Genomic DNA, 57,671 nt, shown 5'->3' with positions numbered 1-57,671 from the left:
TGTAATAGTGTCAATGGGTAATGTTGCAGCATCTGGTGGTTATTACATTGCCGCTGGCGCTGATAAGATTTTTGCCGAACCAACTACCATAACTGGTTCTATAGGGGTATTTGGTACTGTACCGAACATGACTGAATTAGCTGGTGATATAGGGATTAATGCAGAGCAAGTAGGTACCAATAAAAATGCCGTCAAATATTCACTTTTTGAGCCAATGCAAGAAAGTTTTAAAAATCAAGTGCAAGAGAGTATAGAAGAAACCTACCAAACATTTCTGCAAAGAGTATCAGAAGGTAGAAATATGACCATGGCGCAAGTAGATAGTGTAGCGCAGGGTAGAGTTTGGAGCGGTACCGAAGCTTTAGAAGTTGGTTTGGTAGATGAGTTAGGTAATTTAGATGATGCTATTGAAGCGGCTGCTGATTTAGCTTCTCTAAGCTCGTACGGAATTAAGAAGTTTCCGAAATATAAAAGCGGATTTGAGCGTTTTATGGAAGATTTAGAAGGCGCTAGTCTTCAAATCAAAGAGAATTTATTAAAAGAAGAAATAGGCGAAGAGGCATATAAAGTGCTAAAGGAACTGCAATCTTTTAAAGAGCAAAAGGGTATACAGGCTAGAATGCCGTTTGTATTAGATATTAAGTAATATATGACCTTAAAAGACAGAAAACTAGCACAACGTATTTATCTGTATTTAGGGGCTTTGTTTATCACTTCTTTAGTGGTTTCTAACCTTATATTTCAAAAATTTTTTTATTGGAATCCCTTCGGGGATTTCACCGTTTTTGGGGTTTCGCTTTTTGAAGTATCCGTAGGTATTTTGCCTTATCCTATAACTTTTTTAATAACAGATCTTATATCAGAGATTTATGGTAGAAAAATGGCTAACCAGATTGTCACCGCAGGTATTTTTGCATCTTTCTTTTCTATGGGTATTATATTATTGGCAGAAGTTGCGCCAGCAATTCCTTCATCACCTTTAAACGATGAAACGTTTACGCAAGTTTTTGCGCTGTCGCCAATAGCTGTATTAGCTTCTATGATTGCATATTTGCTAGCGCAGTATGTAGATGTGGCTATTTATCATTTCTGGAAAAAATTGACCAAAGGCAAGTATTTATGGTTGCGTAATAATTTTTCGACATTCTTATCACAATTTCTTGACACGTTTACCGTTGTGGGGTTGTTATGTGTCTTCAAAGTATTACCGTGGGAGCTTTTTTTCGGTCTCGTAGTAAGCGGATTTATTTTTAAGATTTTTATAGCATTTATAGACACCCCTTTTCTCTATTTCTTCGTATATATTATGAGAAAACGTTTTAATCTAAAGCTAAATGAAGAATTGGATTTAGATGTGTTAGATTGATAACAGTAAACAATACAGTATAAAAGTATACTATGGGTAAGAAAATATTAAAAATTGTAGGGGTATTACTAGTCTTGATTATTATAGTTTTAATTGCGGCTCCTTTCTTCTTAGAAGCTAAAATAGGAGAGATTATAAAAAGTAATGTCAATCAGAATGTTAATGCCACATTAGATTTTTCTGAAGCTAATTTAAGTTTGGTCAGAAGTTTTCCGAACGCAGAAGTGGAGTTTAAAGATGTTGTGCTATTAAATAAAGCCCCTTTTGAGGGAGACACCTTATTTAAGGCTAAAAACTTAGACTTAACAATGGGTATTATGCAATTGTTTAAAAGCGAAGGCGATGCAATTGCAATTAATAATATCAATTTAGATGATGCATTCATTAATGTAGTTGTTGATAAGGACGAGAATGCCAACTATGATATAGCAAAACCTTCAGAACCAACTGCCGCTGATGAAGAATCTAGTTCAACCGATGGATTTAACTTGGACCTACAATCTTATGAAATAACCAATACTAGAATTTATTACACAGATAATTCAACAGGTATAGCCTTTAAATTAGATGATTTTCAACATAGAGGAACCGGAGATTTATCTTTGGCTACTTCTGAGTTAGATACGCATACAGATGCTTTTATTTCTTTAGAAATGGATAGTGTTAATTACTTGAACAAAAACAAGATTAAGTTAGATGCACTTGTTGGTATCGATTTAAATGAGAGCAAATATTCTTTTTTGAAAAATGAGGCGTTAATAAATCAGCTGCCACTAGTGTTTGATGGTTTTATTAAATTAAATGAGACCAGTCAAGAAATAGATTTGACATTCAAGACTCCTTCATCGGATTTTAAAAATTTCTTAGGACTGATACCAGAGGTCTATTCTAAAGACATTGAAAATGTTACTACTACAGGTGACTTTGCGGTCAATGGTAATTTTAACGGTATTGTTGACGAAACACATATTCCTAAATTTCATGTTGATCTTAAATCGGATAATGCGTCATTCAAGTATCCTGATTTGCCAAAAGCGGTAAGTAATATATTCTTTGATATTCAATTGAATAATAAAACGGGTATTGTAGAAGATACTTATGTTGATGTTAACAAAGCTTCTTTTATGATAGATGAAGATAAGTTTAATCTTACATCGCACATAACAGAGCTAATGGGTAACACTAAGGTAAAAGCTCATATAGATGGGGCTATGAACTTGGCGAATATTTCAAAAGCATACCCCGTACCGGCTGAGTATGATTTAAAAGGGTTGTTGAAGGCAGATATTACTACTGCTTTTGATATGCAGTCTGTAGAGAAAGAACAATATGAAAAAACAAGTACTACAGGCGATTTAAGTGTAACCAATTTTGAATACAATTCAGAAGAGTTGGCAAACCCTGTAAAATTTAACACCGCTCGTTTAACCTTTAACCCAAAGACAGTGACTTTAAATCAATTAAATGGTACCACAGGTACCACTGATTTTGGTGCAACAGGTACTATAAACAATCTATTAGGGTTTATGTTTAATGATGAAAAGGTGGAGGGTAATTTTAATCTGAAATCTAATTCTTTTGCTTTAAACGATTTTATGGTTGCTGAGGCAGAAGTTCCTGCAACTGCAAATGAGAGTAAGTCCACTTCTGGTGGAGCAGTACAAGAAGAAAAAATTAAAATCCCATCTTTTTTAGATGCAACCATTAATGCGGATGCTAAAAAAGTATTGTATGATGATATTGTATTAAGTGATGTAAAAGGAGTTTTGAAGATAAAAGATGAAACTGCTACCTTAAGCAATATGACTGCTGGTATGTATGGTGGTAAAATCGGCTTTAATGGCGATGTGTCTACAAAGAATGAGACGCCTACTTTTAATATGAAGTTAGACTTAAATCAACTTGGTATTCAAGAAACTTTTGCTTCTGTTGATTTGTTTAAAGCTATAGCACCAATTGCGAAAATGTTGAAAGGTAAATTAACCTCAGATATTTCTCTATCAGGTAATTTAACCGACGATTTAATGCCAAATTTATTGTCATTGAGTGGGGAGATGTTCGCTGATTTAATGACTGAAGAAGTGAATACCGAAGAGGCGCCTGTTCTAAATTCATTAGTTTCCAACTTGAATTTTATCGATTTAAAACAGCTGAATTTAAAAGACCTAAAAACCTCGTTATCTTTTAAAGATGGTATTGTGGTTGTAAAACCTTTTACTTTAAATTATAAGGATATTGTTATCAATGTTGATGGTAGCCATTCGTTTGATCAGAAACTGAATTACAAAGCTACTTTGCAAGTTCCTGCGAAATATTTAGGTTCAGATATTACAAATTTGATTGCTAAGATTGATGATCCTTCTTTGGCTGATTTGACGATACCTGTTGTCGCTAATATTGGCGGCTTATATAATAGTCCAACTGTTACTACTGATATGACTTCAGGGGTAAAGCAATTAACGACAAAGCTTATTGAGGTTGAAAAGCAAAAGCTTATAGCGAAAGGTACTGATAAGGCGAAAGATTTAATTGGGGGGCTAATAAGTGGAAATAAGGCTTCTAGCGATTCAACTAGTCAAGAGACTAGCACTACTAAGACGAATGCTAATGACATTTTAGGTGGAATCTTATCTACCAAGAAAGATACAACCGCTACCACATCTGTTAAGAAAGATTCTACTCCTGTTAAAACAGAGGAAGCTGTGAAAGAAAAGGCAAAAGACATCTTAGGTGGCTTATTCGGAAAAAAGAAAAAAGATAGTACTAACTAATAGTTAAGCCTACATAATGACCTTCGCTACCTCTTACATTGAAAACGGTGTTGTCTTCAAAGATGAGGTATTGACCTTTGATACCTTTTAATTTACCCTCAAAGGATGGTGTTTTAGTTAGGTTCAAACTTTTAACTTTTGTTGGATACTGTAGTACCGGAAATTCTAATTCAGTTTCTGCATTAGAATCTAAAAAATAGGGTAGTGCCTCTTCAGGTATATATTTCTTTAGTTTATCGCGCCATTCTTGAAGATTTTCATCGACAACTGTATTGGTGAGCATGGTACGCCAATTTGTTTTATCGCCCACATAGTCTTTTAAGGCGACTTCAGTTATCCCAGCTAAATATCTATTTGGTACTTCTACTATTTCTATGGCTTCATGAGCACCCTGGTCGATCCATCTAGTTGGTATTTGTCCTTTTCTGGTTACACCTACTTTTACATTGCTTGAATTAGCTAGGTATACAATATGTGGTTGCAATTGCACCTTTTTCTCATAAGCTAAGTCTCGGTCTTCTTGATCTAAATGCGCTTTGCTTAATTCGGGTCTCATTATCCAATCTCCAGCAGATGGTATTTCAAAAAAACATGTTTTACAAAAACCTTGTCGGTAAATGGGGCGGTCATTACCACAGTTTAGACATTGATGTTTAATGAATTCTATTTTTAATGTTTTGTCTAGAATTTGATTTACATTCAAAAAGTCAGATTCGAACAACATATAATATTGAATCGGACTTCCTATTTCTGTCTGCATTTTTCTAAGTACTCCCTCGTATTGCATTTAAATCTTGCTTATTGAATTATCATTTGAAAATGATAGTTAGATGCGCTATTTTTAACAATACAAAGATACCTATAAATGCCAATTACCCTATTTAATTCAATTGCCTCTTGGTTGCTAAAAAAACGTTACCATCAAATCGAGCTTTTTTTAAAATATCCTGATGAGGTTCAAGAAGAGGTTTTACTTCAGTTGCTTGAATTTGCAGAAGATACTGAGGTTGGTAGAACCTATGATTTTGAGTCGATTCAATCGTACAATGATTTTAAAGAACGATTACCTATAGTTTCCTACGAAGAGATTCAACCAATTATAGAACGTACTAGAAGAGGTGAGCAAAATCTGTTTTGGCCTACTAAAGTAAAATTGTTTGCGAAAAGTAGTGGTACAACTGACGCCAAAAGTAAATTTATACCTGTTAGTGGAGAGGCATTAGAAGATTGTCATTATAAGTCTAGTAAAGATTTATTATGCCTTTATCTAAATAACAACGAAAACTCACAGCTTTTTACAGGAAAGAGTTTGCGACTAGGTGGTAGTAAAGAGCTCTACGAGGATAATGGTTCTTTATTTGGTGATTTATCTGCTATTTTGATTGATAACATGCCATTGTGGGCAGAGTACAGTAGCACGCCTAGTAATAAGGTTTCATTAATGAGTGAGTGGGAGAGTAAGCTTATGGCTATCATTCATGAAAGTGTTCAGGAGAATGTTACGAGTTTGGCAGGTGTACCTTCTTGGATGTTGGTTTTATTAAATAAAGTGCTAGAAGAAACTGGTAAAGAGCATCTCTTTCAAGTTTGGGAAAACTTAGAGGTATACTTTCACGGTGGCGTAAACTTTAATCCTTATAAAGAGCAGTACAAAAAAATACTTCCTAATAGCAATTTTAGATATTACGAAATCTATAATGCTTCTGAAGGCTTCTTTGCTATTCAAGATAGAAATGGAGCTGATGATTTGTTACTGATGTTAGACTACGGTATTTTCTATGAGTTTATTTCGATGGATGTTTATGGTTCTTTTAATGAAGAAGCTATACCCTTGTGGAGTGTAGAGTTAGGAAAGAATTATGCCATAATCATTACTACAAACTCAGGATTGTGGAGGTATAAAATAGGAGATACAGTTCGGTTTACTTCTAAAAGTCCGTATAGAATTAAAGTCACAGGTCGTACCAAACATCATATAAATGTATTTGGAGAAGAGCTTATAATAGAGAATGCCGAAGAAGCTTTAAAAATAGCTTGTGCAAAAATGGAAGCTGAAATAATGGATTATACTGCCGGGCCCGTATTTATGGAGGGTAAAGAAAAAGGTGCTCACGAATGGATTATGGAGTTTAGAACCTTACCAGAAGATTTTAGTGCATTTGTAGAAATATTTGATAACGCATTAAAATCTCTCAACTCAGATTATGAAGCTAAGAGATTAAATAATATTACCCTTAACTCGCCATTGGTACACGTAGCGCGTAAGAACTTATTCTATGATTGGCTGAAGTCAAATGACAAGCTTGGTGGTCAACACAAAATTCCGAGGCTGTCAAATAAGAGAGATTATTTAGAAGAGCTTTTGCGAATGAACAAGTAAATAACTCTATTCACACTAATTATTAGCCTAATCACAACAAACTTTTATATATCCTTAATAGTTACAATACATTTGTCTTAAATAATGTTGTGTTTGCCTTACATCATAGTTGTAGTTATTTTTTTGTCTTACTTAATTACGATAAAATGGACTACACCGATTTTTTTAAGCGTGTAAACAATTAAATGGTTGTAAGTGCAGTTATTATTTCAACTTGCTGAAGTAAAACTTAACCAAAACTATAAATACTATTATTATGGCAGATAAATTAGTGATTGTTTCCGACATGTGGGGCGCTAAGAAAGGACTATGGATTACTTCATACTTAGGGTATCTACAACAGTATTTTGATATTACTTTTTATGATAGTCAACAACTGGCTAATTTAGATATTCTCATTCAAACAGAAGAGAACGTACATAATGCTTTTATAGAAGGTGGTACTGAAACTGCTGCTACACATTTGTTAAAAAAAGAAACAGAAGCTTGTTATTATCTTGCTTTTAGTACGGGGGCTACTATAGTTTGGGAAGCTGCTAAGAAAGGTTTACCTGTTAAGTCTTTGTACGGTGTTTCGCCTACAAGAATTCGTAGAACGAATGATAAACCTAATGTTCCTTTTAATTTGGTGTACGGTGCTAATGATGCATTTAAACCAAGTGAAGAATGGGCAAGTAATTTAGGGGTAGATATGGAAGTATTACCTAATTACGGACACACACTATATACTGATGAGAAGATCATTCAAAAAGTATGTATGAACCTATTGCAAGAAGTAACGCAAATTACACCACAGATTAAAAAAGTGGTTTAAAATAATATAAAAAGTAAAGCATAAAAAAAGCGAAGATTTAAATCTTCGCTTTTTTTTGTATCTAATATTTTGATAAAATATTATGAAACTGCCTTCAGTTTTTTAATGGTATCGTGAGATAACATTTCTTCGGCATATGGTTTTGTTACTTTGAAGTTTGTGTCGCTTGTACTTGGCATCTCGAACATTGCGTCAGTAAAAATGGCTTCACATAAAGATCTTAATCCTCTTGCTCCAAGTTTGTACTCAATTGCTTTTTCTACAATATAATCTAAAGCTTGATCTGTAATGGTGAAAGTAATATCATCCATTGCAAACAACTTCTCGTATTGTTTTATAATCGCATTTTTAGGCTCGGTTAAAATAGCTCTTAATGTCTTCTTGTCTAACGGATTCATATGTGTTAAAACTGGAAGTCTACCAATAATCTCAGGTATAAGCCCGAAATCTTTTAAATCTCTAGGAATGATGTATTGCAATAAATTGCTGTCATCTAAAAAGTTGTCAGATTTAGAAGCGCTATACCCAACAGCTTGCATATTCAAACGTTTTGTAATAGCACGCTCAATACCATCAAAAGCTCCGCCGGCAATAAATAGGATGTTTTCAGTATTTACTTCAATAAATTTCTGGTCTGGGTGCTTTCTTCCTCCTTTTGGCGGAACGTTTACTACAGTACCTTCTAATAATTTTAGAAGACCTTGTTGCACTCCTTCTCCAGATACATCTCTTGTAATTGAAGGGTTATCACTCTTACGGGCAATTTTATCGATTTCATCAATAAAAACGATACCTCTTTCAGCTTTTTCAAGATTGTAATCTGCCGCTTGTAAAAGACGGGTAAGAATACTTTCTACATCTTCACCAACATAGCCAGCTTCAGTTAATACAGTTGCATCAACAATCGCCAATGGTACATTAAGTAATTTGGCAATGGTCTTAGCCATAAGGGTCTTACCGGTACCGGTTTGCCCAACCATAATAATGTTACTTTTTTGGATTTCAATATCATCTTCTGCAGATGAAGGTTGTAATAACCTTTTATAGTGGTTGTAAACAGCAACCGACATTACCTTTTTGGTACGCTCTTGTCCTATAATAAAAGTGTCTAAAAATTCCTTAATTTCTTGAGGTTTCTTTAAAACAAGTTCAGAAGAAAGATCGTTGGTCTTTGTCTGTTTTGACTCTTCGGCAACAATGCCGTGAGCTTGCTCAATACAGCGGTCACAAATATGCGCATCTAACCCAGCAATCAACAGATTGGTTTCTGGCTTTTTTCTACCGCAAAATGAACACTCTAAATTTTCCTTTGCCATTATCTATCTTCTCTATTCTATACCTTAACGATCAAAAATCGTTTTTGGTTTAAAATTCATTAATTTATTTGGTTCAATTAGTCGGACTTACTTCTTTTCCCTTACTAATATCTCATCAATCATACCGTATTTAAGAGCTTCATCAGCTTTCATCCAGTAATCACGGTCACTATCGTCACGAACTTTCTCAATATCGCTACCAGAGTGCTCTGCTATGATTTGATATAATTCATCTTTTAATTTTAATATCTCTCTGGCTGTAATTTCAATATCACTTGCTTGACCTTGAGCACCACCCATTGGTTGGTGGATCATAACACGAGAATGTTGTAGACCACTACGCTTTCCTTTTTCACCTGCGCATAAAAGTACAGCTCCCATAGAAGCGGCCATGCCAGTACAGATAGTAGCAACATCTGGCGTAATGAATTGCATAGTATCATAAATACCTAAACCTGCATATACACTACCACCTGGTGAGTTAATATAAATCTGAATATCTTTTTTAGCGTCAACACTTGCTAAAAACAATAATTGTGCTTGAATAATATTTGCTACTTGGTCATTAATACCTGTGCCCATGAAAATGATGCGGTCCATCATTAAACGTGAGTAAACGTCCATTGCAACAATATTCATAGAACGTTCTTCTATAATGTTAGGCGTCATGTTCGTTGGGTACATGCTGCTCATTATAGAGTCGTAGTAAGTGCTGCTAATGCCTTGATCGTTTATAGCGAAATTCTTGAATTCTTTTCCGTAATCCATAAATTGTATGTCTATATTTTAGAGTAAAAAAAGGTGCCGAAAATTTTATTTCCGGCACCGTAAAGATACTTAATTTATTGTTTGGAATTTATCCGTAAACTTCTTTCACGAAATTTTCATAGGTAACTTCCTTTGTCTTAAGGTTTGCCTTTTCTTTGTAAAGATTCAATAATTTTTGACTCATCAATTGTTCTGATAGTCTTTTTACTTCATCTTGGTTACCAAGAACTCTTGCAGCAATACTGTCTAATTCTTCTTCTTTAGGGTCCAATTGACCAAATTGTGCCATTTGAGAACGAATAAATCCTTTTGAGAATTCTTTCAATTCATCAAACTGAACTTGTAGTTCATTATCGCGAATTATTTTACCTTCAATTAATTGGTAGCGTAATCCTTTTTCAGATTTCGCATATTCTTCAACAGCTTGCTCTTCAGATAATGGCTCTTCACCAGTCATTTGAATCCACTTGGTTAAGAAACCGGTAGGTAATTCAAATTTTGTGTTATCAATGAAATATTCTGTAACGTCGTTCAATAATTTTTGATCGGACTGTTGCTCAAATTGCTTTTCAGAATCTTCTTTGATACGCTCTTTTAATTCCTTTTCAGTTTTTACACTGTCAGGGCCAAAAAGTTTATCGAATAATTCTTGATTTAATTCAGCAGCTTCTCTTTCGTTAATTTCAGAAATGGTGAAAGTAACTTCGGTATCCAATGCTTCAGCTTTTTGTTTATCAACACCTAAAGCGCTAGATAACATGTGATCTTCAGTGAATAAACCTTTTGTCTTCAATGTAACAACATCACCAACTTTCTTGCCTTTTAATGCATCTAAAGCTTTTTTACTCTTCAACTTGTCAGTTTCAAGTAAGGTTTTGTTATCAATTTCTTCAGCTTCATTCGTAAATGTACCGCTTACTTCATCATTCTTGCTAACAACATCTTTAGTTACAAGTTTACCGTATTGCTTTTGAATACGCTCAACTTGCTCGTCGATCATTTTTTTGTCGGCAACAATTTTATATTGGGTAATTGCTTTTTTAGTTTTCAACGAAACCTCGAAATTAGGAGCTAGACCTAATTCGAATTCAAAAGCCAATTCATCTTGATCCCAGTCAAAATTGTCTTGTTGTTTTGGTAATGGGTTACCTAAAACGTCTAACTTTTCTTCAGTTAGGTATTTGTTAAGATTGTCTTGCAACAATTTGTTTACTTCATCAACCAATACGGCTTTACCATATTGCTTTTTAATAAGACCCATAGGAACTTGGCCTTTTCTAAAACCAGGAATATTAGATTGCTTCTTGTAATCCTTTAAAATGGTATCTACCTTATCTTGGTAATCTTCTTTTGTGATAGCAACTTTAACTACTGCATTTAAATCGTCTATCTGCTCTTTCGTAATATTCATTCCTTAATATCTATTTGCATGTGTAAAATGGGATGCAAAAATACTACATTTTGCAAAGTCAACCAATTTTTTAAAGTATTGAATTTCAAATCACAAGCAACTACGACTTGTCGTCTTTTAACAGTGTAAAAAAGATTGATTGTAAAAAAGATAGCAAGAGGCTAAAAATCAATGCCCACCAAATATTGCCAACTGCAAAACCATCAATAAGTTTATCTGCCAATAAAATAATTATTGCGTTGATGATTAATAGAAATAAACCAAAGGTAATTACGGTCACAGGTAGTGTTAATATCACTAATATTGGTTTAACAAGTAGATTTAAAAGGCTTAATACAATAGCTACGATTACAGCTGTCATAAAACCGTCTACCGATACATTTGGTAGTACATTGGCTAAAATGATTACTGCTACTGCGCTTAATAGAATTCTTAAAATTAGTCTCATGGGTTTTGTTTTTAAATTAGTATAGTTATTTATCCTTTATTGAAAAAGGTAAGTGATTTATTAAAAAATTGCGCTGGATTTTCTGCATGCAACCAGTGTCCGGCATTATCTATGGTTTCTACAGTTGCTTTTGGAAAGTGGCGATGTATGATTTCTATGTCATTTTTGGTTACATATTCAGATTTGTCTCCTCTTAAAAATAATGTAGGTCCGTTAAAACTATCTGTACTATTGATGTTATCTCCAATTTCTTCCATCTTTTCGCTGAGTACATCCAAGTTAAATTTAAAGCATAATTTTTTATTATCATTTCTATATAAGTTTTTTAATAGAAATTGACGAATGCCTGCATTTGATATGTGTTGCTTTAATTGTTCGTCGGCTTCTTTTCTCGATTTCAAATTTGTAGTATCAATAGCATTTAAACCATTAATGATTTCTTGATGATGCGGCGGATAATATTTTGGTGCGATATCTGCAATAAGCAATTTGTTTACACGCTCAGGGTATGTGCATGCAAATTGCATAGCAGTTTTACCACCCATAGAATGACCGATTATAGCGGTGCTTTCGATATTATGTGCGTCTAAATAATTTAAAAAATCATCTGCAAGTATATCGTAATTGAAATCTGATGAATGAAAACTTTTGCCGTGATTTCTTTGGTCTATTAGGTGAACACAAAAACCATTTTCTGCATATAAAGTTCCTAGCGTTTTCCAATTATCTAACATGCCAAGAAATCCGTGTAAAATACACAAAGGTTTACCTTCTCCTAAAATTACTGAATGTAATATCTGTTTCATTTTAATCGATGTAAATACATGTTTACTACATTGTCAAGTCCTAAATACAATGCTTCACTAATAAGTGCGTGACCTATAGATACCTCAAGTAAGTTAGGTATATTTTTAGCAAAATATTCAATGTTGTCTAAACTTAAATCATGACCAGCATTTATGCCAATACCCAATTCGTTTGCGCGTTTGGCAGCTTCAACAAATGGTTTTATTGCCTCTTCTTTGTTTTTCGTATAATCGGTTGCGTAGCTTTCGGTATATAATTCAATTCTATCGGTACCAACTGCTTTTGCGCCTTCGATCATTTTTGGGTCTGGATCTACAAATATAGAAGTGCGAATACCGACATCTTTAAAGGTTTTAATGACATTGGTTAAAAATTCTTTGTTTTTAATGGTGTCCCAACCGGCATTAGAGGTAATGGCATCTACAGAATCTGGCACCAATGTAACTTGTTCTGGTTTCACTTCTAGAACCAATTCAATAAATTTTGGAACCGGATTACCTTCAATATTAAATTCCGTCGTTACCGTTTTTTTTAAATCTCGTGCATCTTGGTATCTAATATGGCGTTCGTCTGGTCTTGGGTGAATAGTGATCCCTTGTGCTCCAAAACCTTCTAAATCTTTAGAAACCTTAAGTAAATCTGGAACATTACCGCCACGGGCATTTCTGAGAGTTGCAATTTTGTTTACGTTAACGCTAAGTTTTGTCATTATGTCTTATTTACCTTTTAAGAGTGTCAAAAATACAAATAAGGCACGCCTTTTGATATTATTAATTGTTATTTTGCGTTATATATAGCCTATGCATATTCAAGAACATATCATTACGAACTTACCAGTATTCGATATTAAGGATACTACTGAGAAAATTCTAGAATTTTTTCAGGACTCAACCTATTCCCATATTGCTATTTTGGAGGAAGGAAGGTTTTTAGGACTTTTCTCTGAAATAGATGCAGACGGGTTGCAGCCAGATGCTAAGATCGAAGAGTTTCGGTATGAGCTGCAAAATTTTTTTGCTCGTAGAGATACCAATTGGTTAGACGTCTTGGAGATTTTTGCGCGTAATGAAGCTAATCTTCTTCCTGTAATTAATCAAAAAGAAGAAGTTACTGGTTACTACTGTTTAACCGATATTGTTGCTGAATTTATTGATACTCCATTTTTTACAGATCCCGGGAGTATTTTGGTGGTAGCAAAAGGAGCTAAAGATTATTCTTTTAGTGAAATTGCACAGATAGTTGAAAGTAATAATGCCAAACTCTACGGTGGTTTTATTACTGATACCCAAAATGATATTATTGAGGTGACATTAAAAATCACGGCTAATAATTACAATAAGGTAGTGCAGACTTTTAGGCGATATAATTATAATATTGTATTTGGTAATAGCGACGATGAGTTTCTTGAAGATTTAAAGAAGCGCTCAGATTACTTGGAAAAATACCTTAATGTTTAATATGAAAGTAGCTGTATACGGTCAAACTTATCAAGATAATGCTATTGAATATCTTGTCGAGTTATTAGATGAGTTAAGTAAGGTGTCTGCCGAAGTTTATATTGAAAAGGATTTTTACGATTTATACAGGGTTAAAAATACTACCCAAACATTTTCCACATTTACAATCGATGAAGGTCTGAATGCCTCTTTTGACATGTTCGTTAGTTTTGGTGGAGATGGTACAATATTAAGGGCTACAACTTTTGTAAAAGATTTAGGTATACCAATTGTTGGTGTTAATACCGGTAGATTGGGATTTCTTTCTACTTTTAAAAAAGAAGATGTTAGAAAAGTAGTTCGAGAGTTTAAGCAAGGTGCGTATACTGTTGTAGAACGTAGCTTGGTTCAGTTGAACACGAAGGAGCTTGATGTGGAATTCGGAGAACTTAATTTTGCATTGAACGAAATTACCGTAAGTAGAAAAGACACGACCTCTATGATAACGGTCGAAACATTTTTAAATAACGAGTACTTGACTTCTTATTGGGCAGACGGATTAATTATTTCGACCCCAACAGGGTCAACAGGGTATTCATTAAGTTGTGGTGGTCCCGTAATTGTGCCGACAGCAAAGTCATTGGTGTTGACGCCTATTGCACCACATAACTTAAACGCTAGACCTTTGGTAATTTCAGATGATACTGTAATTCGGTTAAAAGTGTCTGGTAGAGAAGAAAACCACTTGGTTTCTTTAGATTCAAGAATAGCATCATTAGAAAATGGTCAAGAGATTACCATTAGTAAAGCTCCCTTTACTATTAAAATGATAGAATATACTTCAGAAAGTTTTTTAAAGACCTTAAGAAACAAGCTTCTCTGGGGCGAGGATAGGCGAAATTGAGCCGACTTTTAAACAATAAATGCCCTTAATCGCTGTTTATCTTTTGAGAACATAAAAATTATTGCGTTTTCATTTTAAATTTAATAACCGCAATAATTGTAAAATCTATTTTATGCGTTACATAACGTTGTTAGTATTGCTTTTTTCACTTTCAGGTTTGCAGGCGCAGATGTATGAAGTGGGTATTTTTGCTGGTAGTGCCAATACAATTAGTGATGTTGGGAGAACAGATTATCTTCTACCTTCTGATATTGCATTTGGCGGATTGTTTAAATGGAATATAAGTAAAAGGTATGCATGGAGGGGGAGTTTAACTTACGGTAAATTCACCGCAGATGACAATAAGTCTAGCTCAACAGCAAGACAGCAAAGAGGTTATGTGGTAGATAATTCTATTTTAGAAGGTTCTGTTGGTTTAGAATTTAACTTTGTAGAATATAATTTACACAAACTTGGTCCGGCATTTACACCTTATTTATATACAGGTCTCACCTATTTTAGGTATGATTATCAGTATTTTAATGGTGGTGCTCTACAAGATATTAATCAAAGGGAAGGAAGTTTTGCAGTGCCAATGACTGTTGGTTTTAAATATCGTATCAATCAGTTTCTTATTTTTGGGGGCGAAATTGGTGCTAGGTATACTTTTACAGATAACTTAGATGGTAGTAACCCTGAAGGTTCTAACTTTGAAGAATTTCAATTTGGTAATATTTTTAGTGATGACTGGTATGTATTTTCTGGTTTAACCCTAACGTATACCTTTGGCAGGAAACCTTGTATGGATTGTTTTGAGTAATTTTTAAGATGAGTGATATAAACGATATTGATAAACTGAATGTTCCAAAGCACCTTGCTATTATCATGGACGGTAACGGTAGGTGGGCAAAAGAACGTGGTAAACTAAGAGTTTTTGGTCACGAACATGGTGTAAAAACGGTAAGAATAGTTGTTGAAGAATGTGTTCAACTAAAGATTGATTACCTAACATTATATACTTTTTCTACAGAAAATTGGAATAGACCAAAGATAGAAGTGCAGACGCTAATGCGCTTATTGGTGTCTTCATTAAAGAAAGAACTTAAAACTTTTAACAAAAATAACATACGTTTAAATACTATTGGTAACATAGATGCGCTTCCTTCTAAGGCGTATAGAGAGTTGGTCGAAGTAATGGGTCAAACAAAGCAAAACACAGGCATGACGCTGACTTTGGCTTTGAGCTATGGGGCTCGAGAAGAGCTTCAGTCTATGGTGAAAGAGATAAGTACCAAAGTTAAAAATAATATAATTTCAATTGAAAACATTGACCAAGAAATTATAAATAGCCATCTTTACACGCATGATTTACCAGACGTAGATTTGCTTATCCGTACTAGTGGAGAACATCGGATCAGCAATTTCTTATTATGGCAAATAGCGTATGCAGAGTTATATTTTATTGACGTATATTGGCCTGATTTTAGAGAGCACCACTTGGTGGAGGCCATAAAAAATTACCAGAACAGAGAACGAAGATTTGGAAAAACAAGCGAACAACTCACTTAAAGATATGACTAGGTTCATATCCTTGAACCACTTTTTAACTACACTTTTAATTCTAACTACCTTTATTGCCGCCGCACAGGATGATACCTATGAGGATGGTAAAAGCTATATTTTAGGAGGAATAGACGTTACCGGACTGCAAAGTTATAACGAGCAAACCGTGAAAACATACACAGGGTTAAGAGTAGGTCAGCCTATTACTTTGCCAGGAGAACAAATAAGTGAGGTCATTAAAAAATTGTGGGGTCTTGAACTTTTCAGTGAAATAGACATCTTTATTACTAATATTGAAGAAAACACTGTTTTTCTTGAATTGAACATAATAGAACGACCTACTTTGACTGATGTAAAGTTTTATGGTGTCAAAAAAGGTAAAGTAGAGGGTTTAATTAAGGATACTGACCTTAAGAAAGGAAAGAAGATTACCGAAAGTTTAATTTCCAACTCCAAAAATTACATCACCAATAAGTATAAAAAACAAGGCTATTTAAATGCCGATGTTACTATTGCTACTTCAAAAGATACTATAGAAGGTAACACCCGAAATATGGTGGTTAATGTAAATAAGGGTGATAAAGTAAAGATTCGTGAAATTATATTTGAAGGTAACGAGCAGTTATCTGATAAGAAATTACGTAAAGCTTTAAAAAGTACCAAGCAAAAAAAATTAGGTCGTTTCTGGAAAAAGTCTAAATATATTCAAGATGATTACGAAGAAGATCTTGATTTGTTGGTTGATAAGTTTGCCGAAAACGGATATCGTGATGCTCGTGTAATTTCTGATTCTATTATTAAGGTTGATGAAAATAACATTGACTTAAAAATAAAAGTTGAAGAAGGTGATAAGTATTACTTTGGTAATATTGATTTCGTTGGTAATACGGTATATACCGATCGTCAATTAAATCAAGTTTTAGGTATTAAGAAAGGTGATACCTATAACGGTGTATTATTGCGTGAAAGAATTGCAGATAATTCTAAGCCTGATCCAAGTGATGTCACTAGCTTATATCAAAACAACGGTTACTTGTTTTCTACTATTAACCCAGTTGAGATTTCAGCTGCTAATGATACTATCGATTTTGAGATTAGAATTATAGAGGGTAAAGAAACTTTCTTAGATCACGTTACAGTTTCTGGTAATGATAAAACGAATGATCACGTAATTTATCGCGAACTACGCACAAGACCAGGTCAGAAGTACAACAAGGCAGATATTATTAGAACTATTCGTGAATTAGGTCAGCTCGGCTTTTTCGATGCGGAGCAAATTACACCAGATGTCTTAAACGCTAACCCTAATGAGGGGACAGTTGATTTAGCGTGGAATTTGGTAGAGTCTGGTTCTAGTCAAATAGAATTACAAGGTGGTTATGGTGGTGGTGGTTTCATTGGTACGTTAGGCCTTTCTTTTAGCAATTTCTCTGTTCAGAATTTGTTTAAAAAAGAAAAGTACAAACCGGTACCAATGGGTGACGGTCAAACTTTTGCACTGCGTTTACAGGCAAGTAGAACTTATAGGGTGTATAGTTTAAATTTTGCAGAACCTTGGTTAGGGGGTAAAAAGCCGGTACGTTTTAACCTTAGCATGTCTAGAACACAGCAGTTTGCTGCTTCTTATGATAATAGTGGTAATGTTGATATCGACAAGGATCAGCAGTTTTCAATAACTGGTATAACAGCAGGTTTAGCTAAGCGTGTACAATGGCCAGATGATTTCTTTACCATTTCACATTCCCTTAGTTATCAATTATATGACTTTAGAAATTATAATATAGGACTATTTAACTTTGGTGACGGTAAGGCAAATTCATTGGCGTATACTTTTGGTATTTCTAGAAACGCAACACAGGGTGGTCGCATTTTTCCAAGAGGAGGATCTAACTTTGAGATTAGTGCAAAGTTTACACCGCCATGGTCAGTGTTCAGTAATAAGGATTTTAGAGGTCTAAAAAATAGATCAGAAGAACTAGAAGAAAAAAAGAATAATGGAACAATTACTCCAACTGAGAGTGTAGAGTTGCAAGAGGTTGATCAAGAGCGTTTTAGGTTATTGGAGTATTATAAAGTAAAATTTAAAGGAGATTGGTACACTACTTTGATAGATAAATTGGTTTTACGTAGTAATGCAGAATTTGGCTTCTTGGGTAGTTACAATAGCGCAGTGGGTAATGTACCTTTTGAGCGTTTTTACGTTGGTGGTGATGGTATGGGTAACTTTACTTTAGATGGTAGAGATGTTGTGCAGCTTAGAGGTTATGACAACCAATCTATAACACCATATGCACCTGGGTCAAATACACCAGATGGTGCCTTGATTTATAATAAATTCTCTTTGGAATTACGTTATCCATTAACATTAAAGCCTTCTGCATCTATTTACGGACTGGCATTTTTAGAAGGTGGTAATTCTTTCAACAATTTTCAGGACTTTAATCCGTTTGAATTAAAACGATCGGCCGGTGTGGGGCTGCGTATCTTTATGCCAGCATTTGGTTTGTTGGGTATTGATTTTGGTTATGGATTCGACGAGGATCTTGTGCCAGCTTCTGCAGGACAAGGACCTAGCGGATGGCAAACACACTTCATTATTGGTCAACAGTTTTAATTTTAATTGAATTATTATAATCGTGCTTAGTGCTAATCCTTTAATTTTAAAAGATTTAGTAATTTTGGCACGATATTTTCTATAGGATTAAACGACATTAACAATGAGTACAAAAACAAAAGTTCTTTTATTAGTTTCGGTCATCTTCATGGCAATACAGGGTTATGCCCAAAGAGGGGTAAGAATGGCTTACGTAGATATGGAGTACATTTTACAGAATGTAGATGAGTATAGAGAAGCGACCGAACAGTTAGAAACTAAGGTACAGCGTTGGAAGATTGAAGTAGAGCAGAAGCAAAGTGTTGTGGAGCAGATGAAGAAGGATCTCATGGCAGAGAAAGTGCTATTGACTTCAGAACTTATTGCCGAACGTGAAGAGGAAATTCAAATTTTGGAACGTGAAATGATCGAGTACCAACAAGATCGTTTCGGACCACAAGGAGATTTAGTATTACAGAAAAGAAGGTTGATACAGCCGATACAGGATCAAGTGTTCAATGAAGTACAAAAAATTGGCACGAATAAAAAGTATGATTTTATTTTTGATAAATCTGCGGATGTTGTAATGTTGTATTCCGAAAAAAGACATGATATCAGTGATTTAGTCTTGAGAGGTATTGCTAGAACAAGAAAAATTAGCAAACCGGCTAAAAAATCAAATGTTCGTAGTAGATTAGATGATTTTGATGATGAAGAGGAGGAAGTAGTAAGTGAAGCATTGCAAGAGCGTTTGGATAAAGCAGCTCAGGCAACAGAAACAAGAGAGAAAAGTGCGGCCGATACAAAAGCCGAACAGTTAAAATTGCGAGAAGAGCGAAAGAAAGCGTATGAAGAAAGAAGAAAGAAGTTGTTAGAAGAACGCGAGGCTAAGAAGCAAGAGAAATTAAAAGAGAGAAATAGCGATACCGAAAAAGATGATAATAACGGTACTATTTAAATAGGTTTAACGACCATAAAATTAACACTCAATTACAATTAAAATTACACTCATGAAACAAGTAAAACAAATTGCGGTAGCCTTATTGTTGTTCGTAGCAACGACAAGTTTTGTAAATGCCCAAAGTAAGGTAGCTCATATAGACGTTACTCAATTATTATCTGCAATGCCAGAAATGAAATCTGCAGAAGCTGAGCTTAAAAAATTACAGGAAACTTATAATGCAGACATTCAAGCTTCAATGACAGAGTTACGTAATAAGTACACACAGTACCAAAACGAAGCAGCAGCAAAGTCTAAAGAAGAGAACGAAAAAAGAGCTGTAGAATTACAAGGTTATGAAAAGAATATTGGTGATGCACAACAAGCTGCTCAACAAGAATTCCAAAAGAAACAAGCCGAGTTATTCGCTCCTATTTCTGAAAAAGCAAAAGCGGCAATAGAACAAGTTGCAGCAGCACAAGGGTTTGACTACGTTATCGATGCGCAAGCAGGTGGTGGTCTAATCGTAGCAAAAGGTAAAAACCTTTTAGCTGACGTTAAAAAACAATTAGGTTTCTAATAAGAGACTTAGAGAATAAAAAAAAGCCATCTTTTTAGATGGCTTTTTTTATGCTTTGATTTTTCTTTTAATATTCGTCCAGCGGAGATTTTTAATGAACTTGCCTTCTTCTTCAGTTACCAGGTAAGCGGTTTTATTTCGAGCGGCTTGTATGTAGCCAGACATATTATTCCAGAATGATTTTACAGATTTATTTTTCATTGCCATTTTCATAGAAGCAATACAGGTGATTACGAATCCATAACGCATGGTGTACATTGCCTTGCCTTGTAACCTTTTCGCTTCTGCGTTATATGCTTTTCCCGTAGGTCTTAGGTGTTTTACTTTGAGTGTTGCATCAGTTTGTGTGTTGAAGTCATTAAACCTCGCTAAGAGCTCGTCTACCGTATCCCATCCCATTGCATTCTTCAATCCTCCTATGGCATTAAAACAAGCTTTAGAATAGGCTTTAATGGCGCCTCGAATATGATCCTTATCCATAGGGTGGTTCAATATCCATTCTCCAGCCTTATTTTGCTCATATATGAATCCGCCGCAAATACCTAAATTCTTAATTCGCAGATAGTGCGAACAAATTACTTTAAAGTAATTAGAAGGTAAAATAACATCGGCATCTAGTTTTACGATAACATCATAATTATCATCTAAAACTTCTAGTCCCTTATTAAATGCATTAATGACTTTGCTGCCTGGCATATGTTGTGTTGAAGAGGTTGTATTCAACTTTTGAAACAGACTATTCACTGAACAGTATTGGTCTATGATATTTTCTGTGCCGTCGGTAGAATTATCATTAACTAGAACAACTTTTTTAGGGGGTAAGGTTTGTGATAAAATAGAGTCCAAAGTACTTTTTAAAAAAGCCTCTTCGTTGTGTATAGGAATAACAATGTAGTAATCCATATTTAATATAGTCTCTTATTTTCTGGTAGCGTAAATAATGTAATACCTCGGTGTAAATAAACGTAGAAAAGGTCTGAAGCCTATTTTTTTTACTGGATGGGCCCATTTTTTAGAATCTTGTATTTCCCATCCGGCTTTTTCCAATAACCAGTCAAATTGCCAATCTTCAAATTCATGATAATGCCTGTCCCATTTATCAGTTTTGCTTCTATAGGCGGCAGAAAACCACAATTTCAGAGGTATGCTTGCAACTAATTTAGTAGCCTTGGAATTTGAAAGTAAATTCAGGGGTGCTAAAAGATGTTCAAAAATTTCGAATGCAGTAATGACATCTGCATTTGTGTTTGATACCGTGCTATAATCGATATCTAAATCTTCACCTTGGGTATTCTTTACCGAATACCCATCTTCTACCATGATTTTGGTAAACGGATTCTCTACACCCAGGTCTAATATAGACTCGTTGGTGTTTATGTGTTTACGTAAAAAATGAAGTGTGTGTTCGTAACGTTTGTTTGGAAAACTATTTTCGTACATGTTTAGATTCTGTATACCATTGCATTGACGTTCATTCCGGCGCCAACACTAGCAAAGATAACAACATCTCCCTTTTTAATTTCCTGATTTTCTAATTTACCGTCCTTTACAAGGTCAAATAAAGTGGGTATAGTGGCGACAGAGCTGTTGCCTAGCTTTGAAATACTCATGGGCATAATACCTTCGGGCATTTCTTTGCCATATATTTTGTAGAAACGTTTTACTATCGCCTCATCCATTTTTTCATTTGCTTGGTGAATAAATATCTTTTTCACCTCATCAATCTTAATACCGCTGTTATCTAAGCATGACGCCATAGCAGATGGTACGTTTGTTACCGCAAATTCATAAATTTTTCTACCAAGCATTTTTATATAGTAAGCCTTTTTCTCGTCCTCTTTATTGTAAGATTCTCCAAAGAAAAGAAAGTTGGCTTCATCGTTTGCATAGGTTGCAGATTCGTGTCCTAATATTTCACCGCCATCACTAACGTTTTCTAAAATGGCAGCACCTGCACCATCAGAATATATCATAGAATCACGATCATTATTGTCTACAATTCTCGATAAAGTTTCTGCACCAATAACTAAGCATTTTTTGGCAATACCACTTTTGATAAAAGCATTGGCTTGAATCATACCTTCGAGCCAACCTGGGCAGCCAAAGATTAAATCGTAAGCAACACATTTCGGATTCTTTATCTGTAATTGGTGTTTTACTCTAGTGGCTAAACTTGGTAGCGTATCACCTTGAATATATCCGTCTTTTAAGTCCCCGAAATTATGGGCAACAATGATATAGTCTAATGTTTCTTTGTCTATATTAGCATTTTCAATTGCCTTTTCGGCAGCGAAAAATGCTAGGTTAGATGTAGTGTATTCTTTGGGAGCATATCGCCTTTCTTCAATACCGGTTATGGCTTTAAATTTCTCTATAATAATCTCGTTATTATGTTTGAAAGAAGTGCCGTCTATATTTAAAAAATTATGGTTATTAAAATCTGTATTAGAAATTTTTAAATCAGGAATATAGCTTCCTGTTCCCGTAATTGATATGCTCATTTTAATTTTTTGAATTGTGCCCGACAATTTAAGCAAATTATAAAAATATTATATGCATGCATAGTAAATTTTACGATGGTCAAGGCATTTTATTTTAAATACATTGAATAAGAAAAGCCTTTTCGAAATGTTGAAAAGGCTTTGTATTATGGGTTTGAAACGGTTATTCAGTTTCCATATACGCTTCGATAGGTGCGCATGTGCAAATTAAATTACGGTCTCCATATGCATCGTCAACTCTACGTACCGAAGGCCAAAATTTATTTTCGGCAATATACGGTAGAGGAAAAGTTGCTTTTTGTCTTGAGTATGGAAATTGCCAATCATCTGTTGTGGCCATTTCTAAGGTATGCGGAGCGTTTTTAAGTACGTTATTTGGCTCATTAGCATTAGATTCATCTATTTCTGCTCGAATAGAAGTCATTGCTTCGCAGAACCTGTCTAGCTCAGCTAAATTTTCACTTTCGGTAGGCTCGATCATTACTGTTCCCGCAACTGGAAAAGATACTGTTGGAGCGTGAAATCCGTAGTCCATTAATCGCTTTGCAATATCGGTTACCTCAATGCCGTTTTTCTTGAAAGGCCTACAGTCTAATATCATTTCATGAGCTGCTCTCCCTTTTTCACCTGTGTATAAAACATCAAATTTACCTTCAAGCTTGTGTTTAATATAATTGGCATTAAGAATAGCGATTTTTGTTGATTGGGTAAGACCATACTCACCTAACATTTTAATATATCCGTAAGAAATAAGGCAAACCAATGAGCTACCCCACGGTGCTGCAGAAATTGCTGTAATAGCATCTTCGCCGCCAGTTGTTATTACTGGGTTACTTGGTAAAAATGGAACCAGCTGTGGAGCAACGCATATAGGACCAACACCTGGTCCGCCACCACCATGTGGTATCGCAAAAGTTTTGTGTAAGTTCAAATGACAAACATCTGCACCAATGGTTGCTGGGTTTGTTAATCCAACTTGTGCATTCATGTTGGCACCATCCATATAGACTTGACCGCCGTGATCATGAATTAATTTTGTAATCTGCTTTATAGATGATTCAAATACACCATGTGTAGATGGGTATGTTACCATCAACGCAGCTAAGTTGTCTGAGTGTAATTTTGCTTTCTCTTCAAGGTCTGCAACATCAATATTTCCTTTTTCATCTGTTTTGGTTACTACAACTTTCATACCTGCCATTACAGCAGAAGCCGGATTGGTACCGTGTGCAGATGAAGGAATCAAGCATATGTTTCTTTGAGATTCTCCTCTAGATTCATGATACGCTCTAATAACCATCAAACCTGCATATTCACCTTGTGCACCAGAATTTGGTTGCAAAGAAGTGTCTGCAAAACCAGTAATTACCGAAAGATCTTTTGCTAGTTCTCTTAGAATAGTTTGATATCCTACTGCTTGGTCAACCGGTACGAATGGATGGATATTTCCCCAGTTAGATGAGCTTAATGGCAACATTTCACTAGCTGCATTTAGCTTCATGGTACAGCTGCCCAAAGAAATCATACTATGATTTAGAGCTAAATCTTTACGTTCCAATTTTTTAATGTAGCGCATTAATTCGGTCTCTGAATGATACGAGTTAAATACCTTGTTCTCCATGAAAGAACTGCGACGCTGAATATTACTTGGTATTGAAGTTGCGTTTAGTAAACTGGTAACTTCTGTTGTAGATTTGCCAAGAGCCTCTGCGAATATGGATATAATCTGATTAAGATCATTTAAAGAAGTAGCTTCATTAATTGCTATTGAAATGGTGTCATTATCTACATAGTAGAAATTAACTTCATTTGCTTCTGCAATTGGGCGTACTTTTTTAGCATCTGCTTTTACCGTAATGGTATCGAAATAAGCTGAGTTAACCTGGTATAGGCCCAAATTCTCAAGAGTATCAACTAACGTAACCGCTGTAGCGTGAATTTTTGAAGCTATGTATTTTAATCCTTTTGGACCGTGATAAACTCCGTACATACCTGCCATTACAGCCAATAATACCTGCGCCGTACAAATGTTAGATGTTGCTTTGTCTCTTTTAATATGTTGTTCCCTAGTCTGCAATGCCATTCTTAATGCAGGCTTGCCATCGGTATCTTTCGTTACACCGATTATTCTACCAGGTATATTTCTTTTAAATTCTTCTTTTGTAGCAAAGAAGGCAGCGTGAGGACCACCATAACCTAACGGAATTCCAAAACGCTGTGTAGTACCAACAACTACGTCTACACCAAAATCTCCAGGAGGAGTCAATAGTACTAAGCTCATGATATCTGCAGCTACAGCTACCTTGATTTCATTTTCCTTTGCTTTAGCAACAAAACCAGCATAATCATAAACCTGTCCGTATTTGCCAGGATACTGCAATAAAGTACCATAAAAATCTACACTGAAGTCGAATTCTTCATGGTTGCCAATTACCAGTTCGATACCTAAAGGAGTCGATCGGGTTTTTAAAAGAGATAGTGTTTGCGGTAAGATCTCTTCTGATACAAAGAATTTTACAATATTGTTCTTTTTTTGCTCACGGCTTCTTACATCAAAAAGCATGGTCATTGCTTCTGCAGCAGCTGTACTTTCATCTAAAAGTGAAGCATTTGCAAGTTTCATTCCTGTTAAATCTGAAACTATGGTCTGAAAGTTTAATAAAGCTTCTAATCTACCTTGAGCAATTTCAGCTTGATACGGAGTGTAAGCAGTGTACCAACCCGGATTCTCAAGAATGTTTCTTTTGATTACTGACGGTATCAAACTTTCGTGATACCCTAAACCGATATAAGTTCTAAAAACTTTATTTTTTTTAGATAACGCTTCTGTGTGTGCAAGAAACTTATGCTCACTCATTGGTGGATCTAATTTTAGGGGCTCTTTAAGGCGAATATGTTCTGGTATGGTCTCAAAAATAAGCTGTTCCAGATTTTCAACACCTACCGTGTTGAACATGGTATTTAAATCTTCATCCCTAATGCCGATATGGCGTAATGCAAACACGTCAGTCTTCATAGATACTATTGTTATATAATGTGTAAAATTACCACTTTTATGTGTTTTAATTAGTGCTGTAAGCTGTTGATATCTTGAAAGTTTTTAACCAAAACAAAAGGTTATAAACACTTTAACTACTTTTGTTTAATGACCATAATCAAAAAGATTTTTGATTTTTATCTTGATGCCAGTATTCATGTCGCAATGGCGATATTTAGCTTGGTTCATGTTACTGCGCTGACCTTAAACATAAATGTACCTTTAGAACTCTATTTTTTTATTTTTTTCGGTTCTATTAACTGTTATAATTTTGTAAAATTTGGAGTAGAGGCAGAGAAGTATATTCTTGTAACCAATACCTATCAAAAAAACATTCAATTTTTTAGTTTTGGATGTTTGCTCGTTGCAGGGTATCAGTTGTTTTTTCTATCGGAAAGAGTATTTGTAGGTCTCTTTATCCTAGCAGCAATTACAGGACTTTATGCATTGCCTGTTTTGCCAAAGAATAAAAATTTTAGAAGTTTTAGTGGATTGAAGATTTTAATCGTCGCAGCAGTTTGGGCAGGGGCTACAGTGATATTGCCCGCTATTTCTGTTTTAGATGATATTTCTTGGAATGTAAAAGTCGAAGCGCTACAACGTTTTCTGTTTGTGCTGATTTTATTGGTGCCTTTTGAAATCAGAGATTTAAAATACGATAGTGCTTCCTTAAAAACTCTGCCACAAAGAGTAGGGGTTAAGGGTGCAAAAATGATTGGGTATAGTTGGGCAATTCTTTTTTACGCTGCCACTTTCTTGAAAACAGATTTAGATACTGCCCACATTACTGTGAAATCAATTCTATTCTTAGTGTTAATGTTAATGTTATTTAAAACAAAATTAGACCAACAGAAATACTTTTCATCTTTTTGGGTAGAAGCAATTCCATTATTTTGGTGGTTGCTTTTTATTATAAGTAAGAAGTATTTTATTTTGCTTTAGAAAAAGTTTCTTTCATTTTTTTCTTTTCTTCTTCAGATAGTACAGCAAGTCTAGCTTGATTGCAAAGAGAAGTTAACTTAGTGTTGTCTTTACTGTGCTTTGCACAGGTTTTACACATAAGTAAATGAAACTTTAATTTTATTTTATCCCAACCAGAAGCTTCTTCGTATTGGGCTTTGTCGCAAATATTTGCTGCCTTTTCACATGAAATCATCATAACTAAAACCAATTTTGATTTAAACAACCCATTAAGCCAGTTCTGGCTCTATGTATCATTACCCAAAGGTTAGACGCATTAATTCCTAAAGCATTACAAATATCTTCAGTTTCCATTCCCTCAATAGTTTTCATGGTAAAAACTTGAGCTTGCTTTTTAGGTAATTTAGAAATACAATTTTGAATGGCAAGTCCTAATTCTTCGTTCTCAAGAGCGTCATTCTCAAAATTACTATTAGGATCGGCAATGCGTTCTTCTAGCCAATCACCTTCAGCATCGGTCTGTGAACTATAGCTCATACGAACCTCTGCTTTTCCCTTCTTTGAATTAATTTTACGATAGTGATCAATGACCTTGCGTTTTAGAATTGCAATTAGCCAAGTTCGCTCTGCCGCATCACCTTTAAAGTTTTTAGCAGACTTTAGCCCAGCTATAAAAGTGTCTTGTACGAGGTCTTTTGCAATTTCTGCATCGCTTACTCTAGTTACGGCGTAGTTAAATAGATAATCTGCATAGAGATCGACCCACTTATCAGGATTTAGGTTGTTTATTTCCATTTTTTATTCTGCACTTCAAAAGTAATTGAATTTTAGCTATTATGTTTACTTTTGACTCTAAACGGTATTATCATGAGAAATATACTATTTTTTTCTGCTGCTTCTTGTTACTCAGTTTGCTACAAGTCAAATAGAGTCAAAGCCGATTTCTGAGTTTATCAGTTTTGATGAATCTGCAGAGGTTTTGTTAGATGTAAGAACGCCAGCAGAGTTTGATGCAGGGTGTATAGATGGAGCCGTTAATATTAATTGGCTATCGGATGAATTTAATCAGCAAATACAAGGCATGGATAAAAGCAAAAAAATCTTTGTTTACTGTAAAATGGGAGGTAGGAGTTTGAAATCTCAAGAAAGGTTGGTAGAACTTGGCTTTAAGAATGTAGTGAACTTAGAAGGCGGGTATGACGCTTATTCTAGTAAATAATATAAATTAAATTTATTTTTAGGCGTTTATAATTCTGCTAAAATTTTTGTCAACTGGTTATCTCTTATAGGTTTAACGATGTAGTCTGATACTTCTTTTATCTTTTTGGTCTTTTCAAAATCTACCAAATCTACAGATGAAGAAAGAATATAAACGGCTATTTTTTTGGTTGCTTTTGCTATTAACTTAATGTATTCATCCATAAACTTGTACCCATCCATTACTGGCATATTAACATCCAGAAAAATAACATCTGGTAATATGGTGTTATTGTCTATGTTTTTATTAAAAAAGTTCATTGCCTCTGCCCCATCGGTAAATGGCATGATGTTGCTGACAGAATTATGAGACTGTAACGTGTGAAGTATGGTGTATTGAAATACTTCGTCATCATCTATTACGCAAACTTGAATATTGTTGTCCATCTTTTTTAGTTTAAAATGATAAAAAATGTTGTGCCGACATTAACTGTACTTTTTGCCGAAATCGAACCACCCATTGCAACTATTTGGGCTTTTGTCAAAAATAGACCAATGCCTTTTGCTTCAGGGTGTTTATGAAATACTTTATTAAGTCCGAATAATTTATGACCATTGCTTTTCATATCTATTCCGAGTCCATTATCTTCAAATTTTAATGTTATTCTTCCGTTTACTGTATTTGAGGTAATAGAGATTTCTGGCACCCTATCTTCTGATCTGTATTTCAATGAGTTACTTACTAAGTTAAGAAAAATACTTTCTAAATAGATTGGATTGTATTTTACATTTTTCGCTTTAGAAAAATCACATCTTATATCGGCCTTACTTTCTATTAATTCGGCAGCTAATATTTCTTTGGTTTTTAATAGCGTCTGTGCAAAGTAAAGCTCTTGAGTAATCTCATTAGCTGAGTGTTTTATTGATATCGTTTCTATTAGGGCGTTTAGCGTTTCTGTCAAATGGTCTATTACGATTTCAAACTTTCCGAAAATTTCTACTTTTTTACTTTCGTTTTGGGTGTTTTTATATAGCCCCAATAGTGCATTCAAGTTGCTTACAGGAGATCTTAAATTGTGTGAAGTAATATGATTAAATTCAGCAAGTTGCTTATTTTTTGAGGTTAGGTTTATCGTTGATTTTTCTAAACTTCTATTGGCGTCCAATATTTTTTTCTGAGCTTCAATTTGCTCAGTAATATCTTGACTAGAACCTATTAGTTCTATAACATTGCCCTCTGAGTCTAGTATTACTTCTCCAATTAATTTTATTGATCTAATAGAATTATCATTCTTTATGATTCTATGATGAAATTTATCAAACTTTTTTGTTTCTATTATTTTTCGGCTAACATCAATTACTTTTTCACGATCAGCTGGGTGAACTCTATTTATATATGTATTGAAATTAAGTTTCGTTTCTTGATTAAAATCTAAAATTTTCAATAAATTTTCCGAATTCTCCATAACATCATTGACAATGTCCCATTTCCAATGACCTATGCTAGATAATTGCTCTGCAAAATTTAGAAGTTGATTTTTTTCTAATATGTCTTTTTCTATTTTTAAACGTTCGGTAATATCTTGAGCTGTACCCGCTATTTCTACTACCTCTCCAAGGTGGTTTTTTGTAATACCAGCTATCGACTCTATGTAGAGAATATTACCGTTATTGAGGATTATTCTAAAAAATATAGGCTTAATATTCTCATCCCCTTCTATACATTTTTGAACTTGCTCTTTTACAATTTCTAAGTCATCTGGGTGTATTTTAGAGTAAAAAACATTCATGCTCATAGGGGAATTCACTTCTAAACCATAAATTTTATAAAGGTTGTCTGACCATTTTAATTTATTGTTATGTACGTCAAAATGCCAAGAGCCCATCATCGCTATTTCTTCTGCATAAGAGAGCAATTGGTTTTTTTTATTAATTTTTTCTTCAGCCTTTATTTTTGCCGTAACGTCTTGTGTTGTTCCTATTAATTCTTTAATATTTCCATTTTGATCTTCTATGATTTCAGATACCAAATCTAAAGAGCGTATATCTCCGTTTTGTTTTATGATACGAAATGATAACTTTTTATCACTTTTATGAGTGTCAAGAATACTTTTAATATGTTTATTTGTTTTATCTACATCATCTGGGTGTACTATAGATAAAAACAGGTCAATAGTTATTGGGTCGTGTAACTCTAATCCATAAATTTTATAAAGATTATCTGACCAAGTAGAAACTCCTGTGCTAGGATTCCATTTCCAGGATCCCATGATTGCCATTTCCTCAGATACAGAGAGTAAGTGGTTTTTTTCTTTAATTTCTTTCTCAGCTTTAACACGACTGGTAATATCTTGAGTAGTACCGGTAATTTCTAAATCGCCAGCCTCATTGATGGCGGTAATTCCTCTAACTTCAAGAGTTTTGATAGTATCTTCATCTAATTTAATTCTATAATTTATTTCATTATGCTCTATTCCTGAAATTATCTCATAGGTAACTCTCTTAACTTTCTCTAAATCTGGCGGATATATTTTTGCTAAAGATTTTTCTAAATCTATGAGCTCTCCAGGTTCATACCCATATATTCTATAATGATTATCTGACCATTTAAATATTTCCTTCTCAGGTTGCCATTGCCATGATCCTAGTTTGGCCATCTGTTCCGCTAAACTTAATTGTTGGTTTTTTTGTATAAGTTCTAGTTCTCTAGTTTTGGCTTCAGTAATATCTTGACAAACACCGGTCATTTCTAAAACTTCTCCTTTTTTATTACGTGTTATTTTACCTAAAGATTTTATGGTTTTAATAGTTCCGTCTTCTAATTGAATTCTATACGTAGATTCTGGGAAGGCACCATGCTCCATGGCGTTTGTAAGCTTAGTGACTATGTGCTCACGGTCTTCTTTATGAATATAATTTATATAGGTCTCGAAAGTTATAGGAGTTTCTTCGTCATGGCCATAAATATCATATAGATTATCTGACCATATAACTTCATTTGTTGGGGTGTTCCATTGCCAGTAACCAATCATTGCCATTTTTTCGGCAACATTTAGGCGGTAGTTTTTTTCTGTTAATTCTAAATCTTTAGAATGACTTTCGGTAATGTCTAGGCATGTTCCCAATAATTCTTGCAAGCCATCAATTTTATTAACTGTGACCTTACCAATGATTTGGATTACTCTTATCTTATTGCTCTTAAGAATAATTCTATGCGTAAAGTCATAGAATTTATTTTCTTTAATAGACTGGAGTATTCTTTTTTTTACAAAATTTTTATCATCCGGATGTATTTTATGAAAATAAGTTTCAAATGTTACATCGTTTTTTTTAGATTGGTCAAAAATGTGATACAGGTTGTCTGACCAGTAAACGTCGTTGATACTGGGTTTGTACTTCCAATAACCCATTGTTGTAAGTTGTTCCGAAAAATTAAGAAGTTGGTCTTTTTGGTTTAATTCTTGGGCTATATTTAATGTATTTGTAATGTCGCGAGCAGTACCAATAAACTCAGGTTGGTTATTAAATTTATTAGAAACAATATCTGCAACAATTTCTAAAGTTCTAATACTGCCGTCATTAATTATGATACGATGAGTAAAGGTGCGCTTTACTCCTGTATCTTGTACCAATTGCATAGAATCATCTACAATATGTTTGTCTTCGGGATGTATACGGGTATACAATACCTCAAAATTCATAGGAATGTTCTTGTCAAAATCCATAATTTCATATAGATTCTCTGACCATTTAAACATACCTGTTATAGGGTTCCATGACCATGTACCTGCTTCGTTACTGTTTTCGGTTAATTCTAGTTGTTGATTTTTTTGTAGTAGCTGTTGATTTCTTTCTTTGCTTTCTGTGATGTCTTGACAGGTGCCCATCACTGTTATGACCTCACCATGCACATCGGTTATAACCTCACCAATAGATTTCATGTTTTTGATGGTCCCGTCTTTTAATACAATACGATAATTTGAATTTGGAAAGCGCTTTGTTTTTAACGCTAGATCAAATTTTGCTGCTATTTTTTCTTTATCGTCTTCGTGAACATATTCTAAAAATGTTTCAAATGACAAAGGACTTTCGTTATTGTGTTTTAGAATATTGTAAAAATTGTTAGTCCAGGTCAATTTATTTGAACATATATCCCATTTCCATGAACCAGAATTTGCTAGTTTTTCAGCGAATTCTAATTGCTTTTTTAATATGTAAGTATCTGTGTTATTCTTATTAATATTGGTGATATCGGTTATAATGCCATGTAAACTTGTGCATTTGCCATTATCATTAATAGCATGTACATCTACATTCAGAAGGCGAGAATTGCCTGTAGCGGTAATAACTTCATATTCCAATTCAAAAGAATCTCCACTTGATAATGCTTGTGTGTGTTCTTTTGAAAGGCGCTCCTTATAAATGCCTTCTTTGCAGTTGCCATATATACTTTCTGCATCTGGTATATATGCTTTTGGTACTTGATGAATCTCTTTCAGCGCATCGTTCCAGGATACTTTGTTAGAATCTACTTCAAATTGAAAAATGCCTATGTTTTTAATACCACTTGAGGTAGTATTAATTTCATCTGTTTGAAGAAGAGTGTTTTCTTTACTCATTTCATTCAAGAGTTTAATAATTAACAAGTGAAAACAAAACCGGGGATGGTTTTGAATGTAAGGTTATGTTGTAGTTAATTGGCTACAATATAATTAATAAATATTTGATTTGTAGAAGGTTTGTAAGTTTTTTAGATATCTAAAGCCAGTTGCTTCAATGTCTGAACATTTATTTTTCGTAATGCGTACAAGGATAATATGAAGGTGGGATTTAGGGTTCACCTAAGGGGTGTTCGTTTTATTTGTTCTCCGTAGATGTTTAACCACATATATTGCAGTGATTTCGGAGTTTATTTACGAAAAGGATTTTAATCTGGATATAACTTATAATTATAATATGTATTGGTTAAAATTAACCTAAATAAGAATGATTGGCGGATAAAATTAGAGGTTGAAATTATAAATACTATTCACCAATTTAGTTCTAAAAGAAATGAGTCTTATGGTCGGTATTATAATGGGTATACAGTTTTACTATTTTAATGAAGTACGTAGTTTCTTGTACTAAATTAACCTGATATGGATTCTGAATAATATTCATAAGTCAATATCAGGTTTTTTAATTTTTCTGTAGAGTTGCTAGATATTTTTGAAATTGAACTAGTTCAGTAATCCAGCTCTTTCTAGCAATGCCTCAACCTTTGGTTCTGCTCCTCTAAATCTTTTATACAAAATCATTGGGTTTTCAGTACCACCTTGTGAAAGCACATTGTCTTTAAATTTAGTTGCGACTTCTTTATTGAAAATACCTTCTTCTTTAAAGTATGCAAAGGCGTCTGCATCTAAAACTTCTGCCCATTTATAACTATAATATCCAGATGAATAACCTCCTTGAAAAATATGCGAGAATGCTGTACTCATACAAGTTTCTGGTGTTTCTGGGTATAGGCTTGTGTCTTTGAAAGCCTCATCTTCATGTGCTTTTACATCGGTAATACCTGATGGGTCAATACCGTGCCAAGACATATCTAATAATCCAAAACTTAATTGACGTAAGGTCTGCATCCCTTCTTGAAAAGTGGCAGACTCTTTTATTTTTTCAACCAGTTCCATAGGTATGGTTTCGCCGGTTTCGTAGTGTTTTGCAAACAGTTCCAATGCTTCTTTTTCATAACACCAGTTTTCTAAAACCTGACTTGGTAATTCTACAAAGTCCCAAAAAACAGATGTTCCAGATAAGCTAGGGTAAGTGGTGTTTGCCAACATGCCGTGTAAACCGTGTCCGAATTCATGAAACAAGGTCGTAACCTCGTTAAATGTCAGTAATGAAGGCTTACTTTTTGTTGACGGAGTAAAGTTGCACACGTTTGATATATGCGGACGCACATTTTCTCCATTTCGCTTCCATTGCGATTTGTAAGATGTCATCCATGCGCCACCGCGTTTACCTGCTCTTGGGTGAAAATCGGCATAAAAAAGTGATACGAAATTTTTATCGGCATCATAAACCTTATAAGTTTTTACCTCGTCATGATATTTTTCAATGTCATGTACTTCTTCGAACTGTAAGTCGAATAAGTTTTCTGCTACTTTAAATACGCCGTTAATGACATTTTCAAGTTTGAAATACGGCTTCAGTTTTTCGTCATCTAAATTAAATAATTCTTGCTTTAATTTTTCAGAATAATAACTACTGTCCCATTTTTCTAAACGGTCAATATTATCTAGTTTTTTGGCGAAATCTTCTAGTTGTTTAAACTCACGTTCTGCAGCTGGCTTCGCTTTTGCTAATAACTCGTTTAAGAATGAATGTACTTTTTCTGGTGTTTCTGCCATACGTTCTTCAAGAACGAAGTTGGCGTGTGTTTTATACCCTAAAAGATTGGCTCTCTCAAAACGTAACTTTGCAATATCAAGAACGTTTTCTTGATTATCTAACTTGTCGTTATGAAATGCTCTACTACCAAATGCCATTGAAAGTTCTTTTCTTAACTCCCTATTTTTGGCGTACTTCATAAAAGGAATATAGCTAGGATAATCTAAAGTAATCATCCAACCATCTTCTTTACCTTTTGAAATAGCCAACTGTGCAGCAGCTTCTTTTTCACCTTCCGGTAATCCGTCTAAATCAGCTTCATCCGTAAGGTGTAATTGATATTTATTGGTTTCGGCTAGTACATTCTCACCAAAAGTCAATTTAAGTTTAGCCAATTTGGCATCTATAGCTCTTAAGCGTGTTTTCTTTTCTTCGGATAGATTAGCTCCGTTTCTACTAAAACTCTTGTACTTTTTATCTAATAATGTGTTTTGCTCAACAGTTAGGTCTAAATTATCCTTTTGATCATAAACTGCTTTTACTCTTTTGAACAGGTCTTCGTTTAATGTAATGTCATTACCGAATTCTGATAATAACGGAGAAACCTCTTGAGCGATTTTCTGAATCTCGTCATTTGTTTCTGCAGAATTCAAGTTGAAAAACACACTTGATATTCTATCTAATTGCTGTCCTGAAAATTCTAAGGCTTCGATCGTGTTTTCAAATGTAGGCGCATCGGTATTTTTAGTGATGGCATCTATTTCTGCCCTAGCGTCTTCAATAGATTGTAGAAATGCTGGCTTAAAATGCTCGTTTTCTATTTGTGAAAATGGAGCGGTATCAAATGGGGATAATAATGGATTCATATTTCTAGTATTGTGAAATTAGATTTGAGTATTGAGACTATTTGCTATTTACAGCTTTAGCGCCATCGATAACTTTTTGTTTCAAACCTTCTTTGTATAGAATAATTTTGTCCAACACACATTTGTCTGAACTACCAATAATCTGTGCAGCTAAAATTCCTGCATTTTTAGCGCCGTTAAGTGCGACAGTGGCAACTGGTACGCCGCCTGGCATTTGAAGAATAGATAGCACAGAATCCCATCCATCAATAGAATTGCTACTTTTTACAGGAACACCAATTACAGGTAACGGAGACATAGAAGCTACCATGCCTGGTAAATGAGCTGCACCGCCAGCGCCTGCAATAATTACAGAATAGCCGTTGGTATGAGCGTTTTTACTGAAATCGAACAATTTTTCTGGTGTTCTATGGGCAGATACAATATCTACATCTACCTCTATATCAAAACCTTTTAAAATGTCTATGGCATCTTGCATTACAGGCATGTCACTTGTACTACCCATTACTACGGCTACTTTACTCATGTTTTTTATTTTGAAATCACTTGAATTGTTGACTTAACTTTTTCAGCAATAGCTCTAGCTTTTGCTAAATCATTATTTACGATAGTTACATGTCCCATTTTACGAAATGGTCTGGTTTGTGCCTTTCCATATATATGCGGGGTAACACCTTCCATCGCTAAAATTTCTTCTATATTTTTATAAAGCACATCACCAGTATGATTTTCCGATCCTACCAAATTCACCATTACACCAGCTACTTTGCTATCGGTGTTGCCCAAAGGTAAAGCTAGAATGCTACGTATATGTTGCTCAAATTGGTTCGTGTAACTAGCTTCTATACTATAATGCCCACTGTTATGTGGTCTGGGTGCTACTTCGTTCACCAATATTTTGTCATCTTCGGTTTGGAACATTTCAACGGCTAACAAACCTGTAAGCCCTATTTTATCCGCTACTTTTAATGCTAGTGCTCTTGCTTTTTTAGCCACGTTTTCATCAATACGAGCAGGACAAATCACGTATTCTACTTGGTTGGCTTCTGGATGAAATTCCATTTCTACCACTGGATAGGTTTTAATTTCTCCTTCAGTATTTCTTGAAACGATTACTGCTAATTCGTTTTTAAACGGAATCATAGTTTCTGTAATACACTCACCAGCGGGTAATCCTTTTAAATCGGCTAAACTGCGAACAACTTTTACTCCCTGTCCGTCATAACCAAATTGAGCTACTTTCCAAACAAATGGAAATTTTAAGCCTCCGTTTTCAATACTATCTTCAATTTCACTCAAATACGCAAAGCGCTGAAAATCTGCATTAGGTATGTCATTGTCAACGTAGAATAATTTCTGTTTTGCCTTATTTTGAATAATACGTAACGCTTTTGGTTGTGGGTATACTTTTATGCCTTCATCTTCTAATTTCTCTAAAGCATCAAGATTTACATTTTCAATCTCAATGGTCAAGACATCTACATCTTTACCGAAATTGTATACTGTATCAAAATCTAATAGACTGCCTTGAACAAACTCGTTACAAGACATTCTACTTGGAGCTTCAGAAGAAGCGTCTAGAACTTTAGTGTAAATATCCCATTTTCGTGTTTCGTACAACATCATTTTACCGAGTTGACCACCACCTAAAATGCCTAATTTAAAACCTGATGAAAAATAATCCATATAATTGTTGCTTTGGGCAGTTAAGAAAACGCCTTAAGTACTACAAAAATACGGTTAAATCTTAGAAACCAATTCCTTTCTAATCAAAAACACAAGGCAATACCTTATCTTTGCAAACCTTGATAATTTATGAAAATTGATACAAATTCACGACAAGTTTTTTAAACCTTATCTCAGCGAATCTGAAATTTTGCAGGCTGTAAAAACGGTTGCAGATAAAATTGCCGAAGATTATAAAGATGAGACACCCATTTTTGTTGGCGTGTTAAATGGCTCTTTTATGTTCATTTCAGATTTATTAAAAGCTTATAATTATCCATGTGAAGTCTCTTTTGTAAGGTTAAGTTCTTACCAAGGCTTAACATCTACGGGTATTGTAGAGACATTGTTAGATGTGCCAGACAATATAGAGGGGCGTAGTGTCATTATTTTAGAAGATATTATTGATACAGGGCGTACCTTGCAGAAATTGGTGCATTTATTTTCTAAAACCAAGGTTAAAGAATTTAAAATAGCCAGTCTTTTTTATAAGCCAGATGTATACAAGGGCGAATACGCCATTGACTATTTCGGCTTGGCTATACCCGACAATTTTATTGTTGGTTATGGTCTAGATTATAAAGAACAAGGACGAAATTTAAAAGAAGTATACCAATTAAACCAGAAACATATGATTAATCTTGTACTCTTTGGTAAGCCAGGAGCCGGCAAGGGCACACAAGCACAATTTCTAAAAGAAAAATATAATTTAAAGCATATTTCTACCGGAGATGTTTTTAGATTCAATATCAAAAACGGAACGGAGTTGGGCACTTTGGCTAAGTCTTATATTGATAAAGGAGAGCTAGTGCCAGATGAAGTTACGATTAAAATGTTACAAGAAGAAGTGGAGAAGAACGCTGATGCTGACGGTTTCATTTTTGACGGTTTCCCTAGAACTGCTGCACAAGCCGAAGCTCTTGATAATTTCTTAGAGTCTAAAGATATGGGCGTTAATGCCACTATCGCTTTAGAGGCAAATGACGAAATTTTAATTGATCGTCTTTTAGAGCGAGGTAAGGTAAGTGGTAGAACAGATGATCAAGATGTAGCTAAAATTAGAAATCGTTTTGATGAGTACAATGCAAAAACTACTCCTGTAAAAGAATTTTACGAAGCTCAAGGTAAGTTTCATAGCGTAAATGGTATTGGCTCAATAGCTGATATTACCGAACGCCTGACCGAAGTAATCGAAGGCTTAAAATAATATCGATTTTTTATAGCAATTTGTTTGCTATAATCTTTTGAACTGAAAGAATAACAATGACCGAAGGTAATTTTGTTGACTACGTAAAAGTGGGTTTGACTTCTGGTAAAGGAGGCAAGGGATCTGTGCATTTGCATCGTGAAAAATTTATTACCAAAGGTGGTCCTGATGGTGGTGATGGTGGTCGTGGGGGACATATAATTGTTCGAGGTAACGAGAACCTTTGGACCTTAATCAATTTTAAATACACAAAGCATTTTAAGGCTGGTCATGGTTCTCACGGTAGTAAAAGCCGAAGTACTGGGGCAGATGGCGAAGATGTGTACTTAGATGTGCCATTAGGTACGGTAGTTAAAGATTTTGAGACCAAAGAAGTGCTTTTTGAAGTTACTGAACATGGCGAAGAAACAGTTCTGCTGAAAGGTGGTATGGGTGGTCGAGGTAACTGGCACTTTAGAACTTCTACAAACCAAACACCTAGATATGCTCAACCAGGTATGGACGGTCTAGAAGGTGAGTTTCTTTTAGAGCTTAAAGTATTGGCAGATGTTGGTCTTGTTGGTTTCCCTAATGCAGGTAAGTCTACTTTATTATCTGTGATAACTTCGGCAAAACCAAAAATTGCCGATTACGAGTTTACCACATTAAAACCTAATTTAGGTATTGTGGAATATCGAGACTTTAAGAGTTTTGTAATGGCAGATATTCCTGGTATTATTGAAGGTGCTGCAGAAGGTAAAGGCTTAGGTCATTATTTTTTAAGACATATTGAACGTAACTCGAATCTATTATTTTTAATACCAGCCGATAGTAAAGATATCAGCAAGGAATATGAAATTTTACTAGATGAGTTAAGACGTTATAATCCTGAGTTGTTAGATAAAGAACGACTTATTTGTGTTTCTAAAAGCGATATGCTAGATCAGGAATTGATGGATGAAATGAGAGAAGAATTGAACAAAGATTTGAACGGTACGCCTTTCATGTTTATATCGTCTGTAGCGCAAATGGGTATCGTAGAATTGAAAGATAAACTTTGGGCTATGCTTAACTCTTAAAACGAATTATGAAACAATACCTCAAAAATATTGTTGAAATAAATGATAACGGAAAAAGTAGGATTTTCGCCTATTTCATTCAGATTTTAATCTTCATTTCTATTGTTGCTTTTTCATTTGAAACTGTACCAGATTTAGAGCCCAATACTAGAAAAATTTTAAGAGTAATTGAAATTTTCTGTGTGGTAGTCTTTACCATAGAATACTTGCTTCGTATTTATGTTGCAGATACCAAACATAAATTTATATTTAGTTTCTTCGGAATAATTGACTTTTTAGCAATACTACCTTTTTATTTAGCATTAGGGGTTGATTTAAGGTCCCTTAGGGCGTTACGGTTTTTAAGATTATTCCGTATTCTTAAACTAATGCGGTATAATAAAGCCATTAAGCGTTTTACAGCTGCAATTAGTACGGCAAAAGAAGAAATACTTCTGTTCTTATTTGTTACTTTAATATTGATATATTTTGCGTCTGTAGGTATTTACTACTTTGAAAATGAAGCTCAGCCTGAGCATTTTGCATCTATTTTTGATAGTCTTTGGTGGGCAATTATTACACTAACTACTGTTGGTTATGGAGATGTTTACCCGATTACAGTTGGTGGTAAAGTTTTTACTTTTCTTATTTTAATGATTGGTTTAGGAGTCGTAGCTATTCCTACAGGAATAATTTCTTCAGCGCTTACTACGTCTGTTGATAAGAAAGAATAGGAGTATTGGAAGTTTTAGGTATACCGCTTAGTCGAATACCTTCTCAAAAACATATATTACTCTTTTATTTTCTTTAAATTTAAGAAAATGCAATATCATGAGAATCCTTTTTTTTAGTGTTGTAATACTAGTTTTAACTTCTTGCGGATCTGCGAGGGTCAATTATGATTACGATGATCAGACCGATTTTACATCATATGCCACCTATAACTATTTTGGTGATATGGAAACTGGTTTAAGCAAATTGGACGAGAAAAGGTTAATGGATGCCATGGATGCTACTCTAGGCGAAAAAGGATTTATGTTTGCTGAAGAACCAGACATGTTCATTAATATCAAAAGTTCCGTATTTAGGGAGCAAACAGGAGGAAGCAATGTTGGCGTAGGTCTTGGAGGAGGTAATGGTGGTATTGGTGGCGGAGTGTCCATTGGTATTCCGGTTGGTGGTCCAAAAATGACCAGAGAATTAAAGATTGATTTTGTTGATTCTAATAAAGATATGTTGATTTGGCAAGCCGTTAGCGAAAGTCCGTTTCGTGAAGGTGATACACCTCAAGAAAAGTCAGAAAAACTACAAGCTGTAGTCGATAAGATATTCAGCAAATATCCGCCAGAATAGTCCTATTTTACTTTAATGACATAAGTAGCAATCAGTTGATCTTCGACTGAAATATGAACGTCATAAAGTCCTTTCTTTTCAAAGTGTTGTACTAGATTTATTTTGCCTTCTTTCTTTATAATATTCGGATTCCCATTTTTTTGACTCCCACCTTTGTTCAGCAATAGTTGTGTATTTCCAATAAATTCTTTTGGTACTTGTAGTGTAAAGGTTACCGATGCTCCTTTTGGAATATTATTATGCATTGCAACTGGGGCAATAGGAATTATCGGTGCTAAAAAAGCTTCTTTGTAAATGACTGGTCCCGCAATAAAAGCATCTAGATTTTCCTTTTTTATAGGTTGACCTTCTTCTTTTTGTATTGGAAAATGATTTTTTGCAAATAATTCAGCATCCGCAAGAAAATATCCGTCGAAATAATCTTGCTGAAATAATGGTGTGCCGTTAATAATGATTGTTTGCCCGGCAGACCAAGTAGCATCACACAGATACCATTTTTCATTAACCTTGATATTGTTCCAAGAATGGTTGGGTGCACTATCTTCTTCTAACAATAGGGTTGGCGTACGCCCGTAGCCATCGATAATATCACATTTAAATCCTGCCAAATTTGCCATTTCCTTTACCAGATATGCATAACCCGTACAGGCAGTTTTTCGGTCTTCTAATAAATTTTTAAAGACTTTAGGTGTAATACTTGTATTCCAATCTAAAAAGGCTTGCCTGTCTTTAGCAAACCTTTTTCTTTTGGTGCTTATTTTTACATAAGAAGTATAGTCATTGGCTATGTTTGTGCTGATCCATGTGTATATCGCTCTAAATTTTTCGACATCAGTTTCTAATGATGTGGTCAAATTATGAGTAAGTACGGGTAAATTTCTTAGGCTAGCATCTTTATAATAATCAGCTATGCTATCTGCTTTTTTAAAATCGATATGATTAAAATCTGAGCGTTGAGCAAAGCTTATTAATGAAAATAAGAGCGTTGAAAGGAATATGAATTTTCTCATTATTTAAAAATATCTCCAATCTTCTGAAAAATATTTCTTTTGCTAGAGTAGGTGCCATCGATTACAATATCACCCATCAAAACCATGTCGTATTCATCAAAAGTAATATTGATATCTATGTTAGAACTACCGTTTGCTGCAACTTTGTACGTTTTGGTTTCATAACCTATAAAGCTAAGTACTAGAATGTCATTTTGCACAAGCTGTTGTGGGAATTCAAATTTACCGTCAAAATCTGTCTGTGTGCCTATTGTAGTTCCTTTCAAAACCACATTTACACCAGGTAATGGTTCATTTGCTTCATCGACAATGGTACCTGTTACAGTGTGTTTTTCTTGTACTATTTGTACTTTACCTACAACACCTTCTAATGAAGACACCAATTCAATAGTTGGCTCTATACTAGCAGTTTCTTGACCTTTAACTTCAGTAGCGCAAAGAGCCAATAAAGAAAAACTCATCATTGCAATTCCTTTATGGAACATAGAATTATTCATGGTTTGAAGTGTATGGGTTTCATAAGATTTTAATTGCGATGCTTTAAACATACCACAAGTTTTTTTCTTTGAGTTACTTAAATAGTTTACCAGTTCTGTATCGGAAAAATTGGTAAAATCAATTACCTCTTTTTCACAACTTTGGCAAAAACCTCCTTTTTCGGTTTTACTAAAATTAGTGAAATTTTCTTTGCATGGTTCTTTTACGTCAATTGTTAATGTGCTTTTCATAATTCGGTTTTTTAATTAGTACACCTGTAAAGTATAAGAAGCATTGATTTTATAAAATACAAAATGAGTGTAGTGGTACTTTCAATGAGTCAACTTGGTTTTAAAGTTGTTATAAGATTTTGAAATTACTTTTTCTGATGTAATAAGTTAATCTTCAAATGTTAATGTTAGTATTTGTGAGTGTAAAAAAACGTATTGAAAGTAAAATCCTGTTATTTTTGTAACAAAACTCAAAATGTGCGTCATATAGACTGACACATTAAAAACTAACTCACACAAAATGAAAAAGATTTATTTTCTAGCTGCCGGACTGGTAGCCTTAGCTTCTTGTAAAGAGGAAGCGAAACCTACTGTAGAAGTAGAAACAATACCTGGTATTGTTCTTACGAACATGGATACTACTCAAAACCCTAGGTCAGATTTTTATAACTATGTGAACGGAAACTGGATGAAGTTTACCGAAATTCCTGATGATAGAACTAGCTGGGGCGGCTTCAGTGTACTTCGTAAATCTACAGACGACGATGTTTTAAAAATATTAGCTACTGCAAAAGAAAGTGGTAATTACGCTTCAGATACCGATCAAGCGAAAGCTTTGGCAATTTTTGATACAAAGTTAGATACTGCCGCTAGAAATAAAGCAGGTATTGCTCCCTTAACTTCTGCATTTGAAGCAATTTCTTCGGTAAAGAGTTTAAATGATTTGCAAACTGTTTTGGCAACTAATGCTGCTGTATCTTCTCCGTTCTTAAATATTGGTGCTGGTGCAGATTTAAATAACAGTAGTATGAATGCTGTGTATTTAGGTGCGAACGGATTAGGTTTACCTGATCGTGATTTCTATTTGGATGAAGATGAGAAGTCTGTAGAAATACGTGAAGAGTATAAAAAACACGTATCTAAAATGTTGCAGAAATTAGGTGATTCTGAAGCTGATGCAACAAAAGCTGCAGATAAAATTCTAGCTCTAGAAACGCAATTAGCAGAACCACGTTTGAATAAAGTAGAACGTAGAGATGCCAGAAATTACAATAACCCAAGAACAATTGCTGAGGTAGATATAATGATGTCTACTATCGACATGCAAAAACTTATCTCTGATTTAGGGATTACTAAAAAGTTCGATACACTTTTGGTTACTCAATTAAGATATACCGAAGCTTTAGATAAGTTCTTGAAAACGACACCGATTGAAGATATCAAAACTTTGGTGAGATGGGATACCTTTAATAGTGCTGCCGGAAAATTAACAACTGAAATTGAAACTGCAGATTGGGAATTTTATAGCAAATACCTTAGAGGAGCAAAAGAACAACGTGCTGCAGACGAGCGTGCATTGGCAACGGTAAACGGTACTGTTGGTGAGGCTTTAGGTCAATTGTATGTAGACGCTAAGTTTCCGCCAGAAGCAAAGGCTAAAGCTGAGTTGATGATTGCAAATGTAATCGATGCTTTTAAAGAACGTATTTCTGTTTTGGATTGGATGAGCGATTCTACAAAAACAAAAGCAATTGAAAAGTTAGATAAATTCACCGTGAAGATTGCTTACCCAGATAAGTGGGAAGATTATTCTACGATGGAAGTTTCTGCAGACAAGTCGTACTTTGAAAATATGACTGCGGTGAACAAATGGGGAGAGTTGAAGAATTACTCTGAAATTGGTGAGCTTGTTGATAAAACGGAATGGGGAATGTCTCCACAGACTGTGAATGCATATTTCAATCCTTTGAATAACGAGATTGTTTTTCCTGCTGCAATCTTACAGCCTCCTTTCTATAACTATACTGCTGATGAAGCTGTAAATTATGGTGGAATTGGTGCTGTTATTGGACATGAAATCTCTCATGCTTTTGATGATAGCGGTTCTCGTTTCGATGCTGATGGAAATCTTAAAAACTGGTGGACAGATGCTGATTTAGCTGCTTTTACAGAAAGAGCTGATGCTTTAGCGGTACAGTATGATAGCGTAATGGTATTGCCAGAAGTTTATGTTAATGGTAAATTCACCTTAGGTGAGAATATCGGTGACTTAGGTGGATTACTAGGTGCTTATGACGGACTTCAGAAATACTATGTAGAAAATGGTCGTCCTGAAGATATTGATGGTTTTACTGCTGAGCAACGTTTCTTTATGTCTTGGGCTACAGTTTGGAGAACTAAAAGTAGAGATGAGGCTTTAAGAACTCAGATCAAAACTGATCCACACTCTCCAGGTATGGTTAGAGCAACACAACCTTTGTTAAACATTCAAGAATTTTACGATGCCTTTGATATTAAAGAAGGTGATGCTATGTATTTAGCTCCTGAAAAGAGAGTTAGTATTTGGTAGATTATTTTTTAGTAAAAGACGAAAAGGGCGCTACATAGTAGCGCCCTTTTTTTGTGTTTTAACTCGTCTTTGCGAGGAGTATTTTCGCGACGTGGCAATCTGTTTGTCATTAGTAGTGGGTGAGTTTTTAGTCAGCAATAAGCAGATTACTTCACTACGTTCTTAATGACGTTAATTCCCCACCGAAACACGAACTCCTTCACTATGACTACTAAACTCTGGTGCATACATACTTTGTATGGTAGTAATGCCATTACTAAAATCTCCGGCATTATTTACACGTACATCATATTCAAACACATAAACTCCTTTTGGTAAATAGTCAAAGAAGAAATTGGTACTAGCATCTTTAGTGCTTTCGTAATACCCTAAGCCGTCTTGCCACTTGTATCTTGAAATTACATTTACAGGTTCAAAACCAGCAGCACGCATATCTTTCATGTGTAAAAATTCCATATCTCGGTCGGATCTCAATTCAATTCTTATCTTAACCAAGTCGCCCACTTTTAAATTGGTATTATCGGTCACTTCAGAAATCACTTCGCCAGAATCAGTATTCTTTTTCAAAAAGATTTTTTTCTTTAATTTCAACGGAGTCTCGGCACTTGTAATTTTATCTAAGTCCTCAAAATATTGCCAGTACAAAGCTCCCCAAGCAATTCCGTCGCCTTTTTTGCTAATTTGTACTTCACCCATTTTTGGTTCAATCTCGGTAGTGTTCCAAGAGGTTTTAAAGTAACCAGTTCCTGCTTCTACCTTTACATCTTCTAGGGTAGAAGGATCAATCTTTTCACCGCCAATTAAAACTTCAACTGCGTCTGTAACTGACAACCACTCGCTACCTTGTAATAATAAGGCGTAGACAGCTTCTGTGGTTGCTTTTGTAGTGCTCCATTGATTGGTCTGCTTATTTTTAAGTAGCCATATTTTTAGATTGTCTATAGTTTCTATGTCGGCAGGGTGGATTTCAGAAAATGCTTCTATCAGTAAAGCTTGAGTTTCTATAGGTGCTTGATACCAAAACCATGAGCTGGTATTACTTTTCCAGTACATGCCCAATTCATCGCTGGTAATGCTATTTTCTTCTAAAGCACGTAAAATTTTGGCAGATGTTTTTATATCATCTTTTCTGTTTAGAATTAATGCTAACATTCCCTGTGCATACAAACCTCTTTTTGTCCAATATTTCTGAGATTGCTTTAAATAATACGCGGTTATCTCATCTACTTTCTTAGAGGTTTTAATTTCTGGAAAAAGACTACGCATATATAAATAATGAACCTGATTCGCACTTAAATGATCATCGTTAATATTCGATGTGTATTTCTTCATTTGCTTATACTCTTTCACAAACTCAGCATCTAAATATGAAATTGCACTTTCAATCATTTCTGATTGAGAGTTGAACGAAGTTGATAAATTTTGGTTGTTGGTATTTGTTGAGGTGATTAATTTGTTCAAATGCCCCATTCCCGAAATAATATGTTGGGTAATGTATCTATTATCTGGACCACCATTGAACCACGACCAAGCTCCACTTGAATTCTGATTTTGAGCCAGCTTGTTTAAAGCTGATTGCTGCTCGTTTTTCATCTTGTTCAAATTGAATAACAAACCGATTCTTTTCTTTTGCTCGGTTTCAGATTGTGCATCGCGTAACCATGGTGTTTCTTGAATTAACAGCGATTTTAATTCCTCGTTCTTTTCTAAATTGCTTAATAACGCATCTGAATTTGCCCATTGATTAAACACTTCACGAATCCTAGGGTTACTGTTCGCAATATGACTAGCCAAGGTGTTTGCGTAATACCTTGAGAATGTCTGCTCGTTACAATCGTACGGGTACTCCATTAAGTAGGGTAATGCCTGTACTGCGTACCAAGCTGGGTTAGATGTCATTTCTAAAGTTAGCTTATGGTGCTTCAGCGTAGTCGATGAGGTATTACTTAACTTATCTAAAGTAAACGTCTTGGTCTGGTTGCTACGAATCCACATTGGTAATGTTTCCGTTACCAAAGTTCTGTTTGATAATACAGGCAGCATGTTTTGTTCGCCATCAGAGAAATCACTTGCTTTCGCAATAATTTTATATTGAACCGATTGCAACCCTTCCGAAATGTTCAATTTCCATGATACTTGGGTATTCCCCATAGCATCCACTTTAAAAGATGCTGTCTCTAGTGTACTGGAAATGGCTAACATTTGTTTTGAAATATCTATGCCAGTTACCGCATCTGTCAGCTCTAATTTCACTTGACCAGAAAGTAGCTTTTCAGTAAGGTTAGAAATTTTAGTGCTAATTATGATCTCATCACCCTCACGTAAAAACCGTGGTGCATTTGGGATTACCATCAATTCTTTTTGGGTTACCGTAGATAGATTTGTTATCGTGCTTTCCAAATTTTTGGTATGTGCCAAAAGTTGTAAATTCCAACGGGTCAATGCTTCGGGAGTAGTAAAATTGAAACTTACATTTCCTTCTTTATCGGTCTGTAATTTTGGAAAGAAAAAAGCGGTTTCCTGTAAATTTTTACGAATACTAACCGAACCAAAATCTTCGCTATCTGTCTCTGGTTCCAGTTCTGTTGGTTCTATACTTTCAACAGCACTTGATAATTCATTTTCTTTTCTGACAGTACCATAGCCAACGGTAACAACCTCATCTAATGCAGCATCGTCTGCCATCATAGATTTCCTTAAGGGTGCGGAACTATAATTAATAGCACGCGATTTATAGAAGTTTCCTCGTGACATAAAATCTAACCCGAACGAATCGAAAGAATCAAATCTTAGACTTGGGTAGCTCATGTCTTTATAATTCGAAAATGTATAGAAGCTATTTGTCGAAAAACTGTCATGAGCATTCGTTCTGATTCGCGAATAGTAATTTGGTCTGTTTAATGGATAAAAACTCCAAGAATGAGGGCTGAATTGGTCTAAAGAGGCATCGTACATACTAGCCAATAACTCAGCGCTTACTTTTTCACCTTTAGGACCTTTGACCTTAAAAGACCAAGTTTCATCAACACCCGGAGCAATTTTATCTCTAAAGGTCGTAGTCTCTATTTGTAAATCGCTAGAAGGGTAGGGTACCAAAATATTATGAGCGTTCCATTCAAAATAATTGGCAAATGCATAACCGTAAGTAACTACAAATCCGCCTAAATCATTTTCGGTAACCGGTACCGATATGGTTTTAGAGTTGTTGTTCAGCGTAATCAACTTTTCTTCAACAATTGTATTGTTTTTTTCGACTCTTACATAAATATTCAAATTTTCTGCGCTTGAAAGAAATGTTATTTGAGCTTTGTCGCCAATCTCATATTGTGCCTTATCTGTTTTTATATGAAACAATTGATTGTCAGCTAATGTTTGCTCGTTACCAGTAAATGTAATAATGGCGATATCTTTTACGGCATGCCCAAATTTGTCTTTTGAGTGTAATTCTAATCTGTATTTACCAGATTCCCAATTCTTGGTTTTACCGAAATTTATATCCTTAGCATTTTGAGTGTTGAAGTTAGATTTCCAAACCATTTTACCTTTTTTCCAATTGGCAGAATTGTCTTCGTCTTCATAAGCGTCATGCGGATAAAGCTTCAGGAATTCATCTTTTGAAAAACTTTGATAATCTGGGGCAGACCACTGTCTGGGACGTATTACATTTTCGAGTGCCTGTAATTTATATAATTTCACCTCGCCTGTTGCCGCTACAAATTCTCCGTTTAAGTTTCTGCTGGTAATAGTAAAGCCTGTATCCTTCAGGGTCTTGTCAATGGACTCCTGCATTACTAAATTTACGTTTAGAGCATGATAGCCAACGGCAACATTTGTAACTGTACTTCTTGTTTCTCCATTAATATCGGTTACATCTGCTGTAACTTCATAATTAAAAGTAGGTAGGTTTTCTTTGGCAATACTATTGTCAGGAATAGCCTTAAACTTTATCTCATAATTACCTGCTGCATCGGTAACGGTTTCTCCTTGTTCAATTTCTTGAGAAGAGCCATTAAGATGAGGTCTGAACCAATAATACCATCTTGGTAAATTCACCACTCTTTTTACACGGTAAACTACTTTTGCATCTGAGATGGAACTACCTGCATATGCGGTTGCTTTACCAATTACCGTTATACTATCATTTACTTTAAAGGTCTCTGTAACTGGTTCGAAATTTGTTTCGAATTTAGGTCGTTTGTACTCCTCAACTGAAATGCCGGTATATCCACTTAAACTATAATTGCTTGAAGAAACCCGAATAGAAAACTGACCTGTGAGTCCGGAATTTGGTAGTATGAATTCACCCGAAATAGAACCATAATCATTTGTAGTCAATGCAAGGGTCTCTAATTCTTGTCCGTTAACATCTGCGAGCGTAACTTTAATTTTAGCGTTTTCTAAAACTTTAGAAACACCTTTGTCTTGGCTAATAGCAATACCTTTAAAATATATGGGCTGACCTGGTCTGTAAATACTTCTGTCCGTAAACAAAAAGCATGAATAGTTAATTCGCTCTTCATTTTGGGCATACCCTCTGTTTATGTAGTACTCACCAAAATATGCAGTTTCGCTATCCTTTTTAGTGGTTATAAAAACTTCACTCCAACTTTCTTCATTTTTTTCGATAGCGATGTTACCATTTTTATCAGTGGTATAGGTTTTACGTTTTATCGGTTGATTATAATTTTTTCGATACCTTAAAAAAACTTCAGCACCTACAATAGGTTTGCCATTATTACGATTGATTACTTGGTAGAACTGATGTGTAAGGTTTTGCGTTTCTATTACTGCTAAATTGGTTACCTGAACAGTAGTGAAGCTAAATGAATTTACTTTTTCATTGTCAGATTCTGCAACGATCACATAATTTCCATTTTCTAAAGCCGGCATGGAAATTTCAGTACTATGCGTTTGATAATCGTTCTCTGTTTTTAAAGATGTGGACCAGGTTTTAGCGAGAGGTAGATTTTTTATATAGTCTTGTTTCTTAGGGTCTTGATATAATTTTTCAAGCTCTTTTAATTGTTTCTGGGTAATTTGGTAAGCCTTTAAAGTCAGGCTCTCCATATTTTTATAACTAACCAGTAATCTACTTACCATATTGGTAGGTATATGCTTTTCTGAAGTCAGTTGAATATTGGTATTTTGAATTTCAGATTTTAAGACTATGCATTTTTGCGCCCCTAAACTTTTAGGGAATCTCGCAATTACATCATCGCAAAGTACAATGGCTTCTTTTAATTTCCATTGATGTTCTTCATTCGTTTTAGGGGAATAGGTGAGACCTAATTGTTGGTACTGAAGTGCAATTTCAAAGGTGTATAAACTAGATAGGGGACTATGCTTTATGTTTTCGGCTGAATTCTGTAGCACTTCAAGAAATAGATTGTTCTTATTATCGAAAGTGGCATTTGCATGAATAAAGCGTAATCGCTCTATATCTACCAATACTAACGGACTCATATCTGGGTTGCCAAAATGAAATGCTACTAATTGTTGATAAATTTCAAGTGCTCTAGATTGTAATGATAGGTTTTTACTATCATTAAAATTTAGAAAACTGGCAGTATATGCCTCGCATAAAATAACTTCGTTGTCAATCTCAAAAGAATCTGCAGGCTTGTTGATGCTATTTTCACTCGTTGTGTAAAATTGTAAAGCAGTATGTGCAAGAACGTCAAATAACGTAGGTCTGTACTTTCTATTTTCTTCGTTCTTCTCTAAGATTGTATCAAAATCTGAAATAGGAAGTTGCTGAGTTATGCTAGCATTTTCTAAGGATGCGGTAAAATGAAAATCTATTTCTTTAAATAACGTATCTAAATCCCAGGTTCTAAAATTTACCGAATCAACCTTAACAGCTGTCTTGGTTCTATTATTAAATCGATACCTGTTTTGCTGGTAGTATTGCCAATATAAGTTCGCTAAATGACTATGAAGAATGCTTTTCGTTGCACTATCTGATACTGCTATTTCAGATTTGATATCATTAACGATATTTAATTTAGAATCTTCTTCAAGCCTATTAATAAAGTTAGATTTATAAAGAAGGGCCTTTATAGTCTGTACCTCATTTTTTTCGCTTTTCGCCTTTACAAAGATGGCTTCAGCTTGCTTTAATGCCGATTTACTCAAGTTTTCCATCTCCAAATCAAGAACTTTATCCCAAAGTGAATCATAAGAATTGTGCTCTTGGGCATTACCAAATTGTACGGACATAAATAAGATTAGAATTAAATATAGCTTTTTCATCATAGTAAAATTACAATACAAAACTGTGCCAAGGTAATTTTATATGCAATGATAAATTAGTGAAACGTACTTTTCAATTAGGCAGGTAAGGTTGTTCGAAGTTTTTGAAGGTGATTACAAAAAGAATGATGCAATGTAATTTCCCAAAATATTAATGGACCGTTTATCAATCTTAATAATTACAGATCGATTACCTTGTTATTTAAGGCTACTATATTCAGCACCAAAAAATCAATCGGCTGATTGATGCACTTGAAATCCGTCAAAATAATTACCAGCTTGTAGCGATACAGTTAAGGTTCTATCTGAACCTGTGTTATTTTGCGTCATTGAGACATGAATCTCTTTCGCATTTTTTCTTTCAATGATAAAGTCTTCCGTTTCAATCAAGAAGTCTTCTTGGGTGGTATCAACGTCAGAAATGTCATTATCTGTATCATCATAAAGTAATATCTCGGCAACCCACCAAGAACTACCTTCTGTAGTAATAAGAACAGTAGTTGCTTCCGCTGAAATAGTTATATTTTTCTCAGAAAGATGTATGTTGTCATCCCATTCACCATCGATGGTAGATTTATCGCATGAATTAGCACTTAATATTATAAAAAGTAAAAAGGCAATATGTGTAAAACCTTTCATTATAACAATATTTCTTTTTTGATTATTAGGGCACATCTATAAAATACTTTTCAGTCAATGGTTCGTCTTGCCAAAAGGCAAGCTCAAAGGTCCAGTATGGGTTGTCTTCGTATATGAGATGATAATCACCCCAGGTATATTGAAAAGAATAGCTTTCTTGTTTTTCTTGACTATAGACATTACCAAAAAGATAAACGCTAGATGTACCGCTAACCCTATTGGTATGGATTTCTATTTTGTCTATTTCTACTTCTGTGCCAATTGGTATTTCTACTATCGTTTCTAAATCAGATTCCATACCAAAACCATTACCATCTTCTAAATGATAGCTATAGTCTTCATATATAGGTAGATCATAATTTAAAATCAGGGTAGGTTTTTTCGTGATTATTTTCTGTCTCAAAATTTCTGAAAATGGTTTTTCAGTAGCTACATCTCTGTATTTAGGTCTAGTAAGTATATAGAAGAGTAATGTAACAGTACCAATGACCAATACTAAAAATATTCCGCAACCAATTGCTACTTTTTTCATAGGATATTTAAATATTTGATATTTTGGTTGGTTTTTGTTTAAAGGGGTTAATTTTATATTATTCCGTTGTATTTTTTGAATAAAAGCAATAAGAATAAGTAAAAGCCCAACAAAATTAGATTGTTTTCTAGTCAGAAATTTGTGGAATTGTACTTTTAATGCAGGTCATTTAGAATCAATGAAATATTGAAACGAAAAATAATTTATTGTAAAGTAGTTTGCCGTCTTGCACTTCATTTTAATTGCTGCCAACCAAGAATATATATATATATCTATATGTCGTAGTAGCGTAAAATGAAATTTTGCATTCAAATATTTCTTCTTATTTATTTAGCTCTTATTATAAATTGGTATTGTAATAAATCTACATTAACATTAAGTTGAGTAAATCCTGCTTCTTTTAATTCTTTTTTTACGGTTTCTAAATCTACCTTATGGTTTGCTGGTGGTCCCACAGGTATTTCTTTTTTGAAGTAATCGATAACCACTAATTCACCATTGGGTTTAATTCCTTTTTTTACTTTAGAAAAATAATCAACTCTATTTTCTATATGATGGTAGGTATTTACGATGAGTACTTTATCTACTTCTGCATCGGCTAGATCTGGGCTATCATAAGGTATTTTACGTAGTTCAATGTTTTCAATCTCATTCTCTTCAATTCGCTTTTTAATAATCTCTTGAAATTCATCACTTACATCTGCAGCAATTACGTGTGCGCCTTTTTCGGCAAGTTTAATAGAGAAATAACCAGAACCAGCTCCGATGTCCATAATTTTATTTCCACTTAAATCTCCTAAGTAGGCTATCACTTTTTCTGGTTGTTGATAAGCGTCTCGCTCTGGCGACTCAAATCGCTCTATTAATTCTTCAGTAGAGCTGCGGTGCATATAATCATTGGCCGTTTTACTGTTGTCTCCACCGTGTTTTTTTCCATCGTGTTGCTCTTCTTTCGCTTCGTTATTTATTTCGGGCTGCGCTGTTTTTTTCTGGTTTTGTTTACAAGCGCTTAATGCTAGCATTGCAATTGCCGCTATAAAAAGTTGTTTTATATTCATTTTAAGTTTATTATTCATTCGTTTTCTTACTGAATAGGATTGCTGATTATAATAGCATATTACCTAACTCTACTAAGATCAATTAATAAAAGCATATACAATAATCTATATTGATAAAATTATGAATTCTATTTTATAGAATGGATATAGTGGACTTTTTAAGCTATCTAGTGTTTTTGTTTTGAAATCTAAATCTAAGAACCCCTATACCGGTTGTAATAGAAGAAACGGTAATTAGAAATGTCACAGTAAATTATTATTTGTACAAAGGTTCTTGTCAATATTGAAAAGCTGATCGGAAATTAAAACCACAAAGTATTCTGTGTATTTTCAATTAGCAAGTATAAACTGTAGAATATGTTATGCAAGAACCTTAAGGCTAAGGAAACTAAATACTATAGGTAACAAGCAGGTGAACTAGGTCATGTCTATATATATATATATATATATATATATATATATATAGACAATCGTCTACAATCTCAAAACCTGTCTGCCGGCAGGCGGGTATACATAGACTTTTCCGTTCAAGCCCAAAAGTCCGTATTACTTACAGGCTTTGATAGCCACTAGCTATTATGTTTTGCGTATTAGTTTTTGCTCTATTATTAGGCATAAGTAGTTAAAAAAGACAGACCAACCACTTAATTTGGGGTTAGTTTTTTTACCTTGACCTATTCGTTTTATTTGAGATTCATACCATACAATATTCATCATTCCATCAATTGCTTTTACTCCTGTTTTTTTAATTTTTGTTGTAAAATCAGCTTGGCTTTCGTTGAATATTTCATTTCCAATATTAGGGAATATAGCAAAAGGTCTGGCAATACCAATAATATCTAATTGGTTAGAAGCAATGGCATCTTGCATTACAGCGGTAGTACGAAATCCTCCAGTTAACATTATGGGAGTACTTGTAATTTGCCTCACTTTATCAATATAATCCATAAAATAAGCTTCTCTTTTTATGGTACTCTCTTTGCGTTTTCCCATCATTGCCGGTGCTTCATAGGTTCCTCCTGATATTTCTATTAGATCAATACCTTCCTTTGAAAGAATTTTAACAACTTCCATTGATTCTTCTTCTGAAAATCCGCCTTTTTGAAAGTCCGTAGAGTTCAATTTAATTCCAACAGGAAAATTAGGTCCTACACGTTCTCTGATTTTTCTATAAACTTCAACGACAAACCTGGACCTATTCTCTAAAGTACCACCCCATTTATCTTTTCTAATGTTTGTATAGGGCGATAAAAACTGACTAACTAAATACCCATGGGCACCATGAATTTGAATACCTGAAAAGCCTGCTTCTTTTAAAATGATAGATGTATTTGCAAAAGCTTCAATGATTTCTAGAATCTCACTTTCACTTAAAACCTCAGGTATTTTTTTTGTCGTTTTTTTTCTTCCACCAGTTTTTAGAGCTATGGCAGAAGGTGCTTTTAAACTACTGTTAATTTGTTCCATAGCTTGTCTGCCAGGATGGTTTATTTGAGCCCACAAATGCGTATTTGTACCTTTTACACTTTCAGCCCAATCTTTAAGAACTGTAATGTTCTTTCTATTTTCAACAACTACATTTCTTGGTTCTCCAATTGCCCTGGAATCAATCATAATGTTTCCAGTAATCAATAATCCGGCACCACTATTTGCCCATGTTTTATATGTATTTATCAGAATAGATGTTGGCTCATGATGCTTATTAGATAAATTTTCACTCATTGCTGATTTAGCAATCCTATTACTTAAGATTACTCCATTTGGTAAAATCATTTCTTCCTGTAATACATTCATAGGATTAGTTGTAACAATGTTTTAAATAAAATAAAGTTTATAATAGTATGATTCAATTTGAATTTATTGAGTACAGCGAGATTTTTTTAACGGTTTGATTATGCGGAGTGCGGTAGTAAGGAAACTTTTCGTTTCCGTCTGCGCACGAAGCTAAAGCTTTTGATTTATTTTTTCTTGTCCAAAGCTAAATCCATAAGATTTAGCGACCTTATAAATATACACAGACCTTTCGGTTTTGCCCTAAAGTCCGCATTACGTTTAGGCATTGTTGTGTGCAGTTTTATTCCGCAATTTTTTTCTTCAAATCCATTCTTTCATGCAATATCCTTGTTATTTCAACATACTCATTACTAGAAGTTCTATAGAATATTATGTGTCGGTTTGTTTTCAGTCCAAGCAATTTTTTTGATATTCCCTTGTAGTTTTTCCCCAAATCTGGATTTTCCGCAATGTCTTGACAATTAGAAATTAGTCCATCATAATATTTGTCCGCTTGTTTTTCCGACCAAACCTCAAATGTGTAATCCCAAATCTTAGATAAATCCTCAACGGCTTTGTTGGTCAGTTTATATTTAGCCATTCGAGCGTTTTTTGGCTTTTAAGGATTCAAGATGCTGTTTTGGGTCGAAGTCGTGAACAATTCCGCTGTCAATCCCTTCTTGAATAGCCTTTTTCAATGCAATAACTTTACTTTCTTCTTCTTCTAAAAGTCTCAGCCCTGCACGTATAACTTCACTAACGTTTTTAAACCGTCCTTCACTTATGCTACTTTGCACAAATTGGTCGAAATAACTTCCGAGTGATATTGATGTGTTTTTGTTCATTTGAGTACTGATTTAGTTCAAATATACCAAAAAATGGTATAATGTCGAAATTTTTAAAATTGCACACAACGTTCCGTGTATGGTGGCGTAGCATCCCGCAGGGCGCTATGCACTATACATATTGTGTGTGCCCAGTATGGGCATCTTTGAGCTACTTATTAAAAGTAGTTTATTTATTTAGAGGGTGCAAGTCCCTTATGGGCAGGGGTAACGCCTTGAACCATTAGTAAGCTGCAAGGTTGATAGCTGCGAAGCTATAACTGAAGAAAGCAGGACTACAAAACTCGGTACTGACGAACAGGAACCGTATACGAGGCATAATTATCTGGGTAAGCAAGCACATCATTGTAACGCCCTAAGATTACCAAAATGGTAGATATGTAGATACGGCAGGCATTGAGTGAAAGAAGATGTTCTTACCTGGGGAGGTCTCTACAACCACGAGTTTGGTTAAGTAGAGAAGTCAGCAGAAGTCATAGTACTTGTAAGAAACGAGTTGTGAATAGAAATCACATAGGTCTCACAAGCAAGGAAGGACTGAACGTAGACCTTTTGGAAATTAAAATTGGAGCATATTTTCGTTACTGGGTGACCGATTCCCTAGAAAGTATGTAGCCTTTTTCTAAAGTACAAAATAGTTTTGAGTGGTGTAAAGAGCATTCAAAAAGATGGTTTACGAACCGCCGTATACGAGACCCGTACGTACGGTGGTGTGAGAGGCGCACTCTCCTCAATTATGAGGAGAGCAGTCTACTCGATTGTGTGTAGTTTTTTTTAGTCGGTTGATTATTTTTCGTGCGTTACTTTCTACGATTTTCCATTCCCATAATTCTGGATTCCCAAACTCAGGGTTAGTATTATTCCAGTTTTGGGCTCTTGTTTTTGAATTAACAGAAACTCTGCATTCAATCTCATTTTCATTTTTTTGTAAATCCAGATGTAGGTAAATCACTCCCCATCCATTCGTATTAAATCTGTAGGTTTTTCCATTACAGTATTTTGGATTGAGCTTTATTCTTGACGTAAAAAATTTACCTTTAAATTCAGGATTATAAATTCCAAATCCGAAATGCACATTTCCATTTGCAAGTCCGTCCTCTAAATAGTATTTAAATTCAGAAAGAGTTTGTATCCGAACAATTTCTTTTTCCATTTCAGAGTACGATTCATAGAGTTCAGTTTTAGGGTCTGAAAGAATATATTCAATCAGTTCATAAAGTCCATTTGCCTAAAATTGCTCAATTCTAGCTAAGATTGAGTATTAGCTTTTATCAAGTCCTTTCTGGTTAATTATAACACTACCTATTAGAGCTATTCCGATAAAAATTCCGCTATATGTCGCTGTAGAATCGGCATTAGTAATAAAACCATATATCCCAGCAAGGATACTTAAAGTACCGATTATGATTATAACGGTTCTGGTTGATTTGTTCATTTTCTTAAATATTTAGTGGTTTTTTTCTTTTTTCAAAATAGTTGGTAACGGTTCGTATAAGAATAGTAGCCGACTGCGTGGCACTTTCCTGTCAAGTTACACAAAAGTTGAAGCGGGCTACAACCCTTGAATTTACTGCTGTCTCGGCTATGTTTTTTATATGGTGTGTGTGCCCAGCATGGGCATCTTTAAACTATTAGAAAGATAGTTTATTCATCTAGAGGGTGCAAGTCCCTTATGGGCAGGGGTAACGCCTTGAACCATTAGTAAGCTGCAAGGTTGCTAGTTGTGAGACTAGGACTGAAGGAAGCAGGACTACAAAACTCTGTACTGACGAACAGAAACCGTATATGAGGCATAATTACTTGGGTAAGCAATCACATCATTGTTACGCCCTAAAGAGTACAAAAATGGTAGTTATGTAGATACGGCAGGGATCGAGAGAAAGAAGATGTTCTTACCTGGGGAGGTCTCTACAACCACGAGTTTGGTTATGTAGAGAAGTCAGCAGAAGTCATAGTAGCTAGAGGCTGATACTTTAGTGAAGGACAGAACGATAATTGTTTTTAATGAACAAAGGAGTTGTTTTATGTTACGGATAGTTTTCTAGTAAAATAGCAGCCTTTGATTAAGCGAGACAGCAAATCAAATTAGTAGTATTGATTAAACAAGTAACAAGTAAAAAGAATCTAAACGACGCCTATGCGCGAGTGTATCGCAACAAGGGATCTGCAGGTGTGGATAAAGTTCACATTAATGAGTTAAAATCTACACT

48 protein-coding genes (1 of these 48 running past the window's edge) are annotated in these 57,671 nt (G+C 34.6%); 19 read left to right on the top strand and 29 right to left on the bottom strand.

All coding sequences use genetic code 11. The annotated features are described in order from the left end of the window. The 3 genes in view from sppA to Q4500_RS06335 are tightly spaced (at most 32 nt apart) and all read left to right on the top strand, a layout consistent with a single transcriptional unit that may run on beyond the window. A protein-coding gene (gene sppA / locus Q4500_RS06345; protein WP_303598870.1) for a signal peptide peptidase SppA crosses the window boundary here: on the top strand, positions 1-646 show its final stretch. It extends 1,115 nt beyond the left edge of the window; the window shows 646 of its 1,761 coding nt (coding positions 1,116-1,761); its start codon lies off the left edge, out of view; the stop codon is at positions 644-646. A 3-nt stretch (positions 647-649) separates the two neighbouring features. Continuing rightward, the gene (locus tag Q4500_RS06340) at positions 650-1,366 is read left to right on the top strand and encodes a queuosine precursor transporter (RefSeq protein ID WP_303598869.1); all 717 of its coding nucleotides are present in this window, start codon (positions 650-652) and stop codon (positions 1,364-1,366) included. Between the two features lie 32 nt (positions 1,367-1,398). After that, positions 1,399-4,137: an AsmA-like C-terminal region-containing protein gene (locus tag Q4500_RS06335; RefSeq protein ID WP_303598868.1), complete on the top strand. Its 2,739-nt coding sequence runs from the start codon at positions 1,399-1,401 to the stop codon at positions 4,135-4,137. On the opposite strand, the gene Q4500_RS06330 is transcribed toward Q4500_RS06335, so the two are convergent. Then, positions 4,130-4,924, bottom strand: a complete 795-nt coding sequence (locus Q4500_RS06330; protein ID WP_303598867.1) for a DUF2797 domain-containing protein — start codon at positions 4,922-4,924, stop codon at positions 4,130-4,132. The genes Q4500_RS06335 and Q4500_RS06330 overlap by 8 nt on opposite strands. 78 nt (positions 4,925-5,002) lie before the next feature. On the opposite strand from Q4500_RS06330, the gene Q4500_RS06325 reads away from it, so the two are divergent. Both Q4500_RS06325 and Q4500_RS06320 read left to right on the top strand, forming a co-directional pair. Beyond that, positions 5,003-6,517, top strand: coding sequence for a GH3 auxin-responsive promoter family protein (locus Q4500_RS06325; RefSeq protein ID WP_303598866.1), 1,515 nt, complete (start codon positions 5,003-5,005; stop codon positions 6,515-6,517). Positions 6,518-6,773: 256 nt separating this feature from the next. Beyond that, the gene (locus Q4500_RS06320) at positions 6,774-7,331 is read left to right on the top strand and encodes a hypothetical protein (protein WP_303598865.1); all 558 of its coding nucleotides are present in this window, start codon (positions 6,774-6,776) and stop codon (positions 7,329-7,331) included. An 80-nt stretch (positions 7,332-7,411) separates the two neighbouring features. Here the strand turns inward: Q4500_RS06320 and clpX are convergent, their stop codons facing one another. The 6 genes from clpX to Q4500_RS06290 all read right to left on the bottom strand — a co-directional run bounded on the left by clpX (position 7,412) and on the right by Q4500_RS06290 (position 12,790). Further along, positions 7,412-8,647 (bottom strand): ATP-dependent Clp protease ATP-binding subunit ClpX, encoded by a 1,236-nt coding sequence (clpX, locus tag Q4500_RS06315; protein WP_303598864.1) that lies wholly within the window; start codon positions 8,645-8,647, stop codon positions 7,412-7,414. 87 nt (positions 8,648-8,734) lie between these two features. Continuing rightward, a complete protein-coding gene (gene clpP / locus Q4500_RS06310; RefSeq protein WP_076547337.1) occupies positions 8,735-9,415 on the bottom strand; it encodes an ATP-dependent Clp endopeptidase proteolytic subunit ClpP in 681 nt (226 codons plus the stop codon). Between the two features lie 88 nt (positions 9,416-9,503). After that, a complete protein-coding gene (tig, locus tag Q4500_RS06305) occupies positions 9,504-10,826 on the bottom strand; it encodes a trigger factor (RefSeq protein WP_303598863.1) in 1,323 nt (440 codons plus the stop codon). 100 nt (positions 10,827-10,926) lie between these two features. Further along, positions 10,927-11,274 carry a phage holin family protein gene (locus tag Q4500_RS06300; RefSeq protein WP_303598862.1) on the bottom strand — a complete coding sequence of 116 codons (348 nt, stop codon included), beginning with the start codon at positions 11,272-11,274 and terminating at the stop codon, positions 10,927-10,929. Positions 11,275-11,303: 29 nt separating this feature from the next. Then, positions 11,304-12,080, bottom strand: coding sequence for an alpha/beta fold hydrolase (locus Q4500_RS06295; protein ID WP_303598861.1), 777 nt, complete (start codon positions 12,078-12,080; stop codon positions 11,304-11,306). Continuing rightward, positions 12,077-12,790, bottom strand: a complete 714-nt coding sequence (locus tag Q4500_RS06290) for a pyridoxine 5'-phosphate synthase (protein WP_303598860.1) — start codon at positions 12,788-12,790, stop codon at positions 12,077-12,079. Before Q4500_RS06290 ends, Q4500_RS06295 begins: the two co-directional genes overlap by 4 nt. Positions 12,791-12,881: 91 nt before the next feature. On the opposite strand from Q4500_RS06290, the gene Q4500_RS06285 reads away from it, so the two are divergent. The 7 genes from Q4500_RS06285 to Q4500_RS06255 all read left to right on the top strand — a co-directional run bounded on the left by Q4500_RS06285 (position 12,882) and on the right by Q4500_RS06255 (position 20,076). Further along, positions 12,882-13,538 carry a CBS domain-containing protein gene (locus Q4500_RS06285; RefSeq protein ID WP_303598859.1) on the top strand — a complete coding sequence of 219 codons (657 nt, stop codon included), beginning with the start codon at positions 12,882-12,884 and terminating at the stop codon, positions 13,536-13,538. A gap of 1 nt (position 13,539) precedes the next feature. Continuing rightward, entirely contained in the window at positions 13,540-14,421 is an 882-nt protein-coding gene (locus Q4500_RS06280; RefSeq protein WP_303598858.1) for an NAD kinase, read from the top strand. Positions 14,422-14,533: 112 nt separating this feature from the next. Then, positions 14,534-15,220, top strand: a complete 687-nt coding sequence (locus Q4500_RS06275; protein WP_303598857.1) for a DUF6089 family protein — start codon at positions 14,534-14,536, stop codon at positions 15,218-15,220. A gap of 8 nt (positions 15,221-15,228) precedes the next feature. Continuing rightward, a complete protein-coding gene (locus tag Q4500_RS06270) occupies positions 15,229-15,969 on the top strand; it encodes an isoprenyl transferase (RefSeq protein WP_303598856.1) in 741 nt (246 codons plus the stop codon). A gap of 4 nt (positions 15,970-15,973) precedes the next feature. Then, complete coding sequence (locus Q4500_RS06265; protein WP_303598855.1) at positions 15,974-18,577, top strand: outer membrane protein assembly factor; 2,604 nt, start codon at positions 15,974-15,976, stop codon at positions 18,575-18,577. Positions 18,578-18,680: 103 nt separating this feature from the next. Then, on the top strand, positions 18,681-19,514 hold the full coding sequence (locus Q4500_RS06260; protein ID WP_303598854.1) for an OmpH family outer membrane protein: 834 nt from the start codon (positions 18,681-18,683) through the stop codon (positions 19,512-19,514). A 52-nt stretch (positions 19,515-19,566) separates the two neighbouring features. Further along, a complete protein-coding gene (locus tag Q4500_RS06255; RefSeq protein ID WP_303598853.1) occupies positions 19,567-20,076 on the top strand; it encodes an OmpH family outer membrane protein in 510 nt (169 codons plus the stop codon). 48 nt (positions 20,077-20,124) lie between these two features. Here Q4500_RS06255 and Q4500_RS06250 read toward each other — a convergent pair whose 3' ends face one another. The 4 genes from Q4500_RS06250 to gcvP form a co-directional block, all read right to left on the bottom strand. Then, positions 20,125-20,979, bottom strand: a complete 855-nt coding sequence (locus tag Q4500_RS06250; RefSeq protein WP_303598852.1) for a glycosyltransferase family 2 protein — start codon at positions 20,977-20,979, stop codon at positions 20,125-20,127. A 15-nt stretch (positions 20,980-20,994) separates the two neighbouring features. Further along, positions 20,995-21,516, bottom strand: a complete 522-nt coding sequence (locus Q4500_RS06245; RefSeq protein WP_303598851.1) for a methyltransferase — start codon at positions 21,514-21,516, stop codon at positions 20,995-20,997. A gap of 2 nt (positions 21,517-21,518) precedes the next feature. After that, positions 21,519-22,577, bottom strand: coding sequence for a 3-oxoacyl-ACP synthase III family protein (locus Q4500_RS06240; protein WP_303598850.1), 1,059 nt, complete (start codon positions 22,575-22,577; stop codon positions 21,519-21,521). Positions 22,578-22,740: 163 nt separating this feature from the next. Next, positions 22,741-25,593, bottom strand: a complete 2,853-nt coding sequence (gene gcvP / locus Q4500_RS06235) for an aminomethyl-transferring glycine dehydrogenase (protein ID WP_303598849.1) — start codon at positions 25,591-25,593, stop codon at positions 22,741-22,743. 129 nt (positions 25,594-25,722) lie between these two features. On the opposite strand from gcvP, the gene Q4500_RS06230 reads away from it, so the two are divergent. Further along, a complete protein-coding gene (locus Q4500_RS06230) occupies positions 25,723-26,556 on the top strand; it encodes a hypothetical protein (RefSeq protein WP_303598848.1) in 834 nt (277 codons plus the stop codon). On the opposite strand, the gene Q4500_RS06225 is transcribed toward Q4500_RS06230, so the two are convergent. Both Q4500_RS06225 and Q4500_RS06220 read right to left on the bottom strand, forming a co-directional pair. Further along, positions 26,543-26,773 carry a hypothetical protein gene (locus Q4500_RS06225; RefSeq protein WP_324023698.1) on the bottom strand — a complete coding sequence of 77 codons (231 nt, stop codon included), beginning with the start codon at positions 26,771-26,773 and terminating at the stop codon, positions 26,543-26,545. The genes Q4500_RS06230 and Q4500_RS06225 overlap by 14 nt on opposite strands. A 2-nt stretch (positions 26,774-26,775) precedes the next feature. Next, positions 26,776-27,330 carry a sigma-70 family RNA polymerase sigma factor gene (locus tag Q4500_RS06220; protein WP_073242491.1) on the bottom strand — a complete coding sequence of 185 codons (555 nt, stop codon included), beginning with the start codon at positions 27,328-27,330 and terminating at the stop codon, positions 26,776-26,778. Positions 27,331-27,514: 184 nt separating this feature from the next. Here Q4500_RS06220 and Q4500_RS06215 point away from each other — a divergent pair, with 184 nt between their 5' ends. After that, positions 27,515-27,754: a rhodanese-like domain-containing protein gene (locus tag Q4500_RS06215; RefSeq protein WP_303598847.1), complete on the top strand. Its 240-nt coding sequence runs from the start codon at positions 27,515-27,517 to the stop codon at positions 27,752-27,754. A gap of 26 nt (positions 27,755-27,780) precedes the next feature. Here Q4500_RS06215 and Q4500_RS06210 read toward each other — a convergent pair whose 3' ends face one another. From Q4500_RS06210 to Q4500_RS06190, 5 genes are all read right to left on the bottom strand, one after another. Continuing rightward, complete coding sequence (locus Q4500_RS06210; protein ID WP_303598846.1) at positions 27,781-28,179, bottom strand: response regulator; 399 nt, start codon at positions 28,177-28,179, stop codon at positions 27,781-27,783. 5 nt (positions 28,180-28,184) lie between these two features. Continuing rightward, complete coding sequence (locus tag Q4500_RS06205; protein ID WP_303598845.1) at positions 28,185-32,351, bottom strand: PAS domain-containing protein; 4,167 nt, start codon at positions 32,349-32,351, stop codon at positions 28,185-28,187. 600 nt (positions 32,352-32,951) lie between these two features. After that, positions 32,952-34,973 (bottom strand): M3 family metallopeptidase, encoded by a 2,022-nt coding sequence (locus Q4500_RS06200; RefSeq protein ID WP_303598844.1) that lies wholly within the window; start codon positions 34,971-34,973, stop codon positions 32,952-32,954. Between the two features lie 37 nt (positions 34,974-35,010). After that, positions 35,011-35,499, bottom strand: coding sequence for a 5-(carboxyamino)imidazole ribonucleotide mutase (gene purE, locus Q4500_RS06195; protein WP_303598843.1), 489 nt, complete (start codon positions 35,497-35,499; stop codon positions 35,011-35,013). Between the two features lie 5 nt (positions 35,500-35,504). Next, the gene (locus tag Q4500_RS06190; protein WP_303598842.1) at positions 35,505-36,659 is read right to left on the bottom strand and encodes a 5-(carboxyamino)imidazole ribonucleotide synthase; all 1,155 of its coding nucleotides are present in this window, start codon (positions 36,657-36,659) and stop codon (positions 35,505-35,507) included. Between the two features lie 136 nt (positions 36,660-36,795). Here Q4500_RS06190 and Q4500_RS06185 point away from each other — a divergent pair, with 136 nt between their 5' ends. The 4 genes from Q4500_RS06185 (at position 36,796) to Q4500_RS06170 (ending at position 40,295) form a co-directional block, all read left to right on the top strand. Next, positions 36,796-37,905 (top strand): adenylate kinase, encoded by a 1,110-nt coding sequence (locus Q4500_RS06185; protein ID WP_303598841.1) that lies wholly within the window; start codon positions 36,796-36,798, stop codon positions 37,903-37,905. A gap of 56 nt (positions 37,906-37,961) precedes the next feature. Continuing rightward, complete coding sequence (obgE, locus tag Q4500_RS06180; RefSeq protein WP_303598840.1) at positions 37,962-38,963, top strand: GTPase ObgE; 1,002 nt, start codon at positions 37,962-37,964, stop codon at positions 38,961-38,963. 8 nt (positions 38,964-38,971) lie between these two features. Next, positions 38,972-39,676 carry an ion transporter gene (locus Q4500_RS06175; RefSeq protein WP_303598839.1) on the top strand — a complete coding sequence of 235 codons (705 nt, stop codon included), beginning with the start codon at positions 38,972-38,974 and terminating at the stop codon, positions 39,674-39,676. Between the two features lie 97 nt (positions 39,677-39,773). After that, positions 39,774-40,295, top strand: a complete 522-nt coding sequence (locus Q4500_RS06170; protein ID WP_303598838.1) for a DUF4136 domain-containing protein — start codon at positions 39,774-39,776, stop codon at positions 40,293-40,295. A gap of 2 nt (positions 40,296-40,297) precedes the next feature. Here Q4500_RS06170 and Q4500_RS06165 read toward each other — a convergent pair whose 3' ends face one another. Together Q4500_RS06165 and Q4500_RS06160 are read right to left on the bottom strand one after the other, a co-directional pair. Further along, the gene (locus Q4500_RS06165; protein WP_303598837.1) at positions 40,298-41,305 is read right to left on the bottom strand and encodes a transglutaminase domain-containing protein; all 1,008 of its coding nucleotides are present in this window, start codon (positions 41,303-41,305) and stop codon (positions 40,298-40,300) included. Continuing rightward, positions 41,305-42,033: a carboxypeptidase-like regulatory domain-containing protein gene (locus Q4500_RS06160; RefSeq protein ID WP_303598836.1), complete on the bottom strand. Its 729-nt coding sequence runs from the start codon at positions 42,031-42,033 to the stop codon at positions 41,305-41,307. Before Q4500_RS06160 ends, Q4500_RS06165 begins: the two co-directional genes overlap by 1 nt. Positions 42,034-42,313: 280 nt before the next feature. On the opposite strand from Q4500_RS06160, the gene Q4500_RS06155 reads away from it, so the two are divergent. Next, the gene (locus tag Q4500_RS06155) at positions 42,314-44,362 is read left to right on the top strand and encodes a M13 family metallopeptidase (protein ID WP_303598835.1); all 2,049 of its coding nucleotides are present in this window, start codon (positions 42,314-42,316) and stop codon (positions 44,360-44,362) included. A 171-nt stretch (positions 44,363-44,533) separates the two neighbouring features. Here Q4500_RS06155 and Q4500_RS06150 read toward each other — a convergent pair whose 3' ends face one another. From Q4500_RS06150 to Q4500_RS06110, 9 genes are all read right to left on the bottom strand, one after another. Further along, on the bottom strand, positions 44,534-50,581 hold the full coding sequence (locus Q4500_RS06150) for an alpha-2-macroglobulin (protein ID WP_303598834.1): 6,048 nt from the start codon (positions 50,579-50,581) through the stop codon (positions 44,534-44,536). A 264-nt stretch (positions 50,582-50,845) separates the two neighbouring features. After that, positions 50,846-51,253, bottom strand: a complete 408-nt coding sequence (locus Q4500_RS06145; protein ID WP_303598833.1) for a hypothetical protein — start codon at positions 51,251-51,253, stop codon at positions 50,846-50,848. Between the two features lie 25 nt (positions 51,254-51,278). After that, a complete protein-coding gene (locus Q4500_RS06140) occupies positions 51,279-51,785 on the bottom strand; it encodes a hypothetical protein (protein ID WP_303598832.1) in 507 nt (168 codons plus the stop codon). A 326-nt stretch (positions 51,786-52,111) separates the two neighbouring features. Beyond that, positions 52,112-52,861 carry a methyltransferase domain-containing protein gene (locus Q4500_RS06135; protein WP_303598831.1) on the bottom strand — a complete coding sequence of 250 codons (750 nt, stop codon included), beginning with the start codon at positions 52,859-52,861 and terminating at the stop codon, positions 52,112-52,114. 558 nt (positions 52,862-53,419) lie between these two features. Continuing rightward, a complete protein-coding gene (locus tag Q4500_RS06130) occupies positions 53,420-54,637 on the bottom strand; it encodes an NADH:flavin oxidoreductase/NADH oxidase family protein (RefSeq protein ID WP_303598830.1) in 1,218 nt (405 codons plus the stop codon). A gap of 280 nt (positions 54,638-54,917) precedes the next feature. Beyond that, entirely contained in the window at positions 54,918-55,217 is a 300-nt protein-coding gene (locus Q4500_RS06125; RefSeq protein WP_303598829.1) for a type II toxin-antitoxin system RelE/ParE family toxin, read from the bottom strand. Continuing rightward, positions 55,210-55,461: a type II toxin-antitoxin system ParD family antitoxin gene (locus tag Q4500_RS06120; RefSeq protein WP_303598828.1), complete on the bottom strand. Its 252-nt coding sequence runs from the start codon at positions 55,459-55,461 to the stop codon at positions 55,210-55,212. Before Q4500_RS06120 ends, Q4500_RS06125 begins: the two co-directional genes overlap by 8 nt. 730 nt (positions 55,462-56,191) lie before the next feature. Continuing rightward, positions 56,192-56,614 carry a hypothetical protein gene (locus Q4500_RS06115; RefSeq protein WP_303598827.1) on the bottom strand — a complete coding sequence of 141 codons (423 nt, stop codon included), beginning with the start codon at positions 56,612-56,614 and terminating at the stop codon, positions 56,192-56,194. A gap of 108 nt (positions 56,615-56,722) precedes the next feature. Further along, entirely contained in the window at positions 56,723-56,896 is a 174-nt protein-coding gene (locus tag Q4500_RS06110; protein WP_303598826.1) for a hypothetical protein, read from the bottom strand. Between the last annotated feature and the right edge of the window lie 775 nt (positions 56,897-57,671).

This window comes from Maribacter sp. 1_MG-2023 (genome assembly GCF_030547005.1).
Taxonomy (GTDB): Bacteria; Bacteroidota; Bacteroidia; order Flavobacteriales; family Flavobacteriaceae; genus Maribacter.
Note: the sequence above shows the minus strand (reverse complement) of the source record. Positions and strands in the feature narration are given on the sequence as shown.

Excerpts from the sequence above, each read along its gene's own strand:
- Q4500_RS06340 (WP_303598869.1), top strand. The coding sequence starts at position 650 with ATGACCTTAAAAGACAGAAAACTAGCACAACGTATTTATCTGTATTTA.
- Q4500_RS06335 (WP_303598868.1), top strand. The coding sequence starts at position 1,399 with ATGGGTAAGAAAATATTAAAAATTGTAGGGGTATTACTAGTCTTGATT.
- Q4500_RS06330 (WP_303598867.1), bottom strand. The coding sequence starts at position 4,924 with ATGCAATACGAGGGAGTACTTAGAAAAATGCAGACAGAAATAGGAAGT.
- Q4500_RS06325 (WP_303598866.1), top strand. The coding sequence starts at position 5,003 with ATGCCAATTACCCTATTTAATTCAATTGCCTCTTGGTTGCTAAAAAAA.
- Q4500_RS06320 (WP_303598865.1), top strand. The coding sequence starts at position 6,774 with ATGGCAGATAAATTAGTGATTGTTTCCGACATGTGGGGCGCTAAGAAA.
- clpX (WP_303598864.1), bottom strand. The coding sequence starts at position 8,647 with ATGGCAAAGGAAAATTTAGAGTGTTCATTTTGCGGTAGAAAAAAGCCA.
- clpP (WP_076547337.1), bottom strand. The coding sequence starts at position 9,415 with ATGGATTACGGAAAAGAATTCAAGAATTTCGCTATAAACGATCAAGGC.
- tig (WP_303598863.1), bottom strand. The coding sequence starts at position 10,826 with ATGAATATTACGAAAGAGCAGATAGACGATTTAAATGCAGTAGTTAAA.
- Q4500_RS06300 (WP_303598862.1), bottom strand. The coding sequence starts at position 11,274 with ATGAGACTAATTTTAAGAATTCTATTAAGCGCAGTAGCAGTAATCATT.
- Q4500_RS06295 (WP_303598861.1), bottom strand. The coding sequence starts at position 12,080 with ATGAAACAGATATTACATTCAGTAATTTTAGGAGAAGGTAAACCTTTG.
- Q4500_RS06290 (WP_303598860.1), bottom strand. The coding sequence starts at position 12,790 with ATGACAAAACTTAGCGTTAACGTAAACAAAATTGCAACTCTCAGAAAT.
- Q4500_RS06285 (WP_303598859.1), top strand. The coding sequence starts at position 12,882 with ATGCATATTCAAGAACATATCATTACGAACTTACCAGTATTCGATATT.
- Q4500_RS06280 (WP_303598858.1), top strand. The coding sequence starts at position 13,540 with ATGAAAGTAGCTGTATACGGTCAAACTTATCAAGATAATGCTATTGAA.
- Q4500_RS06275 (WP_303598857.1), top strand. The coding sequence starts at position 14,534 with ATGCGTTACATAACGTTGTTAGTATTGCTTTTTTCACTTTCAGGTTTG.
- Q4500_RS06270 (WP_303598856.1), top strand. The coding sequence starts at position 15,229 with ATGAGTGATATAAACGATATTGATAAACTGAATGTTCCAAAGCACCTT.
- Q4500_RS06265 (WP_303598855.1), top strand. The coding sequence starts at position 15,974 with ATGACTAGGTTCATATCCTTGAACCACTTTTTAACTACACTTTTAATT.
- Q4500_RS06260 (WP_303598854.1), top strand. The coding sequence starts at position 18,681 with ATGAGTACAAAAACAAAAGTTCTTTTATTAGTTTCGGTCATCTTCATG.
- Q4500_RS06255 (WP_303598853.1), top strand. The coding sequence starts at position 19,567 with ATGAAACAAGTAAAACAAATTGCGGTAGCCTTATTGTTGTTCGTAGCA.
- Q4500_RS06250 (WP_303598852.1), bottom strand. The coding sequence starts at position 20,979 with ATGGATTACTACATTGTTATTCCTATACACAACGAAGAGGCTTTTTTA.
- Q4500_RS06245 (WP_303598851.1), bottom strand. The coding sequence starts at position 21,516 with ATGTACGAAAATAGTTTTCCAAACAAACGTTACGAACACACACTTCAT.
- Q4500_RS06240 (WP_303598850.1), bottom strand. The coding sequence starts at position 22,577 with ATGAGCATATCAATTACGGGAACAGGAAGCTATATTCCTGATTTAAAA.
- gcvP (WP_303598849.1), bottom strand. The coding sequence starts at position 25,593 with ATGAAGACTGACGTGTTTGCATTACGCCATATCGGCATTAGGGATGAA.
- Q4500_RS06230 (WP_303598848.1), top strand. The coding sequence starts at position 25,723 with ATGACCATAATCAAAAAGATTTTTGATTTTTATCTTGATGCCAGTATT.
- Q4500_RS06225 (WP_324023698.1), bottom strand. The coding sequence starts at position 26,773 with ATGATGATTTCATGTGAAAAGGCAGCAAATATTTGCGACAAAGCCCAA.
- Q4500_RS06220 (WP_073242491.1), bottom strand. The coding sequence starts at position 27,330 with ATGGAAATAAACAACCTAAATCCTGATAAGTGGGTCGATCTCTATGCA.
- Q4500_RS06210 (WP_303598846.1), bottom strand. The coding sequence starts at position 28,179 with ATGGACAACAATATTCAAGTTTGCGTAATAGATGATGACGAAGTATTT.
- Q4500_RS06205 (WP_303598845.1), bottom strand. The coding sequence starts at position 32,351 with ATGAGTAAAGAAAACACTCTTCTTCAAACAGATGAAATTAATACTACC.
- Q4500_RS06200 (WP_303598844.1), bottom strand. The coding sequence starts at position 34,973 with ATGAATCCATTATTATCCCCATTTGATACCGCTCCATTTTCACAAATA.
- purE (WP_303598843.1), bottom strand. The coding sequence starts at position 35,499 with ATGAGTAAAGTAGCCGTAGTAATGGGTAGTACAAGTGACATGCCTGTA.
- Q4500_RS06190 (WP_303598842.1), bottom strand. The coding sequence starts at position 36,659 with ATGGATTATTTTTCATCAGGTTTTAAATTAGGCATTTTAGGTGGTGGT.
- obgE (WP_303598840.1), top strand. The coding sequence starts at position 37,962 with ATGACCGAAGGTAATTTTGTTGACTACGTAAAAGTGGGTTTGACTTCT.
- Q4500_RS06175 (WP_303598839.1), top strand. The coding sequence starts at position 38,972 with ATGAAACAATACCTCAAAAATATTGTTGAAATAAATGATAACGGAAAA.
- Q4500_RS06170 (WP_303598838.1), top strand. The coding sequence starts at position 39,774 with ATGAGAATCCTTTTTTTTAGTGTTGTAATACTAGTTTTAACTTCTTGC.
- Q4500_RS06165 (WP_303598837.1), bottom strand. The coding sequence starts at position 41,305 with ATGAGAAAATTCATATTCCTTTCAACGCTCTTATTTTCATTAATAAGC.
- Q4500_RS06160 (WP_303598836.1), bottom strand. The coding sequence starts at position 42,033 with ATGAAAAGCACATTAACAATTGACGTAAAAGAACCATGCAAAGAAAAT.
- Q4500_RS06155 (WP_303598835.1), top strand. The coding sequence starts at position 42,314 with ATGAAAAAGATTTATTTTCTAGCTGCCGGACTGGTAGCCTTAGCTTCT.
- Q4500_RS06150 (WP_303598834.1), bottom strand. The coding sequence starts at position 50,581 with ATGTCCGTACAATTTGGTAATGCCCAAGAGCACAATTCTTATGATTCA.
- Q4500_RS06145 (WP_303598833.1), bottom strand. The coding sequence starts at position 51,253 with ATGAAAGGTTTTACACATATTGCCTTTTTACTTTTTATAATATTAAGT.
- Q4500_RS06140 (WP_303598832.1), bottom strand. The coding sequence starts at position 51,785 with ATGAAAAAAGTAGCAATTGGTTGCGGAATATTTTTAGTATTGGTCATT.
- Q4500_RS06135 (WP_303598831.1), bottom strand. The coding sequence starts at position 52,861 with ATGAATAATAAACTTAAAATGAATATAAAACAACTTTTTATAGCGGCA.
- Q4500_RS06130 (WP_303598830.1), bottom strand. The coding sequence starts at position 54,637 with ATGAATGTATTACAGGAAGAAATGATTTTACCAAATGGAGTAATCTTA.
- Q4500_RS06125 (WP_303598829.1), bottom strand. The coding sequence starts at position 55,217 with ATGGCTAAATATAAACTGACCAACAAAGCCGTTGAGGATTTATCTAAG.
- Q4500_RS06120 (WP_303598828.1), bottom strand. The coding sequence starts at position 55,461 with ATGAACAAAAACACATCAATATCACTCGGAAGTTATTTCGACCAATTT.
- Q4500_RS06115 (WP_303598827.1), bottom strand. The coding sequence starts at position 56,614 with ATGGAAAAAGAAATTGTTCGGATACAAACTCTTTCTGAATTTAAATAC.
- Q4500_RS06110 (WP_303598826.1), bottom strand. The coding sequence starts at position 56,896 with ATGAACAAATCAACCAGAACCGTTATAATCATAATCGGTACTTTAAGT.